The 56,968-nt window shown below is 63.8% G+C and carries 55 protein-coding genes (1 of these 55 cut by a window edge); 23 read left to right on the top strand and 32 right to left on the bottom strand.

Annotated features, from left to right (window positions below; translation table 11 throughout):
- On the bottom strand, positions 1–770 hold the 5' portion of the coding sequence (locus tag LB525_RS25715) for a LysR family transcriptional regulator (protein WP_224548769.1). 118 nt of this gene lie to the left of the window's left edge; only the first 770 of its 888 coding nucleotides appear in the window; the start codon lies at positions 768–770; its stop codon lies beyond the left edge, outside the window.
- A 278-nt stretch (positions 771–1,048) separates the two neighbouring features.
- On the opposite strand from LB525_RS25715, the gene LB525_RS25710 reads away from it, so the two are divergent.
- From LB525_RS25710 to LB525_RS25700, 3 genes are read left to right on the top strand one after another with little or no spacing between them, the layout of a single operon-like run.
- Positions 1,049–3,979, top strand: a complete 2,931-nt coding sequence (locus tag LB525_RS25710) for a molybdopterin oxidoreductase family protein (RefSeq protein ID WP_224548767.1) — start codon at positions 1,049–1,051, stop codon at positions 3,977–3,979.
- Positions 3,976–4,710, top strand: coding sequence for a 4Fe-4S dicluster domain-containing protein (locus LB525_RS25705; protein WP_224548765.1), 735 nt, complete (start codon positions 3,976–3,978; stop codon positions 4,708–4,710). The genes LB525_RS25710 and LB525_RS25705 overlap by 4 nt, the downstream gene beginning before the upstream one ends.
- Before the next feature lie 2 nt (positions 4,711–4,712).
- The gene (locus LB525_RS25700; RefSeq protein WP_224548762.1) at positions 4,713–5,651 is read left to right on the top strand and encodes a dimethyl sulfoxide reductase anchor subunit family protein; all 939 of its coding nucleotides are present in this window, start codon (positions 4,713–4,715) and stop codon (positions 5,649–5,651) included.
- A 3-nt stretch (positions 5,652–5,654) separates the two neighbouring features.
- Here LB525_RS25700 and pdeM read toward each other — a convergent pair whose 3' ends face one another.
- The 5 genes from pdeM to LB525_RS25675 form a co-directional block, all read right to left on the bottom strand.
- Positions 5,655–6,371, bottom strand: a complete 717-nt coding sequence (gene pdeM, locus LB525_RS25695) for a ligase-associated DNA damage response endonuclease PdeM (RefSeq protein ID WP_095765921.1) — start codon at positions 6,369–6,371, stop codon at positions 5,655–5,657.
- A 17-nt stretch (positions 6,372–6,388) separates the two neighbouring features.
- On the bottom strand, positions 6,389–8,920 hold the full coding sequence (locus tag LB525_RS25690; RefSeq protein ID WP_224548786.1) for a ligase-associated DNA damage response DEXH box helicase: 2,532 nt from the start codon (positions 8,918–8,920) through the stop codon (positions 6,389–6,391).
- 272 nt (positions 8,921–9,192) lie between these two features.
- Positions 9,193–10,053, bottom strand: coding sequence for an NlpC/P60 family protein (locus LB525_RS25685; RefSeq protein ID WP_224548751.1), 861 nt, complete (start codon positions 10,051–10,053; stop codon positions 9,193–9,195).
- 37 nt (positions 10,054–10,090) lie between these two features.
- On the bottom strand, positions 10,091–10,441 hold the full coding sequence (locus LB525_RS25680; protein WP_040985896.1) for a MarR family winged helix-turn-helix transcriptional regulator: 351 nt from the start codon (positions 10,439–10,441) through the stop codon (positions 10,091–10,093).
- 68 nt (positions 10,442–10,509) lie between these two features.
- Entirely contained in the window at positions 10,510–11,874 is a 1,365-nt protein-coding gene (locus LB525_RS25675; protein WP_224548749.1) for a leucyl aminopeptidase family protein, read from the bottom strand.
- Positions 11,875–11,999: 125 nt separating this feature from the next.
- Here LB525_RS25675 and LB525_RS25670 point away from each other — a divergent pair, with 125 nt between their 5' ends.
- A complete protein-coding gene (locus LB525_RS25670) occupies positions 12,000–12,827 on the top strand; it encodes a tetratricopeptide repeat protein (RefSeq protein ID WP_095765924.1) in 828 nt (275 codons plus the stop codon).
- Here LB525_RS25670 and LB525_RS25665 read toward each other — a convergent pair.
- The 10 genes from LB525_RS25665 to LB525_RS25620 form a co-directional block, all read right to left on the bottom strand.
- The gene (locus LB525_RS25665; protein ID WP_224548746.1) at positions 12,791–12,958 is read right to left on the bottom strand and encodes a hypothetical protein; all 168 of its coding nucleotides are present in this window, start codon (positions 12,956–12,958) and stop codon (positions 12,791–12,793) included. The genes LB525_RS25670 and LB525_RS25665 overlap by 37 nt on opposite strands.
- Positions 12,959–12,977: 19 nt before the next feature.
- Positions 12,978–13,994: a type II secretion system F family protein gene (locus tag LB525_RS25660; RefSeq protein WP_224548744.1), complete on the bottom strand. Its 1,017-nt coding sequence runs from the start codon at positions 13,992–13,994 to the stop codon at positions 12,978–12,980.
- 13 nt (positions 13,995–14,007) lie between these two features.
- Positions 14,008–15,021, bottom strand: coding sequence for a type II secretion system F family protein (locus tag LB525_RS25655; protein WP_095765926.1), 1,014 nt, complete (start codon positions 15,019–15,021; stop codon positions 14,008–14,010).
- Positions 15,022–15,176: 155 nt separating this feature from the next.
- Positions 15,177–16,673, bottom strand: coding sequence for a CpaF family protein (locus tag LB525_RS25650; protein WP_224548742.1), 1,497 nt, complete (start codon positions 16,671–16,673; stop codon positions 15,177–15,179).
- Positions 16,674–16,703: 30 nt separating this feature from the next.
- On the bottom strand, positions 16,704–17,987 hold the full coding sequence (locus LB525_RS25645; protein WP_176476963.1) for a CpaE family protein: 1,284 nt from the start codon (positions 17,985–17,987) through the stop codon (positions 16,704–16,706).
- A gap of 45 nt (positions 17,988–18,032) precedes the next feature.
- On the bottom strand, positions 18,033–18,764 hold the full coding sequence (locus LB525_RS25640) for a CpaD family pilus assembly protein (RefSeq protein WP_224548740.1): 732 nt from the start codon (positions 18,762–18,764) through the stop codon (positions 18,033–18,035).
- 14 nt (positions 18,765–18,778) lie between these two features.
- Positions 18,779–20,314 (bottom strand): type II and III secretion system protein family protein, encoded by a 1,536-nt coding sequence (locus tag LB525_RS25635; protein ID WP_224548738.1) that lies wholly within the window; start codon positions 20,312–20,314, stop codon positions 18,779–18,781.
- Complete coding sequence (gene cpaB / locus LB525_RS25630) at positions 20,311–21,123, bottom strand: Flp pilus assembly protein CpaB (RefSeq protein WP_224548736.1); 813 nt, start codon at positions 21,121–21,123, stop codon at positions 20,311–20,313. The genes LB525_RS25635 and cpaB overlap by 4 nt, the downstream gene beginning before the upstream one ends.
- Positions 21,124–21,345: 222 nt before the next feature.
- A complete protein-coding gene (locus LB525_RS25625; RefSeq protein WP_224548733.1) occupies positions 21,346–21,864 on the bottom strand; it encodes a prepilin peptidase in 519 nt (172 codons plus the stop codon).
- Positions 21,865–22,022: 158 nt separating this feature from the next.
- Complete coding sequence (locus tag LB525_RS25620) at positions 22,023–22,202, bottom strand: Flp family type IVb pilin (protein ID WP_095765933.1); 180 nt, start codon at positions 22,200–22,202, stop codon at positions 22,023–22,025.
- A gap of 345 nt (positions 22,203–22,547) precedes the next feature.
- Here LB525_RS25620 and LB525_RS25615 point away from each other — a divergent pair, with 345 nt between their 5' ends.
- From LB525_RS25615 to LB525_RS25605, 3 genes are all read left to right on the top strand, one after another.
- Entirely contained in the window at positions 22,548–22,970 is a 423-nt protein-coding gene (locus LB525_RS25615) for a pilus assembly protein N-terminal domain-containing protein (protein WP_095765934.1), read from the top strand.
- A gap of 170 nt (positions 22,971–23,140) precedes the next feature.
- A complete protein-coding gene (locus LB525_RS25610) occupies positions 23,141–23,704 on the top strand; it encodes a TadE/TadG family type IV pilus assembly protein (protein WP_224548784.1) in 564 nt (187 codons plus the stop codon).
- Positions 23,705–23,741: 37 nt separating this feature from the next.
- Positions 23,742–24,359 (top strand): TadE/TadG family type IV pilus assembly protein, encoded by a 618-nt coding sequence (locus LB525_RS25605; RefSeq protein ID WP_095766193.1) that lies wholly within the window; start codon positions 23,742–23,744, stop codon positions 24,357–24,359.
- A gap of 3 nt (positions 24,360–24,362) precedes the next feature.
- On the opposite strand, the gene LB525_RS25600 is transcribed toward LB525_RS25605, so the two are convergent.
- On the bottom strand, positions 24,363–25,259 hold the full coding sequence (locus tag LB525_RS25600) for a phosphate/phosphite/phosphonate ABC transporter substrate-binding protein (RefSeq protein ID WP_224548731.1): 897 nt from the start codon (positions 25,257–25,259) through the stop codon (positions 24,363–24,365).
- Between the two features lie 175 nt (positions 25,260–25,434).
- Here LB525_RS25600 and LB525_RS25595 point away from each other — a divergent pair, with 175 nt between their 5' ends.
- The 5 genes from LB525_RS25595 to dnaA all read left to right on the top strand — a co-directional run bounded on the left by LB525_RS25595 (position 25,435) and on the right by dnaA (position 31,230).
- A complete protein-coding gene (locus LB525_RS25595; RefSeq protein ID WP_224548729.1) occupies positions 25,435–26,673 on the top strand; it encodes a phosphopentomutase in 1,239 nt (412 codons plus the stop codon).
- Positions 26,666–27,556: a bifunctional DNA-formamidopyrimidine glycosylase/DNA-(apurinic or apyrimidinic site) lyase gene (gene mutM / locus LB525_RS25590; protein ID WP_224548727.1), complete on the top strand. Its 891-nt coding sequence runs from the start codon at positions 26,666–26,668 to the stop codon at positions 27,554–27,556. The genes LB525_RS25595 and mutM overlap by 8 nt, the downstream gene beginning before the upstream one ends.
- Before the next feature lie 46 nt (positions 27,557–27,602).
- Positions 27,603–28,376 (top strand): enoyl-CoA hydratase, encoded by a 774-nt coding sequence (locus LB525_RS25585; RefSeq protein ID WP_224548721.1) that lies wholly within the window; start codon positions 27,603–27,605, stop codon positions 28,374–28,376.
- A 194-nt stretch (positions 28,377–28,570) separates the two neighbouring features.
- Entirely contained in the window at positions 28,571–28,837 is a 267-nt protein-coding gene (gene rpsT, locus LB525_RS25580) for a 30S ribosomal protein S20 (RefSeq protein WP_095765940.1), read from the top strand.
- Between the two features lie 845 nt (positions 28,838–29,682).
- A complete protein-coding gene (dnaA, locus tag LB525_RS25575; protein WP_095765941.1) occupies positions 29,683–31,230 on the top strand; it encodes a chromosomal replication initiator protein DnaA in 1,548 nt (515 codons plus the stop codon).
- Here the strand turns inward: dnaA and LB525_RS25570 are convergent.
- A complete protein-coding gene (locus LB525_RS25570) occupies positions 31,214–31,432 on the bottom strand; it encodes a hypothetical protein (RefSeq protein ID WP_140629465.1) in 219 nt (72 codons plus the stop codon). The genes dnaA and LB525_RS25570 overlap by 17 nt on opposite strands.
- On the opposite strand from LB525_RS25570, the gene dnaN reads away from it, so the two are divergent.
- From dnaN to LB525_RS25540, 6 genes are all read left to right on the top strand, one after another.
- Positions 31,431–32,549, top strand: coding sequence for a DNA polymerase III subunit beta (dnaN, locus tag LB525_RS25565; protein WP_095765942.1), 1,119 nt, complete (start codon positions 31,431–31,433; stop codon positions 32,547–32,549). The genes LB525_RS25570 and dnaN overlap by 2 nt on opposite strands.
- Positions 32,550–32,689: 140 nt before the next feature.
- Positions 32,690–33,850, top strand: a complete 1,161-nt coding sequence (recF, locus tag LB525_RS25560; RefSeq protein ID WP_224548720.1) for a DNA replication/repair protein RecF — start codon at positions 32,690–32,692, stop codon at positions 33,848–33,850.
- Positions 33,851–33,942: 92 nt separating this feature from the next.
- Positions 33,943–34,698: a molybdopterin-synthase adenylyltransferase MoeB gene (locus LB525_RS25555; RefSeq protein WP_224548719.1), complete on the top strand. Its 756-nt coding sequence runs from the start codon at positions 33,943–33,945 to the stop codon at positions 34,696–34,698.
- A gap of 4 nt (positions 34,699–34,702) precedes the next feature.
- Entirely contained in the window at positions 34,703–35,191 is a 489-nt protein-coding gene (locus LB525_RS25550) for a GNAT family N-acetyltransferase (RefSeq protein WP_224548718.1), read from the top strand.
- Positions 35,188–36,441: an aconitase X gene (locus LB525_RS25545; RefSeq protein WP_224548717.1), complete on the top strand. Its 1,254-nt coding sequence runs from the start codon at positions 35,188–35,190 to the stop codon at positions 36,439–36,441. The genes LB525_RS25550 and LB525_RS25545 overlap by 4 nt, the downstream gene beginning before the upstream one ends.
- Positions 36,438–36,851 (top strand): aconitase X swivel domain-containing protein, encoded by a 414-nt coding sequence (locus LB525_RS25540; protein ID WP_224548716.1) that lies wholly within the window; start codon positions 36,438–36,440, stop codon positions 36,849–36,851. The genes LB525_RS25545 and LB525_RS25540 overlap by 4 nt, the downstream gene beginning before the upstream one ends.
- 7 nt (positions 36,852–36,858) lie before the next feature.
- Here LB525_RS25540 and LB525_RS25535 read toward each other — a convergent pair whose 3' ends face one another.
- Complete coding sequence (locus tag LB525_RS25535) at positions 36,859–37,860, bottom strand: 2-hydroxyacid dehydrogenase (RefSeq protein ID WP_095765949.1); 1,002 nt, start codon at positions 37,858–37,860, stop codon at positions 36,859–36,861.
- A gap of 261 nt (positions 37,861–38,121) precedes the next feature.
- On the opposite strand from LB525_RS25535, the gene LB525_RS25530 reads away from it, so the two are divergent.
- Positions 38,122–38,679 carry an SH3 domain-containing protein gene (locus LB525_RS25530; RefSeq protein WP_140722566.1) on the top strand — a complete coding sequence of 186 codons (558 nt, stop codon included), beginning with the start codon at positions 38,122–38,124 and terminating at the stop codon, positions 38,677–38,679.
- A 140-nt stretch (positions 38,680–38,819) separates the two neighbouring features.
- Here the strand turns inward: LB525_RS25530 and LB525_RS25525 are convergent, their stop codons facing one another.
- Both LB525_RS25525 and irrA read right to left on the bottom strand, forming a co-directional pair.
- A complete protein-coding gene (locus LB525_RS25525; protein ID WP_224548715.1) occupies positions 38,820–39,203 on the bottom strand; it encodes a DUF4260 domain-containing protein in 384 nt (127 codons plus the stop codon).
- Between the two features lie 6 nt (positions 39,204–39,209).
- Complete coding sequence (gene irrA, locus LB525_RS25520; RefSeq protein ID WP_095766194.1) at positions 39,210–39,641, bottom strand: iron response transcriptional regulator IrrA; 432 nt, start codon at positions 39,639–39,641, stop codon at positions 39,210–39,212.
- 248 nt (positions 39,642–39,889) lie between these two features.
- Between irrA and fabA the strand changes: the two genes are divergently transcribed.
- The 4 genes from fabA (at position 39,890) to LB525_RS25500 (ending at position 44,240) form a co-directional block, all read left to right on the top strand.
- Positions 39,890–40,405, top strand: coding sequence for a 3-hydroxyacyl-[acyl-carrier-protein] dehydratase FabA (gene fabA / locus LB525_RS25515; protein WP_140845655.1), 516 nt, complete (start codon positions 39,890–39,892; stop codon positions 40,403–40,405).
- A 115-nt stretch (positions 40,406–40,520) separates the two neighbouring features.
- Positions 40,521–41,741, top strand: a complete 1,221-nt coding sequence (gene fabB, locus LB525_RS25510; RefSeq protein ID WP_095765953.1) for a beta-ketoacyl-ACP synthase I — start codon at positions 40,521–40,523, stop codon at positions 41,739–41,741.
- A 30-nt stretch (positions 41,742–41,771) separates the two neighbouring features.
- Entirely contained in the window at positions 41,772–42,584 is an 813-nt protein-coding gene (fabI, locus tag LB525_RS25505; protein WP_224548708.1) for an enoyl-ACP reductase FabI, read from the top strand.
- Between the two features lie 102 nt (positions 42,585–42,686).
- Entirely contained in the window at positions 42,687–44,240 is a 1,554-nt protein-coding gene (locus tag LB525_RS25500) for a putative bifunctional diguanylate cyclase/phosphodiesterase (RefSeq protein ID WP_224548706.1), read from the top strand.
- Positions 44,241–44,327: 87 nt separating this feature from the next.
- Here the strand turns inward: LB525_RS25500 and LB525_RS25495 are convergent, their stop codons facing one another.
- The 11 genes from LB525_RS25495 to LB525_RS25445 all read right to left on the bottom strand — a co-directional run.
- Positions 44,328–45,338, bottom strand: coding sequence for a class I SAM-dependent methyltransferase (locus tag LB525_RS25495; RefSeq protein ID WP_224548703.1), 1,011 nt, complete (start codon positions 45,336–45,338; stop codon positions 44,328–44,330).
- Positions 45,339–45,468: 130 nt separating this feature from the next.
- Positions 45,469–47,619 carry a polyribonucleotide nucleotidyltransferase gene (pnp, locus tag LB525_RS25490; RefSeq protein WP_095765957.1) on the bottom strand — a complete coding sequence of 717 codons (2,151 nt, stop codon included), beginning with the start codon at positions 47,617–47,619 and terminating at the stop codon, positions 45,469–45,471.
- Between the two features lie 381 nt (positions 47,620–48,000).
- Positions 48,001–48,270, bottom strand: a complete 270-nt coding sequence (gene rpsO, locus LB525_RS25485; RefSeq protein WP_095765958.1) for a 30S ribosomal protein S15 — start codon at positions 48,268–48,270, stop codon at positions 48,001–48,003.
- Between the two features lie 189 nt (positions 48,271–48,459).
- Positions 48,460–49,554: a magnesium/cobalt transporter CorA gene (gene corA, locus LB525_RS25480; RefSeq protein ID WP_095765959.1), complete on the bottom strand. Its 1,095-nt coding sequence runs from the start codon at positions 49,552–49,554 to the stop codon at positions 48,460–48,462.
- 105 nt (positions 49,555–49,659) lie between these two features.
- Positions 49,660–50,619: a tRNA pseudouridine(55) synthase TruB gene (gene truB / locus LB525_RS25475; protein WP_224548692.1), complete on the bottom strand. Its 960-nt coding sequence runs from the start codon at positions 50,617–50,619 to the stop codon at positions 49,660–49,662.
- Positions 50,620–51,036: a 30S ribosome-binding factor RbfA gene (gene rbfA / locus LB525_RS25470; protein ID WP_095765961.1), complete on the bottom strand. Its 417-nt coding sequence runs from the start codon at positions 51,034–51,036 to the stop codon at positions 50,620–50,622.
- A 123-nt stretch (positions 51,037–51,159) separates the two neighbouring features.
- Positions 51,160–53,727 carry a translation initiation factor IF-2 gene (gene infB, locus LB525_RS25465; RefSeq protein WP_224548690.1) on the bottom strand — a complete coding sequence of 856 codons (2,568 nt, stop codon included), beginning with the start codon at positions 53,725–53,727 and terminating at the stop codon, positions 51,160–51,162.
- Positions 53,724–54,374 carry an RNA-binding protein gene (locus tag LB525_RS25460; protein WP_224548687.1) on the bottom strand — a complete coding sequence of 217 codons (651 nt, stop codon included), beginning with the start codon at positions 54,372–54,374 and terminating at the stop codon, positions 53,724–53,726. The genes infB and LB525_RS25460 overlap by 4 nt, the downstream gene beginning before the upstream one ends.
- A 32-nt stretch (positions 54,375–54,406) precedes the next feature.
- Complete coding sequence (nusA, locus tag LB525_RS25455; protein WP_095765964.1) at positions 54,407–56,002, bottom strand: transcription termination factor NusA; 1,596 nt, start codon at positions 56,000–56,002, stop codon at positions 54,407–54,409.
- A 46-nt stretch (positions 56,003–56,048) separates the two neighbouring features.
- Positions 56,049–56,681: a ribosome maturation factor RimP gene (gene rimP, locus LB525_RS25450; protein ID WP_140629422.1), complete on the bottom strand. Its 633-nt coding sequence runs from the start codon at positions 56,679–56,681 to the stop codon at positions 56,049–56,051.
- Between the two features lie 156 nt (positions 56,682–56,837).
- Positions 56,838–56,968 (bottom strand): type II toxin-antitoxin system RelE/ParE family toxin (locus LB525_RS25445; protein WP_411971049.1); only part of this gene is annotated, 131 nt, incomplete at its 5' end.

Raw genomic sequence — 56,968 nt, 5'->3', positions numbered from 1 at the left:
AGGCTGCCTTCCGCCAGGGAGCGCGCGACCACCAGTTCCGAGATGATCGTCGCCCCCGCGCCAGCCTCGACGGCCTGGCGCACCGCCTCGTTGCTGGGCAGGACGAGGAAAATCTGCAGCTCCGCCGGCGGAACCCCTTGGCTGAGCGCGAAATCCTCCAGCGCCTCGCGCGTGCCCGACCCGCCTTCCCGGATGATCCAGCGCAATGCCCTGATGTCGAGGTTTCCCGCCCGCGTCGTCGGAATTTCGGGATGCGAGCGCGCCACCACCAGCATGGGGCGATCCTCGTCGACCGTGGCGCGGCGCAGGATGTCGGATTCGGTGCGGCCCTCGACCAGGCCGAAATCGGCGCGGCCGTCCAGCACATTGGTCTCGACCTGCCGGGTGTTGCCGATCGTTACGCTGAGCTTCACGGCAGGATAGGCCTCGTGGAAGGACGCCAGGCGGCGCGGCAGCCAGTAGCTGGCGATGGTCTGGCTGGCCGCGATCGACAGGCTGCCGGCGACGGTCTGCGAGACATCCTCCAGCACGCCGCGGGCCGCCGCGGCGCGATCCAGAACCGCCTTCGCCTCCGGGAGGAAGCGGTGGCCGGTCTGGGCCAGCTCGATGTTGCGGCCGACCCGGTTGAACAGGCGCACGCCGTGCTGGCTTTCGAGCGCCCGGATGGCAGCCGACGCCGCCGACTGCGAGATGCCGAGCCGCTCGGCGGCCTTGGTCATATGGCCGTGCTCGGCGACGGCGACGAAGATGCGCAACTGATCGAGGGTCATGGCTAACTAAGAAGCAAAATCGATCGGAATTACAAGAGCTGCTTGTTAGACGCATCAATAGCTTTGTTCTAAGTTTTTATCGGAAGTTGGAATAAATTAGCTGCATTGCCGCCAAGGCTTGAAATGATCGGGCGCTTCAAATCCCTGTTCGCGCACTGGAACCGCCGTGTGAAGCGGCAGATCGCCGGCGAGCGCTATCACCCCGAGCTCCATTATATGCGCGGTCCGGGTCCCAAGACGAAGGCCAAAATGGCGAGCGGCAAGAGCGTTCGCGGATCATGAATCCCGGCGCGCCGCGCGGCGCCAATTCCGCCCCCTCGCAGCGGCCGCTGGCGGACAGCCGAGCGCCGGAGGAGGGCGATGGCGTCGAGACCTCGCCAAGCGTCTCCGACCGCGTCGCCAAGACCACCTGCTACATGTGCGCCTGCCGCTGCGGCATCGACGTCCACATCAAGGACGGCAAGGTCCGCTACATCAACGGCAACAAGGACCATCCGGTCAACCGGGGCGTGATCTGCGGCAAGGGCAGCGCCGGCATCATGCAGCATTACAGCCCGGCGCGGCTGAAGAAGCCGTTGCTGCGCACAGGTCCGCGCGGCTCCGGCGAGTTCCGCGAGATCGAGTGGGAAGAAGCGCTGACCATCGCCACCGAAAGGCTGTCGGCGATCCGCCGCACCGATCCGAGGAAGCTTGCCTTCTTCACCGGGCGCGACCAGTCGCAATCGCTGACCGGCTGGTGGGCGTCGAAATTCGGCACGCCCAATTTCGCCGCACATGGCGGTTTCTGCTCCGTCAACATGGCGGCCGGCGGGCTCTATACGATCGGCGGCTCGTTCTGGGAGTTCGGCGAGCCCGACTGGGACAACACGAAATACTTCATGCTGTTCGGCGTCGCCGAGGATCACGATTCCAACCCGATCAAGATCGGCCTCGGCAAGCTCAAGGCGCGCGGCGCCAAGGTGGTTTCGATCAATCCCTGCCGCACCGGCTACAACGCGATCGCCGACGACTGGATCGGCATGAGGCCGGGCACCGACGGCTTGTTCGTGCTGGCGCTTGTCCATGAATTGCTCAAGGCCGGCCGCGTCGATCTCGACTATCTGCTGCGCTACACCAACGCGCCGGTGCTGGTCGTGCAGGAGCCGGGGGCCGCCGACGACGGCCTGTTCGTGCGAGACGGCGACGGCAACCCGCTTGCTTGGGACAGAGTGGCCAAGCAACCGGTCAACGCAACCGACCCCGAAGCAAAACCGGCGCTGACCGGCAGCTATCAGATCGGCGGACAGCGCTGTGTGCCTGTCTTCCAGCTCATCGCCGAACGCTATCTTGACGAGACCTATTCGCCGGACGCGGTAGCGGAGCGCTGTGGTGTCGATGCCGACACGATCAGGCGGATCGCGGCGGAACTGGCGCATGTTGCCTTCGAGCAGACGATCGAGCTGCCGGTCGCCTGGACCGATTGGGCAGGCCGGCGACACGAGACGATCAGGGGCCGCCCCGTCTCGATGCATGCCATGCGCGGCATCTCGGCCCATTCCAACGGCTTTCACACCTGCCGCGCCATCCATCTGCTGCAGGTTCTGCTGGGCACCGTCGATGTTCCGGGCGGTTTCCGTTTCAAGCCGCCCTACCCGCGCCCAGCGCCGCCGGAGCCGAAGCCATGCGGAAAAAACGTTCGGCCGATGACGCCGCTGGACGGCATGCCGCTCGGCTTCGTCTGCGGCCCGGACGATCTTCTCGTCGACGAGGCCGGCCGACCCACCCGCATAGACAAGGCCTATTCCTGGGAAGCACCCTTGGCCGCGCACGGGCTGATGCACTCGGTCATCCGCAATGCCTGGGCCGGCGATCCTTATCCGATCGACACGCTGATGATGTACATGTCGAACATGGCGTGGAACTCGTCGATGAATACGGTCGAGACCGTTCGTATGCTGACCGACAAGGACGAGGCGGGCGCCTACAAGATCCCGTTCATCATCTATTCCGACGCTTATTATTCCGAAACGGTGGCGTTCGCCGACCTGGTGCTGCCCGACACCACCTATCTCGAGCGGCACGACTGCATCAGCCTGCTCGACCGGCCGATCAGCCATGCCGACGGTCCGGGCGACGCCATCCGCCATCCCGTGGTGCAGCCGGACCGCGACGTGCGGCCATTCCAGTCTGTGCTGATCGAGCTCGGCGCGCGGCTTGGTCTGCCGGGCTTCGTCGACGAGGACGGCTCAGCGAAATACCGCGACTATGCCGACTACATCGTCAACCACGAGCGCACGCCCTGCATCGGCCCTTTAGCCGGCTGGCGCGGCGAGAATGGCGGCTCGATCGGCAGGGGCGACGTCAACCCCAACCAGCTGCAGCGCTACATCGACAATGGCGGCTTCTGGCACCACGATTTTTCCGACGACCAGCGCTATTACAAAATGGGCAACCGCGCCTATCTCGATTTCGCGGTCGAGATGGGTTTCATTTCCAAGGCCGAGCCTATCGTCTTCCAGCTCTACTCGGAGCCGATGCAGCGGTTCAGGCTTGCCGGGCGCGGCCATGGCAAGGTGCAGCCGCCGGACGCCGAGCGCGGCCGCATCGAGGCCTATATGGACCCGCTGCCCTTCTGGTACGCGCCCTTCGAGGACAGCACCGTCGACCTGCAAAAATATTCGTTGCATGCGCTGACGCAGCGGCCGATGCACATGTACCATTCCTGGGGCTCGCAAAATGCGTGGCTGCGGCAGATCACCAGCCAGAACCGGCTGTTCGTGCATAGGCAGACCGCCACCGAGCTTGACCTTTCCGACGACGACTGGGTGTGGATCGAAAGCGTCAACGGAAGGGTGAAAGGCCAGATTAAGCTGATCGACGGCGTGAACCCGGACACGGTGTGGACCTGGAACGCGATCGGCAAGCGGCGCGGCAGCTGGGGCCTGAAGGACGATGCGGCGGAGAGCAATCGCGGTTTCCTGCTCAACCATATCATCGGCGACCAGACGGCGGCCGATGCCAACGGCAAGCGCTATTCGAATTCCGATCCGGTCACCGGACAGGCCGCGTGGTTTGACGTGCGCGTGCGGATCGTCAAATGCGCGGCGGAGGAAGCCGGCTTCACCGAGCCGCATTTCGAGCGTTTTGCACAGCCACCGCATTTCGAGCCATCGCCTGACGTGCTTCGCTTCGGCACGGAATTCCGCATGAAGAGGGAAGCCGCCGAATGACCTGTCTTCCCGCTCGAACCGAGAAAAAACTCGGCCTCGTCATCGACCTCGACACCTGCGTCGGCTGCCAGGCCTGCGTCACCGCCTGCAAGGAGTGGAACACTGGCGGCCACATGGCGCCGCTGACGGACATCGATCCCTATGGCGGGCATGTCGACGGCGTCTGGTTCAACCGGGTGCATAGTTACGAGCACACGACCGAACAGGGCGACCGCACGGTGAACTTCCCGCGCTCCTGCCTGCATTGCGAGCAGCCGGCCTGCGTCACCGTCTGCCCGACCGGCGCCTCCTACAAGCGTGCCTCGGACGGCATCGTGCTGGTCGACGAGGACAAATGCATCGGCTGCAAGCTCTGCAGCTGGGCCTGTCCGTATGGCGCCCGCGAATTCGATACGGATGTCGGCGTGATGAAGAAATGCACGCTCTGCGTCGACCGCATCTACAACGACAATCTGGCCGAGGAAGACCGCGTGCCTGCTTGCGTCGCCGCCTGCCCGACCAGCGCCCGTCATTTCGGCGATCTCGGCGATCCGGCCTCCGCGATCTCGCGGCTTGTCGAGGAGCGTGGCGGCGTCGCGCTGATGCCGGAGCTCGGCTACAAGCCGACCAACAGCTATCTGCCGCCGCGCGCCCGTAGCGAACGCGCTGCGAAGGTCGACGCGCCGGCGCTGGAGCCGATTAAGGCCGAGGGCGGGTTCCTCGGCTGGATCGACCGCATGCTTTCGAACTAGCCATGCATCCCGCTTTCTCGGTCGTCTTCTTCACCACCGCCACCGGGGCAGGCTACGGCCTGCTCGCACTGCTCGGCCTGCTTGGCGGATTTGGCGTGATCCCCGCCGATTTCTGGCTTGGCCTTGCCGGCATGGGGCTGGCGCTCGGTCTTGTTGTTGCAGGCCTGCTCTCCTCGACCGGCCATCTCGGCCGCCCTGAGCGAGCCTGGCGCGCTTTCTCGCAATGGCGCAGCTCGTGGCTGTCGCGCGAAGGCGTGGCGTCGGTCGCAACCTTCATTCCGGCCGCGCTGTTCGGCATAGGCTGGGTGCTTCTCGGGCAGAGCGGCGGATGGGTGGCGGTCGCCGGCCTGCTGGCGGCGGCAGGTGCGGTCATGACAATCTGCACGACAGGCATGATCTATGCTTCGTTGAAGCCGATCGCGCAGTGGCACAGCCGCTATACTTTGCCGGCCTATCTCATCTTCGCGGCGATGACCGGAAGCGTTCTCGCCAACGCCTTGCTCCAGGGGTTCAAGCTGGGTTCAACGGCGATGCCGATCTGGGCTCTGCTTGCCACGCTCGCCGGCTGGGGCTGGAAGCTTGCGACTTGGCGCTACAATGACCGGCTGGAAATCCCGACCACCGCCAACACAGCGACCGGCCTTGCCGGCGGCACGGTGCGTTCCATCGAGTGGCCGCATACCGAAGAGAACTATCTGCTGAAGGAAATGGGATTCCGCATCGCGCGCAAGCACAGCGCCAAGTTGCGGCTGATCACGCAGGCGCTGGCCTTTGCAACGCCGGCAGCCCTGCTGGCGATCGTATACTTCGTGCCATGGCCCTTGGGCGCGATCGCATCCGTGCTTGCCGCCGGCGCGCAGCTCGCCGGCATGCTGGTCGAGCGCTGGCTGTTCTTCGCCGAGGCGAAGCACACGGTCACCCTCTATTACGGCAGGGAGTAAGTTTCAGCCCGGTCTAAGCATCGAGCCGGAGATGGCAAAAATGCGCTCGGCACCCAGCATATAGGCCATCAGCGTTTCCAGCCGGAACAGGCCGGCATAGGCGCGGTCGAGCACGTTGAGCGAGCCGGTATAGGCGCCGAAGGCCGGCATGATCATGCGGCCGCCATCGCCGGCAAAGCAGCGCCGCCTGACCGAGCGCCCGCGCTGAACGATGCGCGCGCACGGATGGAGGTGGCCCGATATCTCGCCCTCCACCCGGACCTTCGACGGCTCGTGACGGAAGAGCAGCGAGCCGATGGCGAGTTCCCGCACGGTCTCGCCCGGCAGGTCGGCTGGCGCATCCGGGTCGTGGTTGCCGGCGACCCAGAACCAGTCGCGGCCGGCCATCATCGCCTCCAGCCGTTCCCTGAAGCTCAGATGCATGCGCTCGGCACCGCCGCCGTCGTGGAAGGAATCGCCCAGGCTGACTACGATCCGCGGCTGGTAGTCGGCGATGACCGCCTGAAGCCGCAGCAAGGTCGCGCCTGTGTCATAGGGCGGGATCAGCGCGCCGCGCCTGGCGAAGGACGAACCTTTTTCGAGATGCAGGTCGGAGACCGCGAGCAGCCGCAGATCGGGGAAATAGAGCACGCCGCGTCGGTCGCAGACCGCGCGCTCGCCGGCGATGCCGACAGGGTCGGCCTCGGCGATCAGCGTTGCGCGCGACAGCGAAAAATTCATCCCCTCTAGGCCTTCTTTCAGTCCGCCATCTCCGGCCCCATGGCCTCTTCGACGAGGGTGGCGGCATCCATCAGCAGCGTCTCGTCCGCCTCGCCATTCACCGGCATCTTGCCGATCTCGAGCATGATCGGCACGGCCAACGGCGATATCTGCTCAAGGTTCTTATGCATGATTCGACCGCGGATGCGCGAGAGCATCTCGGCAAGTCTGCTGACATCGAGCAACCCGGTCGCGGCATCCGTACGGGTGGCCTGCAGCAGAATATGGTCGGGTTCATGGCTGCGCAACACGTCATAGATGAGGTCGGTCGAAACGGTCACCTGGCGGCCGCTTTTTTCCTTGCCGGGGTGGCGCTTTTCGATCAGTCCGGAAATCAGCGCGCAGTTGCGGAACGTGCGCTTCAGCAGCCAGCTGTCGGCGAACCAGGCTTCGAGATCATCGCCCAGCATGTCTTGATCGAACAGCGTGGCCAGCGACGGTTTTCTGTTCTTGAACATCCAGCCCATGTCGGCCAGCGACCAGATGGCCAGCGCGTAATCGGTGGCCACGAAACCGACCGGCTTGGCGCCCGCCCGGTCAAGGCGACGCGTGAGCAGCATGCCGAGTGTCTGATGCGCGAGCCTGCCCTCGAACGGATAGGCTACGAGGTAGTAGCGGTTGCCGCGTGGAAAAGTCTCGATCAACAGGTCGTCGCGTTTCGGCAAAACGGACTTGTCCGCCTGAAATCTTAACCAGTCAGCGACCTGCTCAGGTAGTTTCTTCCAACGTTGCGGGTCATCGAGCATGGCCCGCACCTGCTCGGCGAGATAGGTCGAAAGCGGGAATTTGCCGCCGCCATAATAGGGCACCTTCGCGTCACTGCCCGGTGCGTTCGAGACGAAGCACTCGTTCTCGCGAATGCCTTCGAAGCGCAGGATCTTGCCACCGAACATGAAGGTGTCGCCGTGGGTCAAAGTCTCCAGAAACGCTTCCTCGATCTTTCCTAGCACCCTGCCGCCGCGCGAGGCCGCCCCTCTGCTGCCGGCCTGGACGTAGCGCACATTGAGCGCCGGCACTTCGATGATGGTCCCGACATTCAGCCTGTATTGCTGGGCGACGGCCGGATTTGAAACCCGCCATAAGCCTTCCTTGGTCTGACGGATGCGGGCATAGCGCTCGTAATTTCTCAGCGCGTAGCCGCCGGTGGCGACGAAGTCGATGACCCGATCGAATGTCGGCCTGTCCAGGCTGACGTAAGGCGCGGCCGTCCGTATCTCCTCGAAGAGCACATCGGCATGGAACGGCGCGCCGCAGGCGCAGCCCAGCACGTGTTGAGCCAAGACGTCCAGCCCGCCATTGACCAGCGGCGGCGTGTCCTGGGCGCCGAGATAGTTGGCATCGAGCGCCGCCCGGCATTCCAGCACTTCGAAGCGGTTGGCCGGGATGAGAATCGCCTTTGAGGGCTCGTCCATACGATGGTTGGCACGGCCGATGCGCTGCGCGAGCCGGCTGGCGCCTTTCGGCGCACCGACATGCACGACCAGATCGACATCGCCCCAGTCTATGCCGAGATCCAGCGTCGAGGTTGCGACGATGGCGCGCAACGCGTTCTCGCCCATGGCCTTCTCGACGCGGCGGCGCTGAGCGACGTCAAGCGATCCGTGATGAAGCGCGATCGGCAGCGTGTCTTCGTTGACGCGCCATAGTTCCTGGAACAGCAGCTCGGCCTGGCTGCGCGTGTTGACGAACAGCAGCGTGGTCTTGTGCCGCTTGATCTCCCGGTAGATCTCAGGCGTGGCGTAGCGGGCGGAGTGACCAGCCCAGGGCACCCGCTCTTCCGAGTCGAGGATCGATATCTCGGGCTTCGCGCCGCCGGTGACGACGATGAGCTCGGACATGGCGCCTGGAGAAGCCTGGCTTACCAGCCAGCGCCGCAACTCGTCCGGCTCGGCCACCGTGGCCGACAGGCCTATGGTTTGCAACCCGGGCACAAAGGCGCGCAAGCGCGCAAGGCCGAGCGCCAGCAGATGGCCGCGCTTCGAGGTGACAAGCGAATGCAATTCGTCGAGCACGACATAGCGCAGGTCCTCGAAGAAGCGCTTTGCGTCGTTCGAAGCGATCAGCAAGGCGAGTTGCTCGGGCGTGGTGAGCAGGATGTCGGGCGGCGCCAGCTTTTGCCGCTGGCGCTTGTGCGAAGGCGTGTCGCCGGTGCGCGTCTCGATGGTGACAGGCAGGCCGATCTCCTCGACCGGCTTGCCGAGATTGCGCTCGATGTCGACGGCCAGCGCTTTCAGCGGCGAAATGTAGAGTGTGTGGATGCCGCGGCGGGCTCCGCCCGGCTTTCGCTTGGAACGGCTGGCCAGCTCGGTCAGCGACGGCAGGAAGCCGGCCAGCGTCTTGCCGGCGCCGGTCGGCGCGATCAGCAGCACCGACTGGCCGCTCTGAGCCTTCGACAGCAGCTCGAGCTGATGGACGCGCGGCGACCAGCCCTTTTCGCCGAACCATCTGACGAATGGCTCAGGCAGCAGGACGGCGGCATTCTGCTCGGCAAGGCGCGGCTGCTCGGTCACGCGCAAGAGGTAGCGCGGCAGCAAGCAATCGCCAAGGAAAATCGGAACAAAAGGGGATCAGCGCTATTCTTCCTTCCCCCCTTGTGGGGGAAGGTGGATTGCCGCGTAGCGGCAAGACGGATGAGGGGTGCTGGAAGAAGCGAGACCTGACTAGATAAAGGTGCTAAAGACGCTTAGCTCTTCAACGTAGCGATCCGTCCAGCACCCCTCATCCGTCTCGGCGCTGCGCGCCGATCCACCTTCTCCCACAAGGGGAGAAGGGGAGGCTGGCGCTACGGCCTCCGAAACCCAGTCGGACCGCCATAAAGATAGCCGATGCGGTCGACAGCCTCTTTAAGGCCCTCGCGCGAGACCAGCATGGTGTGGCCGTTGGCGTGGATCATGCCTCTTTCGTCGGTCATGATCGCGACATGGCCTTTCCAGAAGACGAGATCGCCGCGCCGGAGACCCGAATAGTCCGGACCCGGCTCGAACGGCGTGCCGATCGACGCCGCCTGCATATCGGAGTCGCGCAGGACATCCTTGCCCGTCATGCGCATCGCCAACTGCACGAGGCCGGAGCAATCGATGCCGAAGCCGGAGGCACCGCCCCAGAGATAAGGCGTGCCGAGGAAGCTTTCGGCGACCGTGACGTAATCCTCGGCCAGCTCGGCGATCGGCCGCAAATGGCGGGCGACGATCGCCTGGCCGGAGGGCAGCAGCGCATAATGCGTGCCGCGCGTTTCGGCCGAGCCGGTCACCGTCACGGTCGACCCCATCGACAGCTGCCCGCTGATCGGGAACCGCAAATCGGGGCCCGGATAGAGGAAGGTGCGCGGCACGGAGACGACATGCGTGGGCGCATGTTCGCGTGCCCCAATCAGATTGTCGGCCACATAGCCGACATAACCGTCGCGCTCGGCCTGCACCCAGGCCCAGCCTTCCGCGTCCTCGAAAACGAGCACGTCGTCGCCGAACAGCGCCTGCGTGTTGACGCCCGCGTCGGAGCGCGGCGCCTTGCGCAGATCGGCGACCGACGCCGCAATCCGCGCCGGGCGGCCGGTGACGAAGCGGTCGGCGGCGACCTCGCCCTTCAGCCTCGCATCGGCAAGGTCGGAGCGGAAGGCATGAAGGCGGGCATCCCTGGCGGTCAAATCGATAATCCAGTCATATCAGATAGGGGCAATGAGGTCAGATGGGCAGCTCGTGCGCCCTGGCGACGATACCATCGCCGAAGCGCTCGACAAAGAGCGCGCCTTCCACCGTGCGCCGGATCAGCACGTTGCGCTTGTCGAGCTCGTCGCGGTGGCGCGAGACCAGCTTCAGCGCGCCCATCGTGTCCAGCGCCCGGGTGATGACCGGCTTGGTGACGTTGAGCTTGGCGGCCAGCCCGCGCACCGTATGGGGCGGCGGATCGAGATAGATGGTGAACAGGATAGCCGTCTGGCGCATGGTGAGATCGGGCTCGCCGTCGCGCACCTGGGCCAGCATCACCTGCTGCCACAGTCGCAAGGCCTGGCTCGGGCGCATCGAGATCGACATCGCCCAAGCATGCCGACAAATTGTTTCGGTTCCGTTTCAGTGACGATCTGCCACCTTGGTCTTCCGGCCTAGGCAAATCGCTGCGTAATTATCCGCTCCAGCGCGCGAATGCCTTGCGCTTCGCCGCCGGTCAGGCCGTAGGGTCGGTCGGCCGGGTTCCAGGCGAAGATGTCGAAATGCGCCCAGCTGTGAGTCTTCTCGACAAAGCGCTTGAGGAAAAGCGCGGCGGTGATCGATCCGGCAAAGCCGTCCGTCGTCACATTGTTGATGTCGGCGATCTTCGAGGAAAGCTTTGCATCGTAGGGGCGCCACAAAGGCATGCGCCACAGTGGATCCTCGACCGCGACCGACGCCGCGGCCAGGTCGGCGGCAAGCGTCTCGTCGTTGGTGTAGAAAGGCGGCAGATCGGGCCCCAGCGCGACGCGGGCGGCTCCGGTCAGCGTCGCCATGTCGACCAGCAAAGCTGGCTGCTCCTCGTCGGCCAGCGCCAGCGCGTCGGCCAGGATCAGCCTGCCTTCGGCGTCCGTGTTGCCGATTTCGACCGTGATGCCCTTGCGGCTCCTGAGCACGTCGCCGGGCCGGAAGGCATTGCCGGCGATCGAATTCTCGACGGCGGGGATCAGCACGCGCAGCCGGACATTCAGTCTCGCCGCCATGATCATGGCGGCGAGGCCCAGCACGTTGGCGGCGCCGCCCATGTCCTTCTTCATCAAAAGCATGCCCGACGACGGCTTGATGTCGAGGCCGCCGGTGTCGAAGCAGACGCCCTTGCCGACCAGCGTCACCTTCGGCGCGTCGCCCGGTCCCCAGCTCAGGTCGATCAGCCGCGGCGCGCCGGTGGAGGCCCGACCCACGGCGTGGATCATCGGGAAATTCCGCATCAGGAGATCGTCGCCATGGATCACCGAGATATCGGCGCCGTGGGCGGTCGCCAGTTTTCGGGCGGCTTCTTCCAGTTCGACCGGACCGAGGTCGCTGGTTGGCGTGTTGACGAGGTCGCGTGTCAGGAACACGCTGTCGGCGATACGGCGGACATGCGCCGCGTCGCCGCCCTCCGGCAGCGCGAAGCGCACAGCCTTGCCGGGCTTCTTGCCGTAGCGAGTAAAGACATAGCCGCCGAGGACAAGCGCGAGCGCCGCGAGATCGGGTTGCGCCGGGCGCGACGCGAAATGCCAGTCGCCCTCCGGCAACGCCCTTGCGAGCGCGCCGAGGGCAAGAACGCTCTCGCCATCGCCTGTGCCGAACAACGCGCCGGCAAGGCCGCCACCCTCGCCCGGCAAGACCAGCGTGCGCCCTGCTTCGCCGGAAAAACCGTTGGCCCTTGCCCAAGCGATGGCGGAGGGCGGCAGTGCCGCGGCTTCAAGGGCGTCCTTCGCCACCAGATAGACAGGCAAGGCGGCTTCCGGCTTCTGCTCAACGAGTTCGACAGGCATGCGATGATCTCCGGCCGAACAGTTCGAGTCGGCGCTTCTTAACGGTCCGTTAGGGTTAACAGAATATTTCTGCCGGAGGGAAGACGGCCAGCCAATGGCCGCACAGGAATGGAGACCGGGCGCCGATGCCGACCGAAGCGTTGAACCTTACAGCCAAGCGTCTGATCACCACGGCTTTCATAGCGGCGCTGGCGGCCAGCGTGGCGGGTTGCGGCAGCACCAGCAAGTTCACCACGGGCTCCATCTCCCGCTCCGACAGCAGGCCGCTGGAAACGATGTCGTCCGGCGAATTGCGTACCGCCACGTCCAGGCTCGGCCAGTCCTATGCCCGCAATCCGGGCGACAAGCGCATCGCGATGAACTTCGCGGCGGCACTGCAGATGGACGGCGATGCCGACCAGTCGCTGGCGGTGATGCGCAAGCTGGCGATCGCCTATCCCAAGGATCGCGAGGTGCTTGCGGCCTATGGCAAGGCGCTCGCCGCCAACGGCCAGTTCGAACCGGCCCTCGATGCCGTGCGGCGCGCACAGACCCCCGAATATCCGGACTGGAAGCTGGTGTCGGCGGAAGCCGCCATTCTCGACCAGATGGGACAGAAAGACGAAGCGCGGCAAGACTATCGTAAGGCGCTGGAACTGAAGCCGAACGAGCCTTCGGTGCTGTCCAATCTCGGCATGTCCTATGTGCTTGAAGGCGACCTGCGCACGGCAGAAACCTATATGCGCTCGGCCGCGCAGCAGCCCGGCGCCGACAGCAGGGTGCGGCAGAACCTCGCGCTGGTCGTCGGCCTGCAGGGCCGCTTCGACGAAGCCGAAAAGATCGCCTCGCAGGAACTGTCGCCCGAACAGGCGCAGGCCAACGTCGCCTACCTGCGCCAGATGCTTGCCCAGCAGAACGCCTGGAGCCAATTGAAGGATCAGGACAAGAACAAGGCGAAGGTCGCCACGAACTGACCGCGGACGGCATTGCCAAATCGACCACCGTTGAAATCAAAAAAGCCGCGCGGATCCCGCGCGGCTTTTTGATTTGAAGCGAACGGCCCTATCTCTTTGTTTTTACGCAATCCGGACGGAAAACCGCTCAACACTTTTCCTGGAATTGCTTTACTGGCTCGAGGAGCTGTGCTGGTCGCCGAAGATGCCGCGCTGGCTGACCTGGATGCCGGCCGGTCCCAGAATGATGGCGAACAGAACCGGCAGGAAGAACAGGATCATCGGCACGGTAAGCTTCGGCGGAAGTGCCGCGGCCTTCTTCTCGGCGGCGTTCATGCGCATGTCGCGGCTTTCCGAGGCGAGCACGCGTAGCGCGTGCGCCACCGGCGTGCCGTAGCGTTCGGCCTGGACCAGGGCCTGGGACACCGACTTCACCGATTCCAGGCCGGTGCGGCTTGCCAGGTTCTCATAGGCGTTCTTGCGGTCCTGCAGATAGGACAGCTCCGCATTGGTGAGCACGAATTCCTCGGCAAGCGCAACCGACTGCGTGCCGATCTCGTCGGCAACCCTGCGCAGGGCCGCTTCCACCGACATGCCGGATTCCACGCAGATCAGCATCAGGTCGAGCGCGTCCGGCCACGCCAGCTGGATCGACTGCTTGCGCTTGGTCGCGCGGTTGTTGACATAGAGGATCGGCGCGTAGAAGCCGCCATAGGCGACAACGACACAGACGAACAGCTTGATGAAGGCCGGCTGCTGCGGCAGGCCGCCGAGCAAGAACAGATAGATGGCCGCCAAGGCAAAACCGACGAATGGCAGGACCAAGCGGAAAAAGAGGAAGCGCGTCAGCGGGTTCTGGCCGCGGAAGCCCGCGACCTTGAGCTTCTGGATCGTGCTTTCGTCGGCAAGCGCGCGCCTGAGGTCCAGGCGGTCGACGATGTTGCGCATGCCGATGGACTGTTCCTCGCGCAGGCCCTTGCGGCGGCGGTCGGCCTCGTTGGCCAGCCGCGCACGCTGCTCGGCGCGCATTTTGTCGCGTTCGAGCGCCACGCTTTTCATGCGCGACTTGAGCGACGTGCCGCCGAACGCCGGCATGAGCGTGAAGACGGTCGCGAACACGGCGATGCCGACCAGCATCGCGATCAGGAAAGAAGGGTCGGTGAGTGTTTTGACGACCTGCTCTGTCACCGGATCCGCACCCCTACACTTCGAAGTTCATCATCTTGCGCATCACCAGGATGCCGATCGACATCCACACACCCGAGCAGCCGAGGATCAGGTTGCCGACGTTGGTGGTGAACAGCGGCATGATGTAATTCGGGCTCGACAGATAGACGAGGAAGGCGACGACGAAGGGCAAGGCGCCGATGATGACGGCCGATGCCTTGGCTTCCATCGACAGCGCCTGGACCTTGGCCTTCATCTTCTTGCGGTCGCGCAGGACGCGCGAAAGGTTGCCCAGCGCCTCGGACAGGTTGCCGCCGGCCTGCGACTGAATCTGGATGACGATGCCGAAGAAGCCGGCTTCGCTGCACGGCATCGTCTCGGGCATGCGCATGGCGGCGTCGGGCACCGACATGCCCATCTGCTGGGAATCGACGATGCGGCGGAACTCGGACCGGACCGGTTCGGGCGATTCGTTCGCGATCAGGCGGATCGCATCGTTGAGCGGCAGGCCGGACTTGACCGCGCGCACGATGATGTCGAGCGCGTTCGGAAATTCTTCCAGGAAAGCCTTGGTGCGACGTGTGCGGCGAAACGACACGAACCAGCGCGGCAGGCCGAGGCCGCCCACCAGCAGGGCCCCGGGCAGCGCCCATAGAGGCGCGCCGAGGAAAAAGAGAACGGCCGTCAGGATGATCCCGCAGACAGCGGAATAGATATAGAAACGCTCGATCGGAACCTGCATGCCGGCTTGGCGGATCTGAACCTTCAGCGGCGGTTTCTTGACGTTGCGATCATTGGCCTTCTGCTTCTCGTCGAGCTGCTTCAGCGTGTCCTGAACATTTTTTCGCCGCTTGACCGCCTCCGCGGCGCGGTCGCGCGTCGCTTTCACCACCGACCGGTCCGTCTCGGCTGTCTTGATGGTCTGAAGCCGCTTGCCAGCCTGCTTCTCGTTGTCGATGCGCGTGAACAGGAAAGCATAGGCCACAGCGCCGGCGCTGAAGCCGGCAAGCACGATGAAAGCCAGTACGGTGGTGTCAATTCCGAACATCGACCGGGGTCCCTAGGGCATTTCGCCGTTCCAAGGAAACGGCGAACCGTCCTGTCTCTTTGCCTTGACGCAATTGCGGACGGAAAGTTACGGCGAAGTCGCCGAACCCGACCGCACCACACTTTTCCTGGAATTGCTTCCAACCTCCAGATGCATCAGTCAGCGCGTTTCTCCATCGCCTCGAGCGCATTGGCGAGGCGCTGCTCCTCGCCATAGTAGCGGGCGCGGTCCCAGAAATGCGGGCGGCCGATGCCTGTCGACACATGCTCGCCGACCAGCCGGCCGCCGGCGTCTTCACCCTTGATGTTGTAGAGCACAAGATCCTGGGTGATGATGACATCGCCTTCCATGCCGACCACCTCGGTGATGTGGGTGATGCGGCGTGAGCCATCGCGCAGGCGAGCCGCCTGGATGATCACGTCGATCGAGCCGACGACGATCTCACGCACCGTCCGCTGCGGCAGGGAATAGCCGCCCATGGCAATCATCGATTCGATACGATTGAGGCATTCGCGCGGGCTGTTCGAGTGGATCGTCCCCATCGAGCCGTCGTGACCGGTATTCATCGCCTGCAGCAGGTCGAACACCTCCGGTCCGCGCACTTCGCCGACGATGATCCGCTCCGGCCGCATGCGCAGGCAGTTCTTGACCAGGTCGCGCATGGTCACCTCGCCTTCGCCCTCCAGATTGGGCGGCCGGGTTTCGAGACGGACCACATGCGGCTGCTGCAGCTGTAGTTCCGCCGAATCCTCGCAGGTGATGACGCGCTCCTCGCGGTCGATATAGTTGGTCAGACAGTTGAGCAGCGTCGTCTTGCCGGAGCCCGTGCCGCCCGAGATGACGACGTTGCAGCGGACGCGGCCTATGATCTTGAGGATTTCCGCGCCTTGCGGCGAGATGGCGCCGAACTTGACCAGCTGGTCCAGCGTCAGCTTGTCCTTCTTGAACTTGCGGATGGTGAGCGCGGTGCCGTCGATCGACAGCGGCGGCGCGATGACGTTGACGCGCGAGCCGTCGGGCAGGCGCGCGTCGCAGATCGGGCTCGATTCGTCGACGCGGCGGCCGACCTGGCTGACGATGCGCTGGCAGATGTTGAGCAGCTGCTGGTTGTCGCGGAAACGGACGCCGGTCTGTTCGACCTTGCCATTGACTTCGATGTAGACGTTCTTGGAGCCGTTGACCATGATGTCGGCTATGTCGTCGCGGGCAAGCAACGGCTCCAGCGGTCCATAGCCCAGAACGTCGTTGCAGATGTCCTCGAGCAGCTCTTCCTGCTCGGAAATCGACATCGCGAAGTTCTTGATCGCGATGATGTCGTTTACGATGTCGCGGATTTCTTCGCGCGCGCTTTCGGGATCGAGCTTGGCGAGCTGCGACAGGTCGATCGTGTCGATGAGTGCCGAAAACACCTGGCTTTTGGTGTCGTAATAGGTCTCGGAGCGCTCGCGCGGGACCCTTCTTGGCGGCTCCGGCGCCATAGGCGGCGCCTCGACGGGCCGGCGCGCCGGCGGCGTGGCCGGCGTGCCGGACGCCGGCGCGACCGGTCGTTCGGCCGTCATCGTCCCGGTTGGAGCGGCGGCGGGAGCGGATGCCGGCGGACGGAATTCGGGCGTTGCCCGGCCGCCGTCGTCTTTGCCTCTTTTACCAAACATGATCGACTACCCGATGCCGCTCAATCAGCGTCACTTCTTGTTGCGCGAGAGCTTGCCGAGGATCGAGCCCAGGCCTGCTTTCTTCCTTGTCTTGATTTCGCTGCGTCCGGTCAGCACATGCGCTATTTCATTGATGGTGGTCACGACCGGGCTCTTGGCGTCCATCTCGGAGAGCATGCGGCCGTTGTTGGCGGCATTGCCGAACAGCAGCGGTTCGAAGTTGATCACCGCCATCGGCGTGATGCCGAGCGGTTCGGCGAAATCGGACGCCGCGATCTCGGGCCGTTTCGGCACGCCCGCCTGGTTGATGATCAGCTTCGGCGGCGGATCGTTCGGACGCAGCCGCTTCAGCATGTCCACCATGTTCTTGGTGTTGCGAAGATTTGCGAGCTCTGGCGTGGCCGTGATGACGATCTCGTCCGCCTTGATCAGCGTGCTCTTGGTCCACCCGCTCCAGACGTGCGGGACATCGAGGACCAGCAGAGGCGCGCTGCGCTGCGCTGTCTCTATGATCTGCGCGAAGGCCTCGGACTCGAAATCGTAGACGCGCTCAAGCGTGGAGGGAGCTGCGAGCAACGACAGATGCTCGGCGCATTGCGCAAGCAGACGGTCGAGATAGACCTCGTCGACCCGCTCTGGTGAAAACACCGCCTCGGCGATGCCTTGCGCCGGATCCTGATCGAAATTGATGTTGGCGGTGCCGAAGGCGAGATCGAGATCGGCGATGACGACCTCGGACTTGAACAGGGAAGACATCGCCCAAGCGACATTGTGAGCGATGGTCGAGGAGCCGACGCCGCCCTTGGCGCCGATGAACGCGATCGAGCGGCCGATCGGCTCCGAATCCGGATCGACGAAGATCGACGACACGACACTGACGATGTCTGTCATCGAGACCGGCGCGATGACATATTCGGAAATGCCCGAACGGATCAGCTCGCGGTAGAGCCCGACATCGTTGTAGTGGCCGATAACCACCACCTTGGAGGACGGATCACAATATTCCGAGAGGTGGCCGAGCTGTTCGAGCAGCTGCTGCGGTTCGCTGCGCGATTCCAGCAGGATCAGGTTCGGTGTCGGCGCGGACTGGTAGAACTCGATCGCGGTCGGGATGCCGCCCATATGAACCTTGAGATGGGCCTTGGCCATCCGGCGATCCTCGCCGGCGCGCTCGACGGGGTTCGCGACCCCCTCGGTCTCGCAGAAGGCCTGGATTGAAATGCGCGGCACGGGGCGCAGCGCCTGCATGGCGGCGATGTCCTGCTGCGAAAGGTCGCCGGTTTCCGCGGGCGTGTCGTAGGCAAGATTGCTCATCGTCATGCTCTTTCCGTGACTGCTTTCTTCGTCGTCCGGCGCAGCTCAGTAAGTTACTTCCGAATTGGCGAGGAACTCGTCCGAGATGCCCCTGCTCCGATAGATATCGATCACCGCGCCGCGATTTTCGGCGTCGATGTCGGACTGTTTGCGCGGCCCGATCAGATCGTTGGGATTGGCGATTTGAGCCGCGAGGTTGTTCTGATAGGAGCAGCCGAAGTCGGCGTAGTGTTTGTTCTGCGACGTCTCCAGGATGTCCTCGGGCCAACGCCCGCATTTGTCGGTCTGGGCCCTCACCGCGACGAAGGCGACGCGCACCGGCGCTGACGCCTCCGGCACCGCCGACTGATAGGATGTCATGACGATACGGTTGCGCTTGACGCCTGCTGCCATGGCGAGCCTGGCAAAATCGCGACCGGCGGCACGGGCGGCAAGCTCATTGGCGGACCCGGCCGGCATCGCGATCGTCAGCGCCGGCGCGGCGCTCTTGTCGTAGCGATCGAGAAAACCGAGCAGCGTATCGCGCTGCGCAGCGGTCATGCCGCGATCACCGGCGCCGACCGGCAGGTCGATCTTCTGGTTCTTCTCGGCAATGACGATCGGATGGGTCGTGCGGTAGTCGTCCGGGATCGACCCGACGGTTACGCTGTCGCGGTTGGCGCAACCTGCGAGCGACGCGGCAAGCATGACCGCCAATGCCGGGACCACCTGCCGACCGATCCTTGCGATACCGGATGCTGTCCGGACCGTCATGACCTTCGATGCTGACTTGGACATATCCGCATTCCCACTCATTTGTAGATGAAGCCCACGACACCGTGGTAGCGGCCGGCCGGCCTGTCGGTCTGCATGGTGCCGTAGACGCGGTTGACGCGGCCGAGAAACATGCCGGCGCCGTCGCTTGCCGCATTGAAGTTGTCGTCCGGCTTGGCCAGATCGTTGCGCGCCACCGGCCGCGTCAGATAGGGTGTGATGATGATGATGAGCTCGCTCTCGTTGCGCACAAAATCGCGGCTGCGGAACAGCGTGCCGAGGACGGGGATCTTGCCCAAGCCAGGGAACTGGCTGATAGCCTGGCGAACATCGTCGCGGACAAGACCTGCGATCATCATCGAGCCGCCCGAAGGGAGCTCGACGGTGGTGTCGGCGAGACGCTTGCGAATAGAGAGAATGTTCGCGGCGGGAACGTTCTTTGAGCCGGTCGAAAATGCGGCGGAGCCTTCGGTCGTCGGCTCGGAAACCGCCGTCCGGACCTTCAGGCTGATGCGACCGGCGGACAGGACGACCGGTTGAAATTCCAGTCCGATGCCGTAATCGACCTTGTCGAGCTGGTACGTCAGCTTCGCAGGAATGCCTTTGGTGATGTCAGGATCGGTAATGGCCTGGCTGGAGACAATATTGTACTCGCCACCAACCTTGAATGTGGCTTTCTCGCCTGAAACTGCCGTCAAAGTCGGCTCGGCTAGCGTCTTCATCACCCCCGACTGTTCCATGGCGTTGACATAGGCCTGCAGCGAGGACGAGCCGATATTAAATCCCGAATTGCTGAGGGGCTTGCCGAGCCCCATCGGGTTGTCGCCTGTCGACATCCAGCTGATGCCGTTGCTCTCGCCGCTGCCAAACATGTTGACGCCGAGCTGCTTCATCACCGAGCGGCTGACTTCGGCGACGGTCACCTTGAGCGTCACCTGGTCGTCGCCGATGATCTGCAAGAGGTTGACGATCTTGGAGGTCCGGCGCTCCTGGTCGGGATTGTTGATGTCGACGCCGCCATTGACCGAGCCGCCGGCGGCGGTCTGCGAATATTGGCCCGTCGTCGCTTCACCGCCGGACACGAAGATGGTGGCCAGGTCGACGGCACGCTTGGAATCGAGCGGCGTGTCGACCGTGCCCGTCAGCACGACGTTGTCATTGAGAAGCTCGACCTTGATCTGCGAGGACGGGATGAAGCGCTTGAGATAGTCTTCCAGCCCTGCGACGTCGCGCTCGACGGCCAGATCAAGGCTGACGATCTGCTCGCCATTGGGGCCGAAGACGAAGATGTTGGTCTCGCCGACCGTCTTGCCGAACAGGTAGATGCGCCGCGCGGTGCGCGTCACGGCATCTGCAACCGCCGGATTGGCGACGAGGATATCATAGGCGTCGCTCGGCAAGTCAATGACAACGGATTTGTTGAGGCCGAGCTTGACGCGCTGCGTGGCAACGGAAGCCGACACGCCGGCTCCCGCGGCTTTGGCTTCGACCAGCCCCGGGGCGCCGGTGCCGAGCACGAAAAAAGCGATCGCCGCGGCGGCCAGGAAGGGCAGCAGTTTACCGTTCAGCCTCATTTCCTTGCTCCCACCTCGGAAACCTCGCCGGACTTGATCAGCCGCACTGTTCCGCGTCGACCGTTGCCGTTGACCAGATAGTCGGCTTCGTCCGTCGTCTTTTCATGGATGTCGGTGATCGGGCGCAGCGCCAGCGTCAGGCGGTCGGCCATCTGCTGCGCCACTGTGATGATTTCCGCCTGCTGCGGCGTCAGCTCCAGCGTCGCGGTCTGGCCGACCCTGGTCTTCTTGCCTTCCTCGTCTTCCTGGATGGTCTGGTCGATGGCCAGCACGCGGATGTTCTTGAGAATCGTCTCGGTGTTGAAGCCGCTGCCGCCGTTGCCGGTATCGGCGCGGCGGGTCATGATGACGTCGACGAAGTCGTTGGGCAGGATGAACCCGCCGGCGGACGTGTCGGCCGATATCGCGGTGGCGACGGCGCGCATGCCGGAAGGCAGGATCGACGACATGAAGCTCTGCCCCTCGCCGACCAGCTTGGAGCGCCGCAACGGCTCGCCGGCATACATGGCTACGCGGGCGACCGAGCCCTTGAGCTTTTCGATCGCGTCAGGCTCGGCGGCGTGCGTGATGAAATTGGCGTTGACGCCATCGGCCGGCCATTCTTCCCAGCTGATGTTGTTGCCGAGCTGGCTGCCCATCGACACGTCACCGGAAAGCACCAGCACATCCTGCAAAGCGATCGCCGGCTGCTTGGGCGCATCGACAATGACCTGAGGCGGCGGCGCTACGACCATGTTCTTCGCCACGTAGCCCGCGCCACCCGCCGCGACCGCAGCCACGCCCAGAATAATCAATCGGGATGCTGGCATTCGTCCGAAACCCTTCGCCTCGTGGCAAACCACCTCGCCAGGCCGGACTTTGCAGCTGCAATCGTCAAAACAAGGTTAATGTAATGCTTACGATCGTGATTAATTTAAGGTTTACTCAAATTGGATTGAACGGTGCGCTGTTAACAGAAAAAGCGGCCGGCGCCGCCTTCCGATCCGATAAAAGGCGGCCGCCTGGGATCGCCCACGCCGAGATCGCGGGGCCTATGTCGTGAGCCTCTCCAGCGCCCAGACCATCAGCGGCGAATCCGGGAAAGTGATCAGTCCGCCGGCGCCAAGCGCGATGCCATATGGGATGCCAACATTCTCGTCCGCGAAATGGCGCAGAAATCGGCTGTGACCGGTGTACGTGACGAGCGGCGATTTCCGGTAGGCAAGGATAGCGAGGGTAAGCAGGCCGCCGATGAAAGCCGACGTCACCAGATAGCCGACCAGGTTGATGTTGAGGCCCATCCACAGAGCGGTCGCGGCCAGAAGCTTGGCGTCGCCGCCGCCCATGCCGCCGAGCGCAAAAAGGCCGAAGGTCGTGGCAAGCACAAGGGCGCCGGCGGCGAAATGCCAGCCATAGGTTGCCCAGTCCATACCGGCGAGCGGCGCAACAAGCGCGAATGTCGCCACCAACAGCACGGGAACGCGGTTGGCGATCGTCATCGACAGCGCGTCCGAGATCGCAGCAAACAGCATGCAGAAAGGAAAAACGACGAAGATCACGGCTTCAAGCATGGATGCGGCCTGCCTGTGGCATGTTTCAGCGTCATCCTAGGCGCGCTGGATTAACGATCGATGAGGCCGGACGATCAAATCGGCCGACTGCATAAAAAAGGGCCGCCAGCCGGCGGCCCTTTTTCTTTCTGTCGAAAAAAGCGCGATACGCAGCCTTATTACGGAGCAGTGGCGCCGTTGAGGGTGGCGGCGATGTTGGCGAACTTGGCGTTCAGCGCGCCGCCGAGCTGGGTAGCACCAACCATGATGGCAAGCGCGATGAGAGCGGCGATCAGACCGTATTCGATGGCGGTCGCGCCGGATTCGTCCTTCACGAAACGTGCGATGAGATTAGACATTCGAGAGCTCCTACTCCACGTGTTACAGCACTACCGTCAACTTCTCTTCCGGGTTGATCGGATGGCGCAAATCTAGGGAGAAGCCGTTTCGATCGGCTTAATAAACAGCCTTACCGATTCCTTTCCGGTGGCGAACGCACTGCGTGGTTAACCGTGGCCTAAACATCGCCAGAGGTCCGAGTTCCCGAGAAACCGGCGCTTGTGCAATATTCCTAAAACAGTAAGCGCCATGGACGCATGGCGCATCGTGCAGGCGATCCTTAATCATGGCGGGCCCGGTTTAACCGTTACTTCACCAATCTCGTTCATGTTCCGTTGAAGAATCTGCCTGCCGGGAGCGCTTCAATGACCTTGTCGAGATCGCTGTTTCCAGTCGCCGCGCTGCTGGCAACTGCTGCCTTGGTCATGCCGGCCAGCGCCGGCGCGGGTATAGAAGTCACCATGAACCAGGCCAAGATCGTCAAATTGTCACGCGGGGCCGATACGGTCGTCATCGGCAATCCGGCAATCGCCGACGCCTCCGTGCAGGACGCCTCGACCATCGTTCTCACCGGCAAGGGCTTCGGTGTCACCAATCTGGTCGTGCTCGATTCGGAAGGCAGCCCGATCATCGACGAACAGGTGACCGTCGTGCGACAAGCCGCCTCCTCGGTGCGCATCTACCGACGCGCCGAAGTCCAGACCATGTCCTGCACGCCCTATTGCGAGAGCGCATTCAAGAGCGAGGCCGAGAAAACTTCCGAAGCCGAAATGAGCGCCGGGCACTGAGCCCTGAGAGGGCGAACCTACGGGCATTAAAGACGGCTTAAAGCTTGCCCGACGAATTTAACGATCATCAAAACCGGAACTCAATGGGTTATCGCTAACCCTGCCGCCGGTACCGCAAAGGGGATCGGCAGGAACGCAATATGAGCAAGGATGCCACACCCGGCAACGGCATGGACAACAGGGCGCGCGCCAGATCGCGCCCCGGCTTCTTCAGCGACAGGCGCGGCAGCACGGCGATGGAATTCGCGATGCTGGCCATCCCGTTCGCGCTTCTCGTCTTCGCCATCCTCGAGAGCTGCATTTCTTTCGCCGGCCAGGAGGTGATGGCCAACGTCACCGACGACGTGGCCCGCCAGCTGCGGACTGGGCAGTTGCAGAAGTCGAACGTCACCGAAGCCTCCATCAAGCAGCTGATCTGCAGCAGGCTTGAGATCATGGTGGCCAAGGACTGCCCGGGATTGCTGGTCGATCTGCGCGAATATCCGAGTTTCGCCGACGCCGCCACGGCAGGCTTCAAGATCGTGGATGGAGATATCGTGCTTACACAGGGGACGAACTCGACGACCCCAACCGTCTCGCCCGGATTGGCAGAGTCCATCAACATGCTGCGGGTGTTCTACAAATGGCCGGTGATGACCGATTTCCTAGCCCAGTCGATGGCAAATCTGAAGGACAAGAAAACGCTGCATTTCGCATCGGTGACCTGGCAGAACGAACCGTTCGACGACAATTGAGACTGCTCGACGGCTAAGCCGCGGCGTGGAGGACGATATGCATAGTGCGGGGGCACTCCGGGGCATTTCGGCGAAGGTGAAGCGGTTTTGCCGCGATCGCCGCGGCATCGCGGCGATCGAGTTCGCGTTCATCGTGCCGGTGCTCCTGATCATGTATTTCATCACGATGGAGGCCTCGCAGGCCATCGAGACCGGCAAGAAGGTCAGCCGCATCGGCAGCATGGTTGCGGACCTCGTCACGCAGCAGCAGGCCGTCGTGAAGGCTAACCTCGATGCAATGATGAAGATCGGCATATCGACCCTTCGGCCCTACAATCGCTCAAGTCCAACGATCATCATCACCGGCATACAGATATCCGACGAGGCGTCGCCGACAGTGAAGGTGGCGTGGTCGCGCAAGCTGGTGGGCAACACCTACAGCGTCGATGCCAGTCCCGGCGACACCACGACCGTCCCTTCGACGCTGAAAATCCGCAACACTTTCCTGGTCCGCGTGGAAAGCGACCTCGGCTATGTGCCCGTCATCGCCTGGAGCGAGAACAACAACCAGCAGAAGGCGCTTGGACTGTTGTCGACCTTCAGCCACATAAATATGAGCGAGACTTATTATCTCCGGCCTCGCCGGAGCCCAACGATCCCCTGCAGCGACTGCTGACGGTCAGTCCCGGCCGTCGGACGCCTGCCGCACAATGGCCGTGGCCATAGCGTAGTCCTTGGACGCCGCCGGCACAAAGCCACCGGTATGCGCGGCCTCCAGCAGATCGTATATGTCGGGCGTCTGGGACTTGAGATTGGTCAGGAAGACCGTCAGCCGGCGCTTTGCCTCGGGATCGATATCGTTGCGGACGGCGTGCGGCCCGTAGCGCAAGAGGCCCGAGGTCCACAACACCCGAAGCGACGCCTCTGGGACGCCGGCAGCCTCCAGCCGCGCGACGGTGCCCCCGGAACGGGTGGATCGGCCGTCGGCATCGGCCGGTTCCCAGCCGAACAGGGCGTCCGCTTCGCCGCCGGCGAGCATCGTCTCGGCCGCAGTGGCTGAAGCGGCGCGCGCCAGGAAGGGCGAACCTCGGGTGATGTTGACGCCTTCGGCCGGCAGCGCCGCCAGCGGCAGCAGCGCGCCGCCGACATTTTCGGCCGGCGCTATCGCGATCCGGTGCGAAGCCATGGCGGCAAGGTCCGCAAGCCGGCCGTCGCGCGTCACCAGGATGGAATGGATGCCGACGGCGCCGTCGGTATCGACCGGCGCCACCAGCGGCTCGACGCAGCCGCAGCGCTCCGAGGCCGTGGCATAGGCGAGAGCGGAATAGATCGCATATTGCACGCGCCCGCTCGCTTGCGCCTCGATCAGCGCCGCGTAATCGCGCGCAACGACGAACTCGACCGTCATGCCGAGCGCATTGGCATAGGCGTCGGTCAGGCGCGCGAGCCCCGGGATGGTGTTGCCGCCGCCTGGTTCGGCAACGATGCCGATGCGGAACGTGCCGATGTCGCCACGCCAGTCGGCGTGTGCCGGCGAGGAGGCGGCACCTAAGGCCGCGAGAGCGGCCGCGCACATCTTCACGGCTTGCCTTGTCGCGGTTTTGCCGCGCCTTCCATACCTGCCACGCTCCCGCCCCGCATCCGCGCCTCGCCGCAACTATGGCGCCAAGCCGTTGCAGTTTGGTTTCCGATTTGCCAACGCCGCCGGGGAACCTTATGTCTGGCGATCAAGGCTGACAACAAAGATACCCATGGCGCGCGCGTTCCTGTTCGTTCTCGATTCTTTCGGCATCGGCGGCGCGGCCGACGCCGAACGCTATGGCGATGCCGGCGCCGACACGTTCAGGCATATTTTTCAGGCTTGCGCCGATGGTCGTGCAGATCGGCAACATTTGCGCAAAGGGCCGCTCGCCGTGCCCAACATGATGTCGCTCGGACTTGGCCGGGCGGCGCAAACCGCGACGGGACTGAAAACCGGTATCGACGCGCCGCCGGTCGCCTCGGCCTTTCATGGAGCCGCACAGGAAGTGTCGAGCGGCAAGGACACGCCCTCCGGCCACTGGGAGATTGCCGGCCTGCCGGTGCGTTTCGACTGGGGCTATTTCCCCGATACGGTGCCCGCCTTTCCGGCCGACCTGACCGACGCCATCATCCGCGAGTGCAAGCTGCCGGGTATCCTCGGCAACTGCCATGCACCCGGAACCGAGATCATCGAGCGGCTCGGCGAAGAGCATATCCGCACCGGCAAGCCGATCTGCTACACGTCGGTCGATTCCGTGCTGCAGATCGCCGCGCATGAGACGCATTTCGGCCTGGAGCGGCTTTATGAGCTTTGCCTCACGGTGCGTCGGCTGGTCGAGCCGCTCAAGATCGGTCGGGTGATCGCTCGGCCATTCGTGGGCGAGACGCCGGCCACGTTCCAGCGCACCCACAATCGCCGCGATTATGCGGTGCCGCCGCCGGAGCCGACCCTGCTCGACCGGCTGACCGGGCGCGGCAGCAGGGTCATCGCCGTCGGCAAGATCGGCGATATCTTCGCTCATCGCGGCATTTCGGAAGTGCGCAAGGCCGGCGGCAACATGGCAATGTTCGACAAGGCGCTCGGCGCGATGGACGATGCCGGCGACGGCGACCTGGTTTTCGCCAATTTTGTCGATTTCGATACCGAGTTCGGTCACCGGCGCGACGTCGCCGGCTATGCCGGAGCGCTCGAAGCGTTCGACCGCCGACTGCCGGAGGCGCTGTCGCGGATAAGGCCTGGCGACCTGCTCATCCTCACGGCCGATCATGGCAACGATCCGACCTGGCGCGGCACCGACCATACGCGCGAACGCATTCCGGTGATCGGTATCGGGCCGGGACTGACGGGCGGCGACATCGGGCTCAGGCCGACCTTCGCCGATATCGGCGAGACCGTCGCGGACCACCTCGGCCTGGCTGCCGGTCGCCACGGAACATCGTTCCTTGCGATGATCGGCGGCCATGCCTGAGCTGCCCGAAGTCGAGACCGTCCGGCGCGGTCTGCAGCCGGTCCTGGAAGGGGCGCGGCTCGTCGAGGTCAAGGCGCGCAGGGCCGACCTTCGCTTTCCTCTCCCCGAACGCTTTTCGGAACGGCTTGCCGGCAAGACCGTGACGGCGCTTGGCCGGCGCGCCAAATACCTGACGATGCATATCGAAAACGGTCCGGTTCTCATCTGCCATCTCGGCATGTCGGGGTCGTTCCGGATCGAAGCCGCGGAAAGCAGCGACGTCCCCGGTGCCTTCCACCACGACCGCTCGAAAAGCGCGGCGCACGACCATGTCGTGTTCGACGTCGTCTCTCCGAGTGACGAGCGCTCCCGCGTCATCTTCAACGATCCGCGCCGCTTCGGCTTCATGCTGTTTGCCGAAGGAGCGCCGGACACGCATCCGATGCTGGCGGGGCTCGGCATCGAGCCAACTGGCAACGCGCTCGACGGTCCCCTGCTCGCCTCGCTGTTGAAGGGTCGCAGATCGCCGCTCAAGGCAGCGCTGCTCGACCAGCGGCTGATCGCCGGGCTCGGCAATATATACGTGGCTGAGGCCTTGTGGCGCGCCGGCCTCTCGCCGCTGCGCGAAGCCGGCACCATCGCCGGGTCGGCCAAGAAGGCGAAAGAGCAAAGCGCGCGCCTTGCCGAAGCGATCCGCTCGGTCATCGCCGATGCGATCGCCGCCGGCGGCTCCTCGCTGCGCGACTATGTCCAGGCCGACGGATCGCTCGGCTATTTCCAGCATTCCTTCGCAGTCTACGATCGCGAGGGGGAACCATGCCCGAAGCCGGGCTGCCGCGGCCACATCGAGCGCATCGTGCAAAGCGGCCGCTCGACCTTCTATTGCCGGACCTGTCAGCGGTAAGCTAGGAACGTATCGATCGTCCCACTGCCGCGGAAGGAAGCGAACCATGGCCTATGAAACCGTTATCGTGGAAGCACGCGGCAAGGTCGGGCTGATCACGCTGAACCGGCCCAAGGCGCTCAATGCGCTGAATTCGCAGGTCCTTGCGGAGGTCGTGGCGGCCGCGCGCGCGTTCAATGCCGATCCCGAGATCGGCGCGATGGTGCTTACAGGGTCGGAGAAGGCATTTGCCGCCGGCGCCGACATCAAGGAAATGCAGGCGATGTCCTTCGCCGACGCCTACACGCAGGACTTCTTCGTCGGCTGGGAGGAATTCACGCGCACGCGCAAGCCCATCATCGCGGCGGTCGCCGGCTATGCGCTCGGCGGCGGCTGCGAATTGGCCATGATGTGCGACTTCATCATCGCCGGCGACAACGCCAAGTTCGGCCAGCCCGAAATCACGCTCGGCGTCATGCCGGGCATGGGCGGATCGCAGCGGCTGACCCGCTTCGTCGGCAAGTCGAAGGCGATGGACATGTGCCTGACCGGGCGGATGATGGATGCTGCCGAAGCCGAGCGCAGCGGACTGGTCTCGCGGGTGGTGCCGGTCGCCGAGCTCGCCGAGGAGGCGCTGAAGGCGGCGGCCAAGATCGCCGAGTTCTCGCTGCCGTCGGTGATGATGACCAAGGAGGCGGTCAACCGCGCCTACGAGACGACGCTCGCCGAAGGGCTGCGCTTCGAGCGCCGCCTGTTCCATTCGCTGTTCGCGCTCGACGATCAAAAGGAAGGCATGGCCGCGTTTGTGGAGAAGCGGAAGCCGAATTTCACCAACCGCTAGAGCATGATGCCGAATGACTGAAGGCGGGTCACGACGTGAAGCGCTTTCAGTCTCCAAAAAGACCGCCGAGTGGCGTTGACGCGCCGGAAAAGCTGAACTATAAGCCGCACCAACCGAGGCGGCCTGTGGCTGCCCGTTTGTTTTTTGCGCCCTGCGGCACCCGCTGGCGCCCACCAGATCGGAAGAGAGGCATCATGGCCAATACGTCTTCGGCCAAAAAGGCAACGCGCAAGATCGCCCGCCGCGCGGCGATCAACAAGAACCGTCGCTCGCGTGTCCGCACCTATGTGCGCCAGGTCGAAGAGGCGCTGGCCGCCGGCGACAAGGCCGCGGCGGTGGCAGCCTTCAAGGCGGCGGAGCCGGAATTGATGCGCGCCGCCACCAAGGGCGTCGTTCACAAGAACACGGCTTCCCGCAAGGTTTCGCGGCTGGCCCAGCGGGTCAAGACGCTGTCGGCCTGACCGACTTAATCCTTACTCCATCGATGTTGAACCCGGTCGCATAGACCGGGTTTTTTTCGTTTGCCGGCAAGTACTTAAAAAAATTGCTCGTGAGCAACGCTCGCGACGTGATTCCAACGCCAGTAATGTTTTGCCGGCATATTCAACGCCGCTGACAGCGGAACGCCCTCCCCGCGGCAACTGCCTAAATTTGCCTGGCAAAAAATCCGCAGTTTTTTCAGAGACTTACAGCCGGTCGTCCACAGCTTGTTCAGCTCAAGGTCGAGCGGCGGGGGAGAAGTAGCTGTCAAGACAATTATTTCAGAATATTTCGTTTCGGGCGGCCTTTTTCATATTCGCCGGAAAAGGGTTTGAATCACAATGGCTTTGTCAAAACGTGCCGGCGCAGCTCCCGATTTTGAGCCCCGTCCGGTAACCAGATTCGTTAAAAAACCGTTAGATGTGGCCTTGCCCTATCCACAGCGATTTCGGTAATGTCCATCCATCGAAGGGACGGGCTCTAGCCCCTGACCCAGCCTGAATCGGCCAGCACAAAATGGCGGAATTCATGACGTGGAGCAATTCCGCGTACGGCTTGGTTTGTCTCTTCGGTGCGGGTAGGGGACTGGCGTAATTGTACATGGCAGTCGATGTCTCGCCGGCGTTTTTCGCCGGAGGGTGAGGTATTGACTTGTCTTTGTCGGTGGCCGGCGTGCGGAGCCGGCAGCTGGTCCCTTGCGCGAGTTGCGACGATCATTGCCGGCGGCGGCAATGGCATCGCGGCTGAATGAGGGTCGCCGGACCAAGGATGCAGGAGGCGCATCCCCGGCGGAAAAAGGGTACGAGAAGACAAAGGGACTTTGATCATGCAGAGCGGCATTGAAAGGGAGATAGCGGGCGAGCTCCCATTTCCAGCAACTTTTGTCGGAGGGGGCGACGTGGCGGTATCCAGCGACGCGGAACAGAAGTTCGAACGGGTCAAGGCCCAGTTGAAGGCGCGTCTTGGAGCCGAGGTCTATTCGAGCTGGTTCGGTCGCATGAAGGTCGCCGAGGCTTCCCGCGGCGTCGTTCGCATTTCCGTGCCTACAGCCTTCCTGCGGTCCTGGATCAATGGCCACTATCTCGAGCTTATCGCCGAGCTGTGGCGGCATGAGGATGCGGACGTCCTCAAGATCGAGATCGTCGTGCGCACCGCGACGCGCCAGGGGCGCAATCCTGTCGAGCCCGAGATCGCGCCGGCGCGCAAGATGACCAAGCAGACGCATACCGCGCTTGCCAACGGCACCGCGAGCGCCGGACGTGTGGAGCAACGGGCGCCGGCGCCCCGCCAGGGCGTGTCAGCGGAACCGGAGTTTCGCCACAATGTGCTGGGGTCGCCGCTTGACCCGCGTTACACGTTCTCCTCCTTCATCGAAGGGCCGTCGAACAGGGTGGCCTTCGCAGCGGCCAGGGCGGTGGCGGAATCGCAGTCCAGCGCGGTACGTTTCAACCCGCTTTTCCTGCACGCGACCGTCGGGCTCGGCAAGACGCACCTCCTGCAAGCGATCGCCGCGGAATCGCTGCGGCAAAACCCGAAGTCGCGCGTCGTCTACCTGACGGCGGAATATTTCATGTGGCGCTTCGCCACCGCGATCCGCGACAACAACGCGCTGACGCTGAAGGAGCAGCTGCGCGATATCGATCTCTTGATCATCGACGACATGCAGTTCTTGCAGGGCAAGTCGATCCAGCACGAATTCTGCCATCTCATCAACATGCTGCTCGACAGCGCCAAGCAGGTGGTGGTCGCGGCCGACCGGCCGCCCTCGGAACTGGAATCGCTGGAGCCGCGCGTGCGTTCGCGCCTCAATGGCGGCGTGGCGCTGGAGATGTCGGCGCCGGATTTCGCCATGCGGCTCGGCATGCTGAAACTGCGCCGCGCCAGCACCAAGACCGATGACACCTCGCTCGACATCTCGGACGAGATCCTGGAGCATGTCGCGCGCACGGTGACCGGCAGCGGGCGCGAGCTCGAAGGCGCCTTCAACCAGCTTCTGTTCCGCCAGTCCTTCGAGCCGCAGATCACTATCGACCGCATCGACGAGATCCTCGGCCACATCTACCGCTCCGGCGAGCCGAAGCGGGTGCGCATCGAGGACATCCAGCGCATCGTGGCGCGCCACTACAACGTGTCGAAGACCGAGCTTCTGTCCAATCGGCGCACGCGCACGATCGTCAAGCCGCGGCAAGTTGCGATGTATCTGTCGAAAGTGATGACACCGCGCTCATTGCCGGAGATCGGGAGGCGGTTCGGCGGCCGCGACCACACGACCGTGCTGCATGCCGTGCGCAAGATCGAGGACCTTTCGGGCGGGGACAACACGCTGGCGCAGGAACTGGAACTGCTCAGAAGGCTGATCAACGACCAGGCCTGAAGGGGCGCAGAAATAACCGGCGGCACGCTTCGCCGGCTTTATCCCCAGAAAGCCCGCGCCGCCGGCCGGAACCGGTGCCGCGGGCTTGCGTTTGCAGGCTTTTTACTGTCAGCTTACACAGATTCTGAAAGCCTTTCAGAGCTTTCACGGGATGCCGCCTGCCGGTGACCTGTTCATTCTTGAAGCGAGCCTGTTTCGTCATGCGTGTTATCCTGGAACGGTCAAATCTCTTGAAGTCCCTCAACCACGTCCACCGCGTGGTCGAGCGGCGCAACACCATACCGATCCTGTCCAATGTGCTGCTTAGCGCCGAGGGCGCCAGCCTCGAGATGAAGGCGACCGACCTCGACCTCGAGGTGACGGAGGCGACGCCCGCCAAAGTCGAGCGCGGCGGCGCGACGACGGTGCCGGCGCATCTGCTCTACGACATCGTGCGCAAGCTTTCCGACGGCGCGGAGGTGATGCTGAAGACGGACGAGGACGGCAATGCGATGACCGTCACCTCCGGCCGTTCGAGCTTCCGCCTGCAGTGCCTGCCGCAATCCGACTTCCCGGAGCTTTCGGCCGGCTCGTTCTCGCATATCTTCCGGCTGGAATCGGCGGCGCTCAAAGGGCTGATCGACAAGACGCAATTCGCCATCTCCACCGAAGAGACGCGCTATTATCTCAACGGCATCTTCCTGCACACGCATGAGGTCGGCGGCAAATTGAAGCTGCGCTCGGTGGCGACCGACGGGCATCGCCTGGCGCGGGCCGAGATCGACGCGCCGGCAGGCTCCGAAGGCATGCCCGGCATCATCATTCCGCGCAAGACGGTGAGCGAACTGCAGAAGCTGGTCGACGATCCCGACGTGGCGGTGACCACGGAGCTGTCGGACACCAAGATCCGCTTCACCATCGGCAGCGTCGTTTTGACCTCGAAGCTGATCGACGGCACCTTCCCCGACTATCAGCGTGTCATCCCGACCGGCAACGACAAGAAGCTGATCATCGACCGCCAGAGCTTCGCCGCGGCAGTAGATCGCGTTTCGACCATTTCCTCCGAACGCGGCCGGGCGGTGAAGCTTTCGATCAATGACGGCCAGGTGACGCTCGCGGTCAACAATCCGGATTCGGGCAGCGCCACCGAGGAGCTGGCGGCCGACTATTCTTCGGACCCGATCGAGATCGGCTTCAACGCCAAATATCTGCTCGACGTCGCGGCCCAGCTCACCGGCACGGAGGCGAAATTCATGCTGGCCGATGCCGGCTCGCCGACGCTGATCCACGACATGGCCGACGAGACCGCGCTCTACGTGCTGATGCCGATGCGGGTCTAGGCTCAGTCACCTTGACGCAATTCCGGACGGAAAACCGCTGTGCACTTTTCCCGGAATTGCGCCTTTGTCTTTCGCAATTCCGGACGGAAAACCGCTGTGCACTTTTCCTGGAATTGCTCTGACGGACCTGATGTGTCGCCGTGAACTCGGATGCGAAACAGCTTCGGCAGCAGAGCTATGTAAGTAAGCTTATACTTACGAATTTTCGCAATTACGCGACGCTGTCGCTCGAGCTCGCGCCCGGCGCGGTGGTGCTGTCAGGCGACAATGGCGCCGGCAAGACCAATCTCTTGGAAGCGATCTCGTTCCTGACGCCCGGCCGCGGCCTGCGCCGCGCCCCCTATGCGGATGTCGCGCGCGAAGGCGGCGATGGCGGCTTCGCCTTGCATGCGCGCATTGAGGGGCCGGGAGGCCAGGTCGAGATCGGCACCGGAATTTCCGGCGGAGACGCCGCCGGCGAAGGCGGCAGGAAGGTGCGGATCAACGGCGCGCCGGCGCGATCGGCCGAGGATATGCTGGAATGGCTGCGGGTCGTGTGGCTGACGCCGGCGATGGACGGGCTGTTTCCAGGGCCGGCGGCCGACCGCCGCCGCTTCCTCGACCGGCTGGTGCTGGCGATTGACCCTGGCCATGGCCAGCGCGCGCTTGACTATGAGAAAGCCATGCGCGGCCGTAACCGATTGCTTACCGAAGGCTCGCGGGACGGCGCCTGGTTCGACGCGATCGAGACGCAGATGGCCGAGACCGGGGTGGCGATCGCCGCGGCGCGGGCCGAGCTGGTAAGGCTGCTTGCCGCCATGATCGACAGATTGCCGGGCAGCGGACCGTTTCCGCAGGCTGACATCAGCCTTGCCGGCGACCTGGAGAGCGAGGTTGCCGTCGCGCCGGCCGTCGATGTCGAGGAGCGCTTCCGCCGCGCGCTTGCCAATGGCCGCGAGCGCGATCGCGCCGCCGGCCGCACGCTGGACGGCCCGCATCGTTCCGATCTCGTGGTGCGGCACCGGCCGAAGTCGATGCCGGCCGAGCTTTGTTCGACCGGCGAGCAGAAGGCGCTGCTGGTCGGCATCGTGCTGTCGCATGCCAGGCTGACCGGCGAGATGTCGGGCCTGACGCCGATCCTTCTGCTGGACGAGATCGCCGCGCATCTGGACGCAGGCCGGCGCGCGGCGCTGTTCTCCATCCTGGAAGAGCTGAACTGCCAGGCCTTCATGACCGGCACCGATGCCGCCTTGTTCTCCAGCCTTGCCGGCCGGGCGCAGTTCCTGACCGTCGATCACGGCAGCGTCGAGCCGACCGGCTGACCTTTTGAAGTGAGTTCTGCACCTGCGTATACGCGACAAGGCCGCGCCTTGCGCTTACTGACAAGGCCTCGCCACGGCGATATGGTCCAGCCATGACCGATGCCGCCCTCACCGACGAAGAGCTCGAACGCTATGCCCGCCACATCGTGCTGCCGGAGATCGGCGGGCCGGGCCAGCAGAAGCTGAAACGGGCGCGGGTGCTGGTGATCGGCGCCGGCGGGCTCGGCGCGCCGGTGCTCGAATATCTTGCCGCCGCCGGCGTCGGCACGCTCGGCATCGTCGATGACGACACCGTCTCCTTGTCCAACCTGCAACGGCAGGTGATCCATGGCAGCGACAGGGTCGGCATAGCCAAGACCGACAGCGCACGGGAAGCGATCATGCGCATCAACCCCAACGTCACAGTGGAATCGCATCGCCTGAGGTTGACGGAGGAGAATGCCCCTGCCCTCGTCGCCGGCTACGATATCGTCGTCGACGGCTCCGATAATTTCGAAACGCGCTACGCGGTCGCCGATGCCTGCGCGGGCGAGAAGAAACCCCTCGTCACGGCGGCCGTCGGGCGCTTCGACGGCTCGGTGACGGTGCTGAAGCCGTTCGAGGCTGGCGCCGACGGCAAGCGCAATCCCAGTTACCGCGACCTGTTTCCGGAAGCCCCGCCCGACGGGCTGGTGCCGTCCTGTGCCGTCGCCGGCATCGTCGGCGCGCTGACGGGCGTCATCGGCACGCTGGAGGCGATGGAGGCGATCAAGCTGATCGCCGGCATAGGCGAGCCGCTGATCGGCCGGCTGCTGCTCTATGACGGGCTCACGGCCCGCTTCGACACCATCCGCTACAAGGCCGTCTGAGCGCATGGACCAGAACGTCGGCATCTCCATAACCGGCCTTCCAGCGGATTTCGATCGGTGGGACGACCTGCTCGCGCTGATCCGGCGCGCCTTCGCCTATATGGACGGGGTGATCGATCCGCCGTCATCGGCGCATCTTTTAACCTCCGAGGCGCTTGCCGCGAAGGCGAAGCGGGAGACGGGGTTTCTGGCCGTCGAGAACGGCCGCATCGTCGGCTGCGTCTTCGCTCTGGAACGGTCGCGGGATTTCTACGTTGGCAAGCTCGCGGTCGAGCCAAGGCTGCAGGGCCAAGGGGTCGGAACCCGGCTGATGCGGGCGGTCGAGGATCTCGCCCGCAAGCGCGGCATGGACGCCATCGAGCTTCAGACCCGTATCGAACTGACCGCAAACCATGCAGCCTTCACCCAGCTCGGCTTCCGCGAGACCGAGCGCACGGCGCATGCGGGCTATGACAGGCCGACCTCCATCACCATGCGCAAGGTGCTGTCTTGAGCCTGGTCCTCAGCCCGGAAGAACGGGCGATCGCCGCTGGCCGGGACGGCGCGGGCATGGCGATGCGCATCGTTGCCGAAAGCGCCCGGCTGCTCGGCGCGCCTCGGCTCATCCCGATCGCCTCCACCCATATCGACGGCGCGCTTTACCACGGCGATTCCGGCACGTTATTTGCCGAGCGGCTGGTCGAAGGTGGTGCGAAGGTCGCGGTGCGCTCGACGCTCAATGTCGGGGCGCTCGACCTGATGGGTTGCTCGCGCATCCGCCTCGAGGAGCCGCAGCGCGGCATGGCACGGCGGATGATGGAGGCCTATCGCAAGCTGGGCTGCGAGCAGAGCTGGACCTGCGCCCCCTACCAGGCCGGACACAGGCCCGCGCTCGGCAGCGACGTCGCCTGGGGGGAGTCCAACGCGGTCGTCTTCTGCAATTCGGTACTGGGCGCGCGCACCAACCGCTATGGCGATTTCCTGGACATTGCCTGCGCCATCACTGCCAGAGCGCCTGACTACGGCCTGCATCGGACGGAGAACCGCCGAGCGCGGCTCATTTTCGATGTCTCGGGCCTGTCGCCGTCCTTCCTTGCCTCGGAGATCGCCTGGCCGGTGCTGGGCAGCCTCTATGGCCGCGAGGTGGGCAACGCCATCGCCATCGTTACCGGCGTGACAGATAATCCCGGCGAAGACGCGCTGAAAGCCTTCGGCGCGGCGGCCGCATCGTCCGGCGCGGTCGGCCTGTTCCACATTGCCGGCGTGACGCCCGAGGCTCCAGACGCCGAAGCCATTCTGGCCGGGCCAGAGCCGGACGCGGTGATCCGCGTGACGCCCGCCATGGTGGCGACGGCCCGTGCCGGCCTGTCGACCGCGGCCGCGACCAAGACCATCGATGCGGTGGCGATCGGCAGCCCGCATCTGTCGCACGCGGAGTTCGACTACCTGGAGCGGCTGATCGCCGGACGGCGGCTCGCGGTGCCGATCTACGCCTGCACCGGCCGCCATGCGCTTGCCCTGCTGGAGCAGAACGGCCGGCGGAAGCGGCTTGAAGCCAGCGGCGTCATTGTCGTCGCCGACACCTGCGTGATGGTGACGCCGATCATGCCGGACCTTGCCGGCGGCGTTTTGATGACCAATTCGGGCAAGTTCGCGCATTACGCGCCGGGCAACACCGGCTATGCGGTGCTCTACGCCTCGCTCGGCGACTGCGTCGAAAGCGCGGTCCTCGGCAAGCCGGTCTTCACGGATATCGCGGCATGAGCGCGAGGGCCGAAATCCTGGTGCCGGGCAAGGCGGGCGAAGGCGACGCGCTGGTGCTGACGGCGCCGATCAGCTTCTGGGGCGGCGTCGACCTCAGGACCGGGCGTATCGCCGACGTTCGCCACCCGCAGCATGGCGAAGTCATCGCCGGCCGGGTTCTGTTCCTGCCGGGCACGATCGGCTCGTCATCCGGTTCGGCGGTGCTGATGGAGCTCGTCCACAACGGCCGCGCACCGGCCGCCCTGGTGCTGCACGAGCCGGACGCCATCCTGCTGCTCGGCCTGATCGTAGCCCGGGAAATGGGCTGGGAAACGCCGATGGCGGTGAGGCTCGAACGCGGCGCGTTCGACAGCTACCGCGGAGCCGCCGTCACGGTCGCTTCGGACGGCGCAGTAACCGCCGCCGTCTAAAGCTTTTTCAGGTCCTGAGCGGCAGGACACGATCCGGCGGACGGTGGCCGTCGAAGAAGGCGCGGATGTTGATGATCACCTTCTCGCCCATGTCGATGCGGCCCTCGAGCGTGGCCGAGCCCATATGCGGCAACAGCACCACCTTGCCCTTGGCGGCGAGCTTCAACAGCTTGCTGTTCAGCGCCGGCTCATGTTCGTAGACGTCGAGGCCGGCGCCGGCGATCTTGCCGTCATGGATGAGCTTGATCAGCGATTCCTCGTCGATGATATCGCCGCGCGCGGTGTTGACGAGGTAGGCCGAAGGCTGCATCAGCGCGAGCCGACGGCCGGACAAAAGGTGGAACGTCGCCGGCGTCGAGGGGCAGTTGACCGAGATGATGTCCATGCGGGCCAGCATCTGGTCGAGGCTTTCCCAGTAGGTCGCCTCCAGTTCTTCCTCGACCGCCGGCAGCACGCGGTGCCGGTTGTGATAGTGAATCGATAGGCCGAAGGCCTTGGCCCGCCTGGCGACCGCCGTGCCGATGCGGCCCATGCCGACGATGCCGAGACGTTTGCCCCAGATGCGCCGGCCGAGCATCCAGGTCGGCGACCAGCCGGCCCATTTCTTCTCGCCCGTCAGCACATTGGCGCCTTCGGCGAGCCTGCGCGGCACGGCGAGCATCAGCGCCATGGTCATGTCGGCGGTGTCTTCGGTGAGCACGTTCGGCGTGTTGGTGACGGTGATGCCTTTCTTGGCGGCCGCCGCGACGTCGATCTTGTCGACGCCGTTGCCGAAATTCGCGATCAGCTTGAGGTTCTCGCCGGCCTGGGCGATCAGCGCGGCATCGATATGGTCGGTGATGGTGGGGACCAGCACATCGGCTTCCTTGACGGCTGCGACCAGCTCCGGCTGCGTCATCGGCCGGTCCTCGACATTCAGCCTTGCGTCGAACAGCTCGCGCATGCGCGTTTCGACCGGATCGGGCAGCTTGCGCGTGATGACGACGAGGGGCCGTTTTTTGCCTGCCATTTTATCCCCGAAGCTTCTTCGATCAGGATGACGTTTCGTCGAATCGTCATCCTCTTTGTAGGAGCATGATCTTTTCCGAAAACCGGTTCCCACTTTTCGGGATCATGCTCTCGAAACCGATCTCGTTGAGACCTCTTTAACCAAGACCGGCGAAACTTGCAGCCAGTCGCGGCATCAGTCCACTCCTGTAACAAGCGGTGCCGCCGAAGACAAAGAAAAAGGGGCGCTCATCCGCACGGACCGGCGCCGAAAGGAACGAAAGTGTCTGGTTTCGCGTCGCTTCGCCTGGCCTTCAGTGCAGCCATTCTTGGCGCCCTGCTTTGCGCGCCGCAGGCATTCGCGCAAAGCGCGGCCGCGCCGGCGCAAACCATAACGCTTGGCCCGAGCGGGCTGCCGCTGCCGCGTTTCGTCAGCCTCAAGCCGGCCCGGGTCAACTCGCGCGTCGGCCCCGGCGCCAATTATTCCGTCAACTGGATGTATCTGAAGGCCGGCCTGCCGATGGAAGTCATCCAGGAATTCGACACATGGCGCCGCGTGCGCGATGCCGACGGCTCGGAAGGCTGGATCAACCAGTCGCTGCTCTCCGGCCGCCGCACCGCGATCGTTGCGCCCTGGCAGCGTGGCAAGGGCGGGCGAATCAACCTGCTCGACGAGCCCGACAAGGATGCAGGTGTCGTCGCCATCATCGAGCCGGGCGTGATCGGCTCGATCAAGAAATGCGACGGTCAATGGTGCGAGATGACCTTCGACGGCCACACCGGCTGGATGGCGCAGTCGCAGGTGTGGGGCGCCTATCCCGGCGAGAAGGTCAAGAACTAGGCTGTGTCGATATTCAGGTGAGGCCGGTCTGCGAATGCCGGCTTTCTGCGCTTCCGGTGCTCACGTACTTTAAGTACGCTCCGCTCCGGTTCTCGAAAACCGCCATTCTCGACTTGGCCTGACCTGAATCTCAACACAGCCTAACTGGACACACCGTCCTGCTGGCGGCCGATGCGGCCGAGATGCGTATCCTGAAAACCGGTGGGCAGCTTGAGGCCGTAGCCGAGGGCACGGTCGATGGCGATGTGCGCGATCCATATCAGCGCCACGGCGGTCGTGATCGGGCCGGCGAGCAACGCGCCCGCAAGCAGAAGCACGAGCGGGGCAATCAGGATATGCAAGGCGTTGTAGGTGACGGCGCCGGCGCTTGGCCCGGCGAGATAGCCCAGCATCGACAGGTCCGGCGCAAGGATGAGCAGCGCAAACAGCCACCAGGAAAAGCCGGAGATTGCATAGCAAATGATAGCCAACGCGGCGACGGTGATCCATTCAAACCGGACAATCAAATCGACGGGCCGCGTCACCACGGATCAGTTGCCGCGCTTCGGGCGAAGCCTCACGACGATGTCGACATTGGCGATCTCCATGCCTTCCGGAGGCGCCGGCAGGTTGGAGACGGTCACCGGTCCGCTTTCGATATCGAAAATCCGGTTCTCGCCCTCGACGTAGAAGTGATGGTGGTCGGAGGTGTTGGTGTCGAAATAGGTTTTCGAACCTTCGACCGCCAGGATGCGCAGCAGTCCGGCCTGGGTGAACTGGTGGAGCGCGTTATAGACCGTCGCCAGCGAAACCGGCACGCCGGCGGCGATCGCCTCTTCGTGCAGTTCCTCGGCCGAAAGGTGGCGGTCGCCCTTGGCGAAAAGCAGGTCGGCCAGCGCAATGCGCTGGCGCGTCGGCCTCAGGCCGGCTTCGCGAACCCGCTTGTCCACAGCGACATTTTCCTTCCTGTAGCCCGAATCCATCTCTTCGCGTCGAAGCTTTGCTGCCCAGCCCACCAACAGGTCCAGAATGGCAAAAAGACGTCAAAAGCCAAAACCGGACATCAGCCGACATATATTCTGTAGTCCGAATGCGATCAATAGCGCGCATTGACCCGGGCAGGCGCACGGGTTAAGCGCAAACGCCGGTTTCCGGCCGCAAACAGAGTGTGTTAGGAAACCAACGAGAAGGGCGCCCTGCCGCCCGCGAAGAACACGGGGACAGAAATTTGATGGCGGATCAAAAGTCCAGCTACGATTACGAGGAACTGCTTGCCTGCGCCCGCGGCGAGCTGTTCGGTCCGGGCAATGCCCAGCTGCCCTACCCGCCGATGCTGATGTTCGACCGCATCACCGAGATCAGCGAGACCGGCGGCGCTTTCGACAAGGGCTTCATCCGCGCCGAGTTCGACATCAAGCCGGACCTGTGGTTCTTCGCCTGCCACTTCATCGGCAACCCGATCATGCCCGGCTGCCTCGGCCTCGACGCCATGTGGCAGTTGACCGGCTTCTATCTCGGCTGGCTGGGCGAACCGGGCAAAGGCATGGCGCTTTCGACCGGCGAGGTGAAGTTCAAGGGCATGGTGACGCCGTCGGTGAAGAAGGTCGAATACGGCATCGACTTCAAGCGCGTGATGCGCGGCCGCCTGGTCCTCGGCATCGCCGATGGGTGGCTCAAGGCGGATGGCGAACCCATATATGCGGCTACGGATCTGAAGGTCGGCCTGTCCAAGCAGCCGGCCGCCTGACCGTTTTCCGCCACGGCGCCCGCGTAGCCAACGGATGCCACGTCAGTTTGTTTGCGTATGATCAAGGGCGAAGCCGGCTAGGTCTTTCGCCCGAATACGCGGGAAGGAGTTGCGAATGAGACGGGTCGTAGTGACAGGGCTCGGCATTGTGTCGTCGATCGGCAACAATGCCAATGAGGTGCAGAGCTCGCTTTACGATGCCAAATCAGGCATCAGCTTTTCCAATTCCTTCGCCGAACACGGCTTCCGCTGCCAGGTCTGGGGCGCGCCGACGCTCGATCCCACCCCGATGATCGACCGCCGCGCCATGCGCTTCCTGAGCCAAGGCGCTGCCTGGAACCACGTCGCCATGGACCAGGCGATCGCCGATGCCGGCTTAAGCGAAGGCGATATCACCAATGAGCGGACCGGCATCGTGATGGGTTCCGGCGGGCCCTCGACCCGCACCATCGTCGAAGCGGCCGAAACCACGATCAAGAACAACAGCCCCAAGCGTATCGGCCCGTTCGCCGTGCCGAAAGCCATGTCGTCGACGGCGTCGGCCACCTTGGCCACATGGTTCAAGATCCACGGCGTCAATTATTCGATCTCGTCGGCCTGCTCGACCTCCGCGCATTGCATAGGCAATGCCTATGAGCTCATCCAGTGGGGCAAGCAGGACGTGATGTTTGCCGGCGGCCACGAGGATCTCGACTGGACCATGTCTGACCTGTTCGACGCTATGGGCGCCATGTCGTCGAAGTTCAACGACAATGCGTCGGCCGCTTCGCGCGCCTATGACGTCAACCGCGACGGTTTCGTCATCGCCGGCGGCGCCGGCGTGCTGGTGCTGGAGGAACTGGAGCACGCCAAAGCGCGCGGCGCCAAAATCTACGCCGAGGTCGTCGGCTACGGCGCGACTTCCGACGGCTACGACATGGTCGCACCTTCGGGGGAAGGCGCGATCCGCTGCATGCGTCAGGCACTTGCCACGGTGTCTTCGCCGGTTGACTACATCAACACCCACGGCACCTCGACGCCGGTCGGCGATTCCAAGGAAATGGGCGCCATCCGCGAGGTGTTCGGCGACAAGATGCCTTACATCACCTCGACCAAATCGCTCACCGGCCATTCGCTGGGCGCGGCCGGCGTGCAGGAATCGATCTATTCGATCCTGATGATGCAGGGCGGTTTCATCGGCGAGAGCGCCCATATCGAGGAGCTCGATCCGGAATTCGAGGGCATGCCGATCGTGCGCAAGCGTATCGACGACGCCAGGATCGACACCGTCCTGTCCAACTCCTTCGGTTTCGGCGGCACCAACGCAACGCTGATTTTCCAGCGCTATTCCGCATAAGACCAGCGTTTTTCATAAGGATTGCCAGGCATGGAAGGGTTGATGAAGGGCAAGCGCGGGCTTGTCATGGGCGTTGCCAACGACCATTCGATTGCCTGGGGCATCGCCAAGAAGCTGTCGGAACACGGGGCCGAGCTCGCTTTCACCTATCAGGGCGACGCCTTCGGGCGGCGGGTCAAGCCGCTGGCCGAGAAAGTGGGAGCCTCGCTGATCGTGCCTTGCGATGTTGAGGACAGCGCCTCGGTCAGCGCGACCTTCGAGACCCTCGACAAGGCCTGGGGCGGGCTGGATTTCGTGGTGCACGCCATCGGCTTTTCCGACAAGAACGAGCTGAAGGGCCTTTATGCCGACACCAGCCGCGACAACTTCGTGCGCACCATGGTGATCTCCTGCTATTCCTTCACCGAGATCGCCCGCAACGCCGCCGCGTTGATGGGCAATGGCGGCTCGATGATCACGCTCACCTATGCCGGCTCGGTCAGGGTGATGCCGAACTACAACGTCATGGGCGTCGCCAAAGCCGGGCTGGAAGCCAGCGTGCGCTACCTGGCCAACGACTACGGCCCGCGCGGCATCAGGGTGAACGGCATCTCGGCCGGGCCGGTGCGGACGCTGGCCGGCTCCGGCGTGTCCGATGCCCGCCACATGTTCTCCTACCAGCAGCGCAACTCGCCTTTGCGGCGCACCGTGACCATCGACGAAGTCGGCGGCTCGGCGCTTTACCTGCTTTCCGATCTGTCGTCGGGCGTCACCGGTGAAATCCACTATGTCGATTCCGGCTATCATATCGTTTCGATGCCGGCACTGGAGGAATTGAAGCAGAACGACGGCACGCGGGAATAGTTCGCGGCGGCGACAGTTGCGCTCCAGTAAAATTGGATGCATCGGCGGAAACTCATTTTAAGGAGATATCCGCTATAAGGCCCCGCAATCTGGGGACAATGCATGCCTGCAGTCAGCAATCCCAAACGGACTCCGCTGTTCCGGCTGATCACCATCGCCAGCTCGGGCATGGGCAGTTTCATCCTTGGACTGTGGGGGCTGAGGTTCGGCTTCGGCGACGGCATGGCCGGCATGCCGGCCGAAACGATGGCGGGCGTCATTGCCGCTCTCTGCGCCCTTGCCGCCGGCGGAGCAGCACTCTCGTTCTTTGCCGGGGTCGACGAATCGGCGGCCTATGTCTTCAAGGAAACCCATTTCGACAAGCTGACCGGCCTTTTGTCGCGGCAGGCCATGGTCGGCAAGATAGCCGAGGCCGCCTCTGGGACGATCCGAACCGGCGAGCCGGTATTCTTGATCGACATCGATATCGACCGCTTCAAGCACATTAACGACGCCATCGGCTACAGCCAGGGCGACGAACTGATCTGCGCCTTCACCAGCAGGCTGACGGAGAATATGCCGGAGGATGCGGTGATCGGCCGTATCGGCGCCGGCGAATTTGCGGTGCTTTTGCCGGACCGCCAGATCAGGGGCTCGATCGAGCGGCTGATCGAGAAGCTCATCAACGAGATGATGGAGCCCTATCAGCTGCAGACGCATCTGCAGTCGGTCAGCCTGTCGGTCGGCATCGTGGCGATGCCAAAGGACGGCGTCGACCCGGTCCTGGTCCTGCGCCGCTCGAACCTGGCGCTGCAGAACGCGCGCGCCAGCGGCATCGGCAACTGGTCTGTCTTCAACGCCGACATGGGCCGCGTTGCGGACTATCGGCAATGGATCGAGTCGGAGCTGAAGACCGCTTTCGACCGAGGCGATTTCAGTCTTCACTACCAGCCGCAGCTCGACCTGCCGAGCCGCCGCATCGTCGGTTATGAGGCGCTGATCCGCTGGAAGCACCCGGAGCGCGGCATGATCCCGCCGATGGAATTCATTCCGATCGCCGAGGAAACCGGCATGATCAATCCGATCGGCGAGTGGGTGCTGCGCAAGGCCTGCAGCGACGCCCGGTACCTGCCGGAGGAATGCTTCGTCGCCGTCAACATCTCGCCTGTCCAGTTCATGACCAGGGATTTCGTCGGCATCGTGCGGGAGGTGATGGAATCGACCGGCATCAAGCCCTCGCGGCTGGAACTCGAGGTCACCGAGACGGCGATGATGCAGGACCGCGACCGCGCCGCAGCCATCCTGGAACAGCTTGCCGAGATGGGTATCTCTGTGGCCGTCGACGATTTCGGCACGGGCTATTCCAATTTGAGCTACCTGATCGATTTCTCCTTCGGCAAGCTGAAGATCGACCGTTCCTTCGTCAGCCGCATCGACACCGATTCCAGCTCCGGCGCGATCGTGTCGACCATTGTCGGCCTGTCACGGGCGCTGGGCGTGGGCATCATCGCCGAAGGCGTAGAGACCGAGAACCAGGCCACCCTGCTCCGAGCGGCCGGCTGCGAGGTTGTGCAGGGCTATCTGTTCGGCCGGCCGGCGCCGCTCAAGGTCGAGCTTGGCGAAGCGCGGTCCGCCTTCGGCACGCACGAGCCGGCCCGCATCGTCAGCCTGCAATAGAACAAGTATTCTTCCCGCCGCAATTGTGGATCCAAGGTACGGCGAAGGCGCCGAATCCACCCCGCTGCACGCTTTTCCTTGATTGCTTCAGCGGCGCGCCGAAAACACCTTGAACATGCCGTCGCGGGCGATCTCGGCATGGCTGGCGAAGGCCGCCGAGAGCGCCTGTTCGTAAGGAAGCTGGCGGTTGGCGACCATGAACAGGCGGCCGCCCGGTTTCAACGCCTTCGACGCGGCGCGGATCATGCCGGAACCGATCTCCGGCTCGGACGCGCGGCCGCGGTGAAAGGGTGGGTTCATGACGATCGCGTCGTAGCGCCGTTCGACCGCCTCGGTGAGCAGATCGGTCCAGAAGAAACGCGGCTCGACGGCGCCGCCGTGGACGTTCAACCTGGCTGCTTCCAGGGCCTCAAAATCCGCTTCGTAGAGATCGAGTGCGGTGAGGCCTTGCGGGCGCTGCAGGACTTCCACCGCCAGATAACCCCAGCCGGCGCAGAAATCAGCGACGTTGCCTTTGAGATCGTCAGGCAGGTTCGCGGCCAGCAGTTTCGAACCGGCATCGATCCGATCGAAGGAGAACATGCCAGGCCTGGTCTTGAAACCGCCTTCGATGATCAAATCGGGGTTGCCGGCGCGCAGCATCGCGGCCGTCTCCGCGCCGGCACGCTTGAACCAGAAGGCAACGCCGTGATGCTTCGGCAAATGGCCTTCGAGCGGCACCAGGGCGTTGATCCGTTTGCGCAGGCTGTCGATGCCGTCCTCCTTGCCGCCGGCAACGACAACCAGCCCGCCCGGCTGGACGCGCTCTATCGCCTCGGCGACACGCTGCTCGTTCTGGCCGCGATGGCGGCCCGCAAGCATCAACGCCAGGTCGAAGCCGGTATCCTCAGCGCGCGGCGTGACCGCGTAGCCGGACGCCTGCAGCGTTCGAAAATGTGGCCGAAAGCCTTGCACGAGATGCAGCGCCGCCTCGAAGCCGGCGGGCAAGCGGAAGCCGGACTCGGCGCCGAGAAACAGGACGCGGGCATCCTTTCGCGGCAGAGGCAGCGCCTCGGCCTCGAACGGGTAGAACAGCGTCTTCAGCGGCTCCGCGGCCATTCACCTGCTCCGTAGGACCTCTGGCCGACGCAATTCCGGACGGAAACGGTTGCCGCTTTCCTGGAACTGCCCTGAAACAAAACGGGCGCGACCTCGCGGCGCGCCCGTCTAAATTATCCGGTCAAACCGATCAGGCGGCGTCTTCCTCGCCGTCCGACTTCTTCTTGTCCTGGACGATTTCCTTGCCGGTCGCCTGGTCGACGACCTTCATCGACAGGCGGACCTTGCCGCGCTCGTCGAAGCCCATCAACTTGACCCAAACCTTGTCGCCTTCCTTGACGACGTCCGAGGTCTTGGCGACACGCTCATTGGCGAGCTGCGAGATATGGACGAGACCGTCGCGCGGGCCGAAGAAATTGACGAACGCGCCGAAGTCGGCCGTCTTGACGACGGTGCCTTCATAGATCTCGCCGACTTCCGGCTCGGCGACGATGGTGTGGATCCACTTCTTCGCCGCCTCGATCTCCTTGGCGTTCGCCGAAGCGATCTTGACCGTGCCGTCGTCCTCGATGTTGATCTTGGCGCCGGTCTTCTCGACGATCTCGCGGATCACCTTGCCGCCGGAACCGATGACGTCGCGGATCTTGTCGGTCGGGATATGCATGACCTCGATGCGCGGCGCGAATTCGCCGAGCTCGGCGCGGGCGCCGGACAGCGCATGCGCCATCTCGCCGAGGATATGCAGGCGGCCGTCCTTGGCCTGGGCAAGGGCGATGCCCATGATCTCCTCGGTGATGCCATCGATCTTGATGTCCATCTGCAGCGAGGTGACGCCGTTGGCGGTGCCGGCGACCTTGAAGTCCATGTCGCCGAGGTGGTCCTCGTCACCGAGGATGTCGGAGAGCACTGCGAAGCGCTCGCCTTCCTTGATCAGGCCCATGGCGATGCCGGCGACCGGCTTTGCCAGCGGCACGCCGGCATCCATCAGCGCCAGCGAGGTGCCGCAGACGGTCGCCATCGAGGACGAGCCGTTGGACTCGGTGATCTCCGAAACGACGCGCAGCGTGTAGGGGAACTGGTCCGCGCTCGGCAGCATCGGCCGGATGGCGCGCCAGGCGAGCTTGCCGTGGCCGATCTCGCGGCGGCCCGGCGAACCCATGCGGCCCGTCTCGCCGACGGAATAGGGCGGGAAGTTGTAGTGAAGGAGGAACTTCTCCTTGTACATGCCGGTCAGCGAATCGACATACTGCTCGTCCTCGCCGGTGCCGAGCGTGGCAACGACCAGAGCCTGGGTTTCGCCGCGTGTGAACAGCGCCGAACCATGGGTGCGCGCCAGGACGCCGACTTCGGAGACGATCTTGCGGACCGTCTTCAGGTCGCGGCCGTCAATGCGCGAGCCGGTGTCGAGGATGTTCCAGCGCACGACCTTGGCCTGGAGTTCCTTGAACACCGAGCCGATCTGCTCGGAGGTGTATTTGGCCTCTTCGCCTTCGGCCGGCGCAAACGCGGCCTTGACCTTCGACTTGACGGCGTCGACGGCGGCATAGCGCTTCTGCTTGTCGGTGATCTTGTAGGCCTCGCGAAGCTCGTCGCCGACGATCTTCAGCATCTCGGCTTCAAGCGCTGAGTAATCCGGCGCGGTGAAGTCGCGCGGCTCCTTGGCGGCGACCTCGGCCAGCTTGATGATCGCGTCGATCACAGGCTGGAAGCTCTTGTGGCCGAACACGACGGCACCGAGCATCAGTTCCTCGGAGAGTTCCTTGGCCTCGGATTCGACCATAAGCACGGCGTCGCCGGTGCCGGCGACGACGAGGTCGAGCTTGGATTCCTGCATTTCGTCGATGTGCGGATTGAGCACATACTCGCCGTTGATGTAGCCGACGCGGGCGCCGCCGATCGGGCCCATGAACGGCACGCCGGAAAGCGTGAGCGCAGCGGAGGTGGCCACGATCGACAGGATATCGGGATCGTTCTCGAGATCATGCTGAACGACGGTGACGACGATCTGGGTGTCGTTCTTGTAGCCGTCGGCGAAAAGCGGGCGGATCGGGCGGTCGATCAGGCGGGAAACCAGCGTTTCCTTTTCGCTCGGGCGGCCCTCACGCTTGAAGTAGCCGCCCGGGATCTTGCCGGCGGCGTAGGTCTTTTCCTGGTAGTTGACGGTAAGCGGGAAGAAATCGAGGCCGGGCTTCGGCTCCTTCATCGAAACGACGGTGGCGAGAACGACGGTCTCGCCATAGGTGGCGAGCACCGCGCCGTCAGCCTGGCGCGCGATCTTGCCGGTTTCCAGGATGAGCGGACGGCCGCCCCATTCGATTTCCACTTTGTGTTGATTGAACATGTCTTGTCCTTCATATGCGGAAAGGGCCGCGCCGTCCTAACGGTCACGGGTTCTCCCTTTCCTGGCTTCCTTCGGGCAGCCACGGGCAAGACAACGGGAGGCTCGTAGGTCCGGCTCATAAGCCGAGCGAGCATCCTGCAATCCTGCCCCATGACCGTCCATGGGGCGGTTCCGAATGGCCCTCTGCGCGTCCGGAACCGTGTTTGGCCGACCGATCGGCCGGCTTGTGCGCATGACGCCGGAAACCGCTGTTTCCGCAATGCGCCCTGCGCGAATGCGAATTTCTAGAGCGCGTCGCGCTCCGGCATTATCGCACCGGATCGACCGATGCGCCAACGCGCGACCGGCGGGCCCTCCGAGGAAGACCCGCCGGTCAATTCGTCAGCGACGCAGACCGAGCTTGTCGATCAGCGTCTGATAGCGCCCGTCATCCTTGCGCTTGAGGTAGTCAAGCAGGCTGCGGCGCTGGGAGACCAGAGCAAGCAGGCCACGGCGGGAATGGTTATCCTTCTTGTGGTCCTTGAAGTGCTCGGTCAGGTTCTTGATGCGCTCGGAAAGAATGGCAACCTGGACTTCCGGGGATCCGGTGTCGCCCTTGGCGGTTGCGAATTCGGTCATCAATTCCTTCTTGCGGTCGGCAGTAATCGACATCGTGCTTTTCCTTATCTGTTGGAGGAAACGGGACGCCCACAGCCGGGATGTCGTCCAGCAGGGGCCAGTGCAAGCGACGCGTCAGGGCGCGAAGCTGCGGCGCATATAGTCCAATTCCGGAATAAACACCAGCCCAAATGTCAAGCCGGCTTGTCGCAGGTCTTGCCACGAAAACAAAGGGTTCAGCGGCTATAGCCACTTCTTCCATTTGAAGAAGAAGATCAGTCCGGCGGCGACAAGCGCCATGAACAGAATTGCCACCGGATAACCGTAATAGGCTTTCAGCTCCGGCATGTTCCAGGGCGAGCTTTGCGGATCGAAATTCATCCCCCAGACGCCGACCAGGAAGGTCAGCGGCATGAAGATCACCGAGACGATCGTCAAATAGGAAATGACGTCGTTGGTGCGGGCCTGGGTCAGCGAGACATGCATCTCGATCAGGCCGGTGAGCATGTCGCGCTGGTTCTCGACCAGCTCGATCAGACGCAGCGAATGGTCGAGCGTGTCGTTGAAGAAGATCTTGGTCTCCGCCTTTACGAAGGCCACGTCGTTGCGGATCAGCGTCGCCAGCGTGTCGCGCATCGGCCACAGCACGCCTTTGAGCACGTTGGCGTCACGCCGCAATTCATGCAGCTGCCGCATCTGGTGCTTGTGCGGCTTATTCAGCATCTCGTCCTCGATGCCGTCGACCAATTCGCTCGCCGCCTCGATCGGTGGGAAATAGCTGTCGACAATGGCATCGATCAGCGCATAGGCAAGATAGTCGGCCCCGCGCGAGCGCAGGCGGTTGGGCATCGCGGCCGCAATGCGCTTGCGCACCGGATCGAACGGATCGCCTTCGCGCTCCTGGAACGTGACGACGAAATTGCCGCCGAAGAACAACGCGATCTGCTCGTAGCGATGCGAGGTGACATCGTCGATCATGCGCATGACGACGAAGGCATGATCCTCGAAGAAATCCACCTTGGGCCGCTGTCCGGTGTTGACGACGTCCTCCAGCGCCAGCGGATGCAGGCTGAAGATGCGGCCGATCTCCTCGATCAGCGGGATATTGGCAAGCCCGGTGCAATCCAGCCAGACGACAGGCCATTTCTCGCAATGCGCGTTGAGATCGTCGATCGAGGCATTGTCGATTGTTTTGTATTTCTCGGGCGAGATCAGCGTCAGCCGGAGCTCGCTGCGCCGCGCCGCCGGATCGGCGATAAGCGTGCCTGGCGACGCCCCGACCGGCGGCCGGCGGGTTTTCAGCGGTTCCCGCTTCTTGCCTGCATCGGCCTTGGCCATGAGATATCCTCGGGACTCAGCATTCGGCCTAGATTAGAGCAATTCCAGCAAAGTGCGCAGCGGTTTCCCGTCCGGAATTGCGTAAATACAAATACTTAGACCGGATTACCCGACAAAGACCCGCTTGGGCTTGAACATGCCCTGCTCGATGGCGCCGATGGCGACGAGCTTGCCGCGCGCGGTTGCGCAGGCCTCCTCGGCCTCGACCGGGGCATCGCGGCCGCGAATGATGACGGGATTGCCGAGGCGGATCTTCGTCGCCGCGTCGTCGCTGACCGCAACCTGCGGCAGGCAGTCGAGCGCCGCCGCTGTTTCGACAAGCAGCGCATCGATGGCGCTGAAATCGACCGGGGCGTCCATTTCATCGGATTTGTCGTCATCCTTTTCGCCAAAGCGGGCCGCTTCCAGCTCGGCGATAGTGACGAAATCATCCGGCGTGAACGGCTCGACCTCGACGCGGCGCAATTCGGCGACGTGGCCGAAGCAGCCGAGATCGCGGCCCATGTCGCGGGCCAGCGAACGCACATAGGTGCCCTTGCCGCATTCGACCTCGAAGACAGTCTTGTCGGCACCATGCTCGACAATATCCAAACGGCCGATTTCAATTTCCCGCGCGGGTATCTCGACTGTCTCGCCTTCACGGGCAAGGTCATAGGCGCGTTCGGCGGCGATCTTGATGGCCGAGAATTGCGGCGGCGTCTGCATGATGACGCCGGTGTATTTCGGCAGCAGCGCCCTCACCTCCGCCTCGTCCGGCCGACGGTCGGAATTGCTGGTCACCGGGCCTTCGAGGTCGTCGGTCGAGCGCTCTTCGCCCCAGGCGACGGTGAAGCGGTAGACCTTGGCGCCGTCCTGCACATAGGGAACGGTCTTGGTCGCCTCGCCGAGCGCGATCGGCAGCATGCCGGAAGCCAGCGGATCTAGCGTGCCGGCATGGCCGGCCTTCTCGGCCTGAAACAGCCATTTGATCTTGGAAACCGCCTCGGTCGAGCCCATGCCGACCGGCTTGTCCAGCACCACCCAACCGGAGACCGGCCGCCCCTTCTTCTTACCGCGACGCGCCACCTATTCCTCGTCCTTGTCGTTGTTCTTGCCGTCACCGAGATCGCGTGCGACTTCGGGCGATTTCAGCAGTTCATTGATCTTCGCGAAATTGTCGAAGGAAGTGTCGAGCCTAAAGCGAAACTCCGGCATGTACTTCATCTGCCTGAGCGCGCCGGAGACGCGGCCGCGGATGAATTTCGCGTGCCTGTTGAGCGCCTCGATCACGGCGCCGTCGTCGCCTGCGCCAAGCGGCGAGACGAAGGCGGTGGCGATCTTGAGATCGGGCGACATGCGCACCTCGGACACCGAGACGACGCTGTTCTCGATCACCGGATCGATGATCTCGCCGCGCTGCAAGGTTTCGGACAGGGCGTGACGTACCTGCTCGCCGACACGCAGCATGCGCTGGGAGGGGCCTGACGGTGTCGAACGGGGCATTTTCTCTGGTCCTGAAATCGTGAAGCGCGGGATGGGACCGCGCCACATGTCTCAACATGCATGAGGGAACTGGGCGGCAGCCTTTCGGCCGCCGCCCGTTATTATTCGGCAAGTATACCCGAATTAGAGCGTTCTGGTTACCATCTCGACGCGGAAGCACTCGATGACGTCGCCGACACGCATGTCCTCGTAGTTCTGGAAGGCCATGCCGCATTCCTGGCCGCCCGGCACTTCCGCAACCTCGTCCTTGAAGCGCTTCAGCGTCTTCAGCGTGCCTTCGTGGATCACGACGTTGTCGCGGATCAGGCGAACACCCGCGCCACGCTCGACCTTGCCTTCGGTGACACGGCAGCCGGCGATCTTGCCGACCTTGGAGATGTCGAAGATCTCGAGGATCTCGGCATTGCCGATGAAGGTCTCGCGCCGCTCCGGCGAAAGCATGCCGGAAAGCGCTGCCTTCACGTCATCGACGAGGTTGTAGATGATCGAGTAGTAGCGGATCTCGATGCCGGCCGCGGCCGCGGCCGCACGCGCCTGCGCATTGGCGCGGACGTTGAAGCCGATGATCGCCGCTCCGGACGTCTCGGCGAGCGAGACATCGCTTTCGGTAATGCCGCCGGCGCCGGCATGGACGATGCGCGCGCGCACCTCGTCATTGCCGAGCTTTTCAAGCGCGGCATTGATCGCCTCGATCGAACCCTGCACGTCGCCCTTGATGACCAGCGGGAATTCCTTCAATCCGCTCGTCTGCAGCTGCGACATCATCTGCTCGAGCGAGCCGCGCTGGCCGGCATGCTTGGCCACCGCCTTATCGCGCGCCAGGCGCTGGCGGTATTCGGTGATCTCACGGGCGCGCGCCTCGTTGTTGACGACGGCGAAGCGGTCGCCCGCCTGCGGCGTGCCCTGGAGGCCAAGCACCTCGACCGGCATTGCCGGCGGCGCTTCCGGCACATGCTCGCCGCGATCGTTGACGAGCGCGCGCACACGGCCCCACTCGTTGCCGGCGACGATGATGTCGCCCGGCATCAGCGTGCCGGTCTGCACCAGCACCGTGGCGACGGGACCGCGTCCCTTGTCCAGCTGCGCCTCGATGACCGCGCCTTCGGCGGTGCGGTCGGGATTGGCCTTGAGGTCGAGGACTTCGGACTGCAGCAGGATCGCTTCCAAGAGCTTGTCGAGATTGATGCCCTTGGTCGCCGAAACCTCGACGTCCAACACCTCACCGCCCATCGATTCCACGAACACTTCGTGGCGCAGCAGTTCGGTCCGCACCTTCTGCGGGTCGGCATCGCGCTTGTCGATCTTGTTGATGGCCACGATGATCGGCACGCCGGCCGCCTTGGCGTGATTGATCGATTCGATCGTCTGCGGCATCACGCTGTCGTCGGCCGCCACCACCAGCACCGCGATGTCGGTAACCTGCGCGCCACGGGCGCGCATGGCCGTGAAGGCCGCGTGGCCGGGCGTGTCGATGAAGGTGATCTTCTGACCATTCTTCTCGATCTGGTAGGCACCGATATGCTGGGTGATGCCGCCGGCCTCGCCGGAAACGACATTGGCGTTGCGGATGGCATCGAGCAGCGAGGTCTTGCCGTGGTCGACATGGCCCATGATGGTCACGACCGGCGGACGCGACACAAGGTCTTCCGGACGGTCGGCGATGTTGAACAGGCCTTCCTCGATGTCGGACTCGGCGACGCGGCGGACCGTGTGGCCGAATTCGGAGGCGACCAGCTCAGCCGTGTCGGCGTCGATGACGTCGCCTGGCTTCAGAATCTGGCCTTGCTTCATGAAGAACTTGACCACGTCCACGGCGCGCTCGGACATGCGCTGCGCCAGTTCCTGGATGGTGATGGTTTCGGGCAGGATCACTTCGCGCATGACTTTCTCGCGCGGCTCATTGTGAAGCGCGCGTTTGAATTTTTCCTGGCGGCGACGCATCGACGACAGCGAACGGGCGCGTGCGTCGTCATCCGACAGCGCCGAGTTCAGCGTCAGCTTGCCGCGGCGGCGATCTTCCTCGCCCTTTGTCGGCTTGGCAGGCCTTGCCACTTCCGGCGTCGCAAGACGGCGCGGTGGCGCACTCGCGGCACCGGCACCGGTACGCCTCGGCTTGGCCTCCTCCTCGTCGTCAGCGGTGGCGACATCCGCAGCCAGCGGCGCGCGGCGGCGAGCCTCTTCCTCGGCGCGCCGGCGGGCCTCGGCCTCAGTCTGCAGGCGTGCCTCCTCCTCGGCCTGACGGCGCGCGGATTCGTCGCGCTCGCGCTTGCGGCGTTCCTCTTCCTCGGCGCGGCGCTTGGCATCTTCCTGAGCGCGCAAGCGATCCTCGGCCTCGCGGGCCTTGGAGCCTTCCAGCGCCTTGCGGCGCGCTTCCATCTCGCCGCGCGAGAGCTCGTTCAGGACCATGCCGGAACGCTCCGGCGGCGGAGGCGGCGCCTTCGGCGCTTCCTGCACGACAGGCGCGGCGGCAACGGCGGGCTTCGGCGTGAAGACGGACGCAGCCACCGGTTCCGGCTTGTCGCCGGGCAGCGAGAACTTGCGCTTCTTGGTCTCGACCACGACCGACTTGGTGCGGCCATGCGAGAAATTCTGGCGCACGGTGCCCTGCTCGAGGCCGGGGCGCTTCAGCGTCAAGGTCTTCTTCGGCGTCACGCTCAACGTCTTGTCGTCGCCCGATTTCGTATCGCTCATTCCATATCCTCTGCGGCATCATCTTCGTCAGCAACGGCCGCAAGCATTGCCAGATCGTTCGGGGTACCGCCCCGATATCGGTCGAGCGCAACTACGCGCTTCTCAACCGCCTGTCCCGCGTCCTGCGCGAGAACGGCAGCATGTATCACATTTGTACCCCCCAATGCCAAGCTCAACTCGGCTTCGGGGAAAAGTTTGTAGGCAAGGATGGCCGGTCCGCCGAGATGGACGGTTGCCCGCCGCGCCTGACTGATCTTGCGGACACCGTCGTCCGAAGCCTCGGTCGCATGCAGCACCAGAAGCGCCAGCCCGTCGCGCACGGCGCCTTCGACCTTGGCGGCGCCAAGGACGACGGCGCCAGCCTTGCGAGCAAGGCCAAGCATGCCCAGAGCGGATCTGGAGAGCAGCCCGTCGACCATGCCGCCGAGATCGGCCGGAACGATCACCTGCGCCTTGAAGGCACGGGCAAACAGGTTCTTGGCCGCTGCCTTCTCGATATGTAGGCGATCGGCAGTAACCCAGCAACCGCGGCCGGGCAGATTCCTCTTGATGTCCGGAACGACGGCCGAATCCGGGCCGACGACGAAGCGGATCAGTTCATCCGCTTCGGCCTGCCTGCGCGTAACGATGCAAGTGCGATCGTTCATCTCGTCCACGGGCTTTGCGATTGGTGGTCACCTCACGCACCAACGGTTTCGTCGGCCGCTGCCTCTTCGGCAGCGAGTTCTTCCTCGGTGATCCAGCCGGCCTGCTTGCGGGCGGCGAGCACCATCTGCTCCGCCTCCGCGCGCGAGACGCCGTGGCTGGCGAGCACGCCCGGATAGACCTTGGTCTCGCCGTCCTTGCGCTCCTTCCAGCCGATCAGATCGTCGGCGGCATAGCCGGCGAAGTCCTCGACCGTCTTCACGCCGTCCTCGCCGAGCGTCACCATCATAGCGGTGGTGATGCCGGGGATGTCGCGCAGCTCGTCCTTGACGCCCAGCGCCTTGCGCTTTTCGTCGTGCTCGGCCTCGATCTTCTCCAGATATTCGCGGGCGCGGGTCTGGATTTCCGAAGCGGTGTCCTCGTCGAAGCCATCGATCGAGGAAATTTCGCCAGAGTCGACATAAGCGACTTCCTCGACGCTGGTGAAGCCTTCGGAGGCAAGCACCTGGCCGACCATCTCGTCGACGTCGAGCGCTTCCATGAAGAGCGCCGAACGCTCGACGAATTCCTTCTGGCGACGCTCGCTTTCTTCCTGCTCGGTCAGGATGTCGATATCCCAGCCGGTGAGCTGCGAGGCAAGGCGCACGTTCTGGCCGCGGCGGCCGATGGCCAACGACAGCTGGTCGTCCGGTACCACCACCTCGATGCGCTCGGCGTCCTCGTCGAGCACCACCTTGGCGACCTCGGCCGGCTGCAGCGCGTTGACGATGAAGGACGCGGCCGATGGCGACCACGGAATGATATCGATCTTCTCGCCCTGCAATTCGCCGACCACGGCCTGGACGCGGCTGCCGCGCATGCCGACGCAGGCGCCGACCGGATCGATCGAGGAATCGCGCGAGATGACCGCGATCTTGGCGCGCGAGCCCGGATCGCGGGCGACCGACTTGATCTCGATGATGCCGTCGTAGATTTCCGGCACTTCCATGGTGAACAGCTTGGCCATGAACTGCGGATGCGTGCGCGACAGGAAGATCTGCGGGCCGCGCTGCTCGCGTCGCACGTCATAGACATAGGCCCGCACGCGGTCGCCATATTTGTAGTTCTCGCGCGGGATCAGCTCGTCGCGGCGGATGATCGCCTCGCCTCGGCCGAGATCGACGATGACATTGCCGTACTCGACGCGCTTGACGGTGCCGTTGACGATCTCGCCGATGCGATCCTTGTACTCGTCATACTGGCGATCGCGCTCAGCCTCACGCACCTTCTGGACGATGACCTGTTTGGCCGACTGCGCGGCGATGCGGCCGAAATCCATGGGCGGCAGCTGCTCGGCGATGAAGTCGCCGATCTGGGCGTCGGGGTTGCGCTCGCGCGCCGTGGAAAGCGCGATCTGCGTCGCGTAGTCCTCGACCTTCTCGACCACTTCCATCAGCCGCTGCAGCTTCATCTCGCCGGTGTTCGGGTTGATGTCGGCGCGGATGTTGGTCTCCTGGCCGTAACGAGAGCGCGCCGCCTTCTGGATCGCATCGGCCATGGCGGCGATGACGATCTGCTTGTCGATCGACTTTTCACGTGCGACCGCGTCGGCGATCTGCAGCAGTTCAAGCCTGTTGGCGCTTACAACCATTGTCTTTCTCCCGATTTCGCGCCGGGCATACGGCCCGGCTACTCAATCAACTTTCCTGTTCGGTTTCGTTTTCCTCGCCGTCGGCGGCGTCTTCCGCCTCGCCACGGCGCTTCCTGGCTTCCTTGCGCGCCCGGTTGTCCTTCGACAGGGCATCGCGGATGAGATCGTCGGTCAGCACCAGCCGGGCCTCGGCGATCGCGTCGTAAGGCACGCGCACCGTCGGCTCTTCGCCATAGGCCGCCTTGTCGCGCTCGATCAGGATGCCATCGGCATCCGCCTCGGCGATCTTGCCCTTGAAGCGTTTGCGGTCGCCGACAAGAACCGATGTCTCCAGCTTGACCAGATGGCCGGTCCAGGCGGTGAAATCCGACTTGCGCACCAGCGGCCGGTCGATGCCTGGCGAGGAAACTTCCAAATGATACGCCTTTTCGATCGGATCATCGACATCGAGCGCCGGCGACACGGCGCGGCTGACCTCTTCGCAATCCTCGACGGTCATGGTGCCGTCCTCGCGTTCGGCCATGATCTGCAGCGTCAGCCCGTTCTGGCCAGTCAACTGCACCCGCACGAGCCGGAAGCCGATGGCCTTGAGCACCGGCTGCACGATCAGCGCAATGCGCGCATCGATACCGCTTTCGCGGATGATACGGTCGTCGGCCTCGCTTGCCGCTGCAGTCATCAGATCCCTGTCGCTTTTTGCTTCCGGCCGGCAGGTAACAAAAAAGAGCGGGACCGGGTGGACCCACTCTTCGTCATACCGACCAAGAATTTGAAGTTGATATAGACGATTGCCGCCGGCGTTTCAAGCCTTGAGGCACAAGGCCAGCGGTGGTGTCTACAACTGGCGCGGCCATCGTTGGGCCGCATGCATCACGGTGAGTATCTCGATCTCCTCGCCGATAACACGGTAGGGAATTATGTAGGGGACATCAGCGAGGACCAGTTCTCGTGTACCTTTCACCCGCC

The sequence above is a fragment of the Mesorhizobium sp. CA16 genome, from assembly GCF_020165175.1.
In the GTDB taxonomy this organism is placed as follows: Bacteria; Pseudomonadota; Alphaproteobacteria; order Rhizobiales; family Rhizobiaceae; genus Mesorhizobium.
This window is presented reverse-complemented; position numbering and strand designations above follow the sequence as displayed.

Excerpts from the sequence above, each read along its gene's own strand:
- LB525_RS25500 (WP_224548706.1), top strand. The coding sequence starts at position 42,687 with ATGCCTGCAGTCAGCAATCCCAAACGGACTCCGCTGTTCCGGCTGATC.
- LB525_RS25645 (WP_176476963.1), bottom strand. The coding sequence starts at position 17,987 with ATGAGCAATCTTGCCTACGACACGCCCGCGGAAACCGGCGACCTTTCG.
- LB525_RS25595 (WP_224548729.1), top strand. The coding sequence starts at position 25,435 with ATGGCGCGCGCGTTCCTGTTCGTTCTCGATTCTTTCGGCATCGGCGGC.
- LB525_RS25615 (WP_095765934.1), top strand. The coding sequence starts at position 22,548 with ATGACCTTGTCGAGATCGCTGTTTCCAGTCGCCGCGCTGCTGGCAACT.
- LB525_RS25640 (WP_224548740.1), bottom strand. The coding sequence starts at position 18,764 with ATGTCCAAGTCAGCATCGAAGGTCATGACGGTCCGGACAGCATCCGGT.
- LB525_RS25655 (WP_095765926.1), bottom strand. The coding sequence starts at position 15,021 with ATGTTCGGAATTGACACCACCGTACTGGCTTTCATCGTGCTTGCCGGC.
- LB525_RS25540 (WP_224548716.1), top strand. The coding sequence starts at position 36,438 with ATGAGCGCGAGGGCCGAAATCCTGGTGCCGGGCAAGGCGGGCGAAGGC.
- LB525_RS25635 (WP_224548738.1), bottom strand. The coding sequence starts at position 20,314 with ATGAGGCTGAACGGTAAACTGCTGCCCTTCCTGGCCGCCGCGGCGATC.
- corA (WP_095765959.1), bottom strand. The coding sequence starts at position 49,554 with ATGGCCAAGGCCGATGCAGGCAAGAAGCGGGAACCGCTGAAAACCCGC.
- LB525_RS25460 (WP_224548687.1), bottom strand. The coding sequence starts at position 54,374 with ATGAACGATCGCACTTGCATCGTTACGCGCAGGCAGGCCGAAGCGGAT.
- LB525_RS25610 (WP_224548784.1), top strand. The coding sequence starts at position 23,141 with ATGGACAACAGGGCGCGCGCCAGATCGCGCCCCGGCTTCTTCAGCGAC.
- LB525_RS25680 (WP_040985896.1), bottom strand. The coding sequence starts at position 10,441 with ATGTCGATCTCGATGCGCCCGAGCCAGGCCTTGCGACTGTGGCAGCAG.
- LB525_RS25570 (WP_140629465.1), bottom strand. The coding sequence starts at position 31,432 with ATGACGAAACAGGCTCGCTTCAAGAATGAACAGGTCACCGGCAGGCGG.
- dnaA (WP_095765941.1), top strand. The coding sequence starts at position 29,683 with ATGCAGAGCGGCATTGAAAGGGAGATAGCGGGCGAGCTCCCATTTCCA.
- LB525_RS25555 (WP_224548719.1), top strand. The coding sequence starts at position 33,943 with ATGACCGATGCCGCCCTCACCGACGAAGAGCTCGAACGCTATGCCCGC.
- LB525_RS25650 (WP_224548742.1), bottom strand. The coding sequence starts at position 16,673 with ATGTTTGGTAAAAGAGGCAAAGACGACGGCGGCCGGGCAACGCCCGAA.
- cpaB (WP_224548736.1), bottom strand. The coding sequence starts at position 21,123 with ATGCCAGCATCCCGATTGATTATTCTGGGCGTGGCTGCGGTCGCGGCG.
- rbfA (WP_095765961.1), bottom strand. The coding sequence starts at position 51,036 with ATGCCCCGTTCGACACCGTCAGGCCCCTCCCAGCGCATGCTGCGTGTC.
- fabB (WP_095765953.1), top strand. The coding sequence starts at position 40,521 with ATGAGACGGGTCGTAGTGACAGGGCTCGGCATTGTGTCGTCGATCGGC.
- LB525_RS25705 (WP_224548765.1), top strand. The coding sequence starts at position 3,976 with ATGACCTGTCTTCCCGCTCGAACCGAGAAAAAACTCGGCCTCGTCATC.
- infB (WP_224548690.1), bottom strand. The coding sequence starts at position 53,727 with ATGAGCGATACGAAATCGGGCGACGACAAGACGTTGAGCGTGACGCCG.
- LB525_RS25670 (WP_095765924.1), top strand. The coding sequence starts at position 12,000 with ATGCCGACCGAAGCGTTGAACCTTACAGCCAAGCGTCTGATCACCACG.
- LB525_RS25620 (WP_095765933.1), bottom strand. The coding sequence starts at position 22,202 with ATGTCTAATCTCATCGCACGTTTCGTGAAGGACGAATCCGGCGCGACC.
- LB525_RS25625 (WP_224548733.1), bottom strand. The coding sequence starts at position 21,864 with ATGCTTGAAGCCGTGATCTTCGTCGTTTTTCCTTTCTGCATGCTGTTT.
- LB525_RS25495 (WP_224548703.1), bottom strand. The coding sequence starts at position 45,338 with ATGGCCGCGGAGCCGCTGAAGACGCTGTTCTACCCGTTCGAGGCCGAG.
- nusA (WP_095765964.1), bottom strand. The coding sequence starts at position 56,002 with ATGGTTGTAAGCGCCAACAGGCTTGAACTGCTGCAGATCGCCGACGCG.
- fabA (WP_140845655.1), top strand. The coding sequence starts at position 39,890 with ATGGCGGATCAAAAGTCCAGCTACGATTACGAGGAACTGCTTGCCTGC.
- LB525_RS25605 (WP_095766193.1), top strand. The coding sequence starts at position 23,742 with ATGCATAGTGCGGGGGCACTCCGGGGCATTTCGGCGAAGGTGAAGCGG.
- LB525_RS25550 (WP_224548718.1), top strand. The coding sequence starts at position 34,703 with ATGGACCAGAACGTCGGCATCTCCATAACCGGCCTTCCAGCGGATTTC.
- rpsT (WP_095765940.1), top strand. The coding sequence starts at position 28,571 with ATGGCCAATACGTCTTCGGCCAAAAAGGCAACGCGCAAGATCGCCCGC.
- fabI (WP_224548708.1), top strand. The coding sequence starts at position 41,772 with ATGGAAGGGTTGATGAAGGGCAAGCGCGGGCTTGTCATGGGCGTTGCC.
- rimP (WP_140629422.1), bottom strand. The coding sequence starts at position 56,681 with ATGACTGCAGCGGCAAGCGAGGCCGACGACCGTATCATCCGCGAAAGC.
- dnaN (WP_095765942.1), top strand. The coding sequence starts at position 31,431 with ATGCGTGTTATCCTGGAACGGTCAAATCTCTTGAAGTCCCTCAACCAC.
- rpsO (WP_095765958.1), bottom strand. The coding sequence starts at position 48,270 with ATGTCGATTACTGCCGACCGCAAGAAGGAATTGATGACCGAATTCGCA.
- LB525_RS25535 (WP_095765949.1), bottom strand. The coding sequence starts at position 37,860 with ATGGCAGGCAAAAAACGGCCCCTCGTCGTCATCACGCGCAAGCTGCCC.
- LB525_RS25710 (WP_224548767.1), top strand. The coding sequence starts at position 1,049 with ATGAATCCCGGCGCGCCGCGCGGCGCCAATTCCGCCCCCTCGCAGCGG.
- LB525_RS25585 (WP_224548721.1), top strand. The coding sequence starts at position 27,603 with ATGGCCTATGAAACCGTTATCGTGGAAGCACGCGGCAAGGTCGGGCTG.
- LB525_RS25600 (WP_224548731.1), bottom strand. The coding sequence starts at position 25,259 with ATGTGCGCGGCCGCTCTCGCGGCCTTAGGTGCCGCCTCCTCGCCGGCA.
- LB525_RS25675 (WP_224548749.1), bottom strand. The coding sequence starts at position 11,874 with ATGCCTGTCGAACTCGTTGAGCAGAAGCCGGAAGCCGCCTTGCCTGTC.
- mutM (WP_224548727.1), top strand. The coding sequence starts at position 26,666 with ATGCCTGAGCTGCCCGAAGTCGAGACCGTCCGGCGCGGTCTGCAGCCG.
- LB525_RS25700 (WP_224548762.1), top strand. The coding sequence starts at position 4,713 with ATGCATCCCGCTTTCTCGGTCGTCTTCTTCACCACCGCCACCGGGGCA.
- pdeM (WP_095765921.1), bottom strand. The coding sequence starts at position 6,371 with ATGAATTTTTCGCTGTCGCGCGCAACGCTGATCGCCGAGGCCGACCCT.
- pnp (WP_095765957.1), bottom strand. The coding sequence starts at position 47,619 with ATGTTCAATCAACACAAAGTGGAAATCGAATGGGGCGGCCGTCCGCTC.
- irrA (WP_095766194.1), bottom strand. The coding sequence starts at position 39,641 with ATGGATTCGGGCTACAGGAAGGAAAATGTCGCTGTGGACAAGCGGGTT.